58 protein-coding genes and 2 pseudogenes (1 of these 60 running past the window's edge) are annotated in these 57671 nt (G+C 45.3%); 45 read left to right on the top strand and 15 right to left on the bottom strand.

The genetic code is table 11. The features are described 5' to 3' along the window. From C232_RS20235 to C232_RS0107655, 12 genes and pseudogenes are all read left to right on the top strand, one after another. Positions 1-596, top strand: a pseudogene (locus C232_RS20235) (MMPL family transporter) (its annotated part extends 319 nt beyond the left edge of the window); the annotation flags it as partial. 227 nt (positions 597-823) lie between these two features. Further along, the gene (locus C232_RS0107715) at positions 824-2539 is read left to right on the top strand and encodes an EAL domain-containing protein (protein ID WP_018663003.1); all 1716 of its coding nucleotides are present in this window, start codon (positions 824-826) and stop codon (positions 2537-2539) included. Positions 2540-2785: 246 nt separating this feature from the next. Further along, positions 2786-3001, top strand: a complete 216-nt coding sequence (locus C232_RS0107710; protein WP_018663001.1) for a hypothetical protein — start codon at positions 2786-2788, stop codon at positions 2999-3001. A gap of 187 nt (positions 3002-3188) precedes the next feature. Next, complete coding sequence (gene fadH / locus C232_RS0107705; protein WP_018662999.1) at positions 3189-3953, top strand: 2,4-dienoyl-CoA reductase; 765 nt, start codon at positions 3189-3191, stop codon at positions 3951-3953. A 31-nt stretch (positions 3954-3984) separates the two neighbouring features. After that, the gene (locus C232_RS0107700) at positions 3985-4878 is read left to right on the top strand and encodes an acetamidase/formamidase family protein (RefSeq protein ID WP_018662996.1); all 894 of its coding nucleotides are present in this window, start codon (positions 3985-3987) and stop codon (positions 4876-4878) included. 402 nt (positions 4879-5280) lie between these two features. Continuing rightward, entirely contained in the window at positions 5281-5532 is a 252-nt protein-coding gene (locus tag C232_RS0107690; RefSeq protein WP_018662992.1) for a YkuJ family protein, read from the top strand. 200 nt (positions 5533-5732) lie between these two features. Next, positions 5733-6179, top strand: a complete 447-nt coding sequence (cbpB, locus tag C232_RS0107685) for a cyclic-di-AMP-binding protein CbpB (protein WP_026314525.1) — start codon at positions 5733-5735, stop codon at positions 6177-6179. An 83-nt stretch (positions 6180-6262) separates the two neighbouring features. Beyond that, positions 6263-7153: a LysR family transcriptional regulator gene (locus C232_RS0107680; protein WP_018662988.1), complete on the top strand. Its 891-nt coding sequence runs from the start codon at positions 6263-6265 to the stop codon at positions 7151-7153. Positions 7154-7285: 132 nt separating this feature from the next. Beyond that, a complete protein-coding gene (gene dapD / locus C232_RS0107675) occupies positions 7286-7996 on the top strand; it encodes a 2,3,4,5-tetrahydropyridine-2,6-dicarboxylate N-acetyltransferase (RefSeq protein ID WP_018662985.1) in 711 nt (236 codons plus the stop codon). A 61-nt stretch (positions 7997-8057) separates the two neighbouring features. After that, positions 8058-9173, top strand: a complete 1116-nt coding sequence (locus tag C232_RS0107670; protein WP_018662983.1) for an N-acetyldiaminopimelate deacetylase — start codon at positions 8058-8060, stop codon at positions 9171-9173. Positions 9174-9503: 330 nt separating this feature from the next. After that, positions 9504-11258, top strand: coding sequence for an ABC transporter ATP-binding protein (locus C232_RS0107660; protein ID WP_018662979.1), 1755 nt, complete (start codon positions 9504-9506; stop codon positions 11256-11258). A gap of 8 nt (positions 11259-11266) precedes the next feature. Beyond that, entirely contained in the window at positions 11267-13096 is a 1830-nt protein-coding gene (locus C232_RS0107655) for an ABC transporter ATP-binding protein (protein ID WP_018662977.1), read from the top strand. A 73-nt stretch (positions 13097-13169) separates the two neighbouring features. On the opposite strand, the gene yhfH is transcribed toward C232_RS0107655, so the two are convergent. The 3 genes from yhfH to C232_RS0107640 form a co-directional block, all read right to left on the bottom strand. Further along, complete coding sequence (gene yhfH, locus C232_RS19340; RefSeq protein WP_081622741.1) at positions 13170-13304, bottom strand: protein YhfH; 135 nt, start codon at positions 13302-13304, stop codon at positions 13170-13172. Between the two features lie 257 nt (positions 13305-13561). Then, complete coding sequence (gene rnjA / locus C232_RS0107645) at positions 13562-15229, bottom strand: ribonuclease J1 (protein ID WP_018662973.1); 1668 nt, start codon at positions 15227-15229, stop codon at positions 13562-13564. A gap of 4 nt (positions 15230-15233) precedes the next feature. Beyond that, positions 15234-15440, bottom strand: coding sequence for a DNA-dependent RNA polymerase subunit epsilon (locus tag C232_RS0107640; RefSeq protein ID WP_018662971.1), 207 nt, complete (start codon positions 15438-15440; stop codon positions 15234-15236). A 442-nt stretch (positions 15441-15882) separates the two neighbouring features. Between C232_RS0107640 and C232_RS0107635 the strand changes: the two genes are divergently transcribed. The 5 genes from C232_RS0107635 to lpdA all read left to right on the top strand — a co-directional run bounded on the left by C232_RS0107635 (position 15883) and on the right by lpdA (position 21990). Further along, a complete protein-coding gene (locus C232_RS0107635) occupies positions 15883-16653 on the top strand; it encodes a Cof-type HAD-IIB family hydrolase (RefSeq protein ID WP_018662969.1) in 771 nt (256 codons plus the stop codon). 457 nt (positions 16654-17110) lie between these two features. Next, the gene (gene pdhA, locus C232_RS0107625) at positions 17111-18226 is read left to right on the top strand and encodes a pyruvate dehydrogenase (acetyl-transferring) E1 component subunit alpha (protein WP_018662966.1); all 1116 of its coding nucleotides are present in this window, start codon (positions 17111-17113) and stop codon (positions 18224-18226) included. A 3-nt stretch (positions 18227-18229) separates the two neighbouring features. Then, entirely contained in the window at positions 18230-19207 is a 978-nt protein-coding gene (locus C232_RS0107620; RefSeq protein WP_018662965.1) for an alpha-ketoacid dehydrogenase subunit beta, read from the top strand. Positions 19208-19274: 67 nt separating this feature from the next. Next, complete coding sequence (locus tag C232_RS0107615; protein WP_018662963.1) at positions 19275-20573, top strand: dihydrolipoamide acetyltransferase family protein; 1299 nt, start codon at positions 19275-19277, stop codon at positions 20571-20573. A gap of 4 nt (positions 20574-20577) precedes the next feature. Beyond that, a complete protein-coding gene (gene lpdA / locus C232_RS0107610) occupies positions 20578-21990 on the top strand; it encodes a dihydrolipoyl dehydrogenase (RefSeq protein ID WP_018662961.1) in 1413 nt (470 codons plus the stop codon). An 81-nt stretch (positions 21991-22071) separates the two neighbouring features. Here the strand turns inward: lpdA and C232_RS0107605 are convergent, their stop codons facing one another. Beyond that, entirely contained in the window at positions 22072-22311 is a 240-nt protein-coding gene (locus C232_RS0107605) for a hypothetical protein (protein ID WP_018662959.1), read from the bottom strand. A gap of 291 nt (positions 22312-22602) precedes the next feature. Between C232_RS0107605 and C232_RS19335 the strand changes: the two genes are divergently transcribed. Beyond that, positions 22603-22734, top strand: a complete 132-nt coding sequence (locus C232_RS19335; protein WP_018662957.1) for a GapA-binding peptide SR1P — start codon at positions 22603-22605, stop codon at positions 22732-22734. A 119-nt stretch (positions 22735-22853) separates the two neighbouring features. Here C232_RS19335 and C232_RS0107595 read toward each other — a convergent pair whose 3' ends face one another. Beyond that, positions 22854-24323, bottom strand: coding sequence for an aminotransferase class I/II-fold pyridoxal phosphate-dependent enzyme (locus C232_RS0107595; RefSeq protein WP_018662956.1), 1470 nt, complete (start codon positions 24321-24323; stop codon positions 22854-22856). A gap of 325 nt (positions 24324-24648) precedes the next feature. On the opposite strand from C232_RS0107595, the gene C232_RS0107590 reads away from it, so the two are divergent. Next, entirely contained in the window at positions 24649-24915 is a 267-nt protein-coding gene (locus tag C232_RS0107590) for a UPF0223 family protein (RefSeq protein ID WP_018662954.1), read from the top strand. Positions 24916-24993: 78 nt separating this feature from the next. Here C232_RS0107590 and C232_RS0107585 read toward each other — a convergent pair whose 3' ends face one another. Then, positions 24994-25614 carry a DUF1054 domain-containing protein gene (locus tag C232_RS0107585; protein ID WP_018662952.1) on the bottom strand — a complete coding sequence of 207 codons (621 nt, stop codon included), beginning with the start codon at positions 25612-25614 and terminating at the stop codon, positions 24994-24996. Between the two features lie 215 nt (positions 25615-25829). Between C232_RS0107585 and C232_RS0107580 the strand changes: the two genes are divergently transcribed. Both C232_RS0107580 and C232_RS0107575 read left to right on the top strand, forming a co-directional pair. Beyond that, a complete protein-coding gene (locus C232_RS0107580; protein WP_018662950.1) occupies positions 25830-26024 on the top strand; it encodes a hypothetical protein in 195 nt (64 codons plus the stop codon). Positions 26025-26186: 162 nt separating this feature from the next. After that, positions 26187-26981 (top strand): inositol monophosphatase family protein, encoded by a 795-nt coding sequence (locus tag C232_RS0107575; RefSeq protein ID WP_018662948.1) that lies wholly within the window; start codon positions 26187-26189, stop codon positions 26979-26981. Between the two features lie 48 nt (positions 26982-27029). Here the strand turns inward: C232_RS0107575 and C232_RS0107570 are convergent, their stop codons facing one another. Beyond that, positions 27030-27215 carry a YlaF family protein gene (locus tag C232_RS0107570; RefSeq protein ID WP_018662946.1) on the bottom strand — a complete coding sequence of 62 codons (186 nt, stop codon included), beginning with the start codon at positions 27213-27215 and terminating at the stop codon, positions 27030-27032. A 123-nt stretch (positions 27216-27338) separates the two neighbouring features. Between C232_RS0107570 and typA the strand changes: the two genes are divergently transcribed. From typA to C232_RS0107555, 3 genes are all read left to right on the top strand, one after another. Next, positions 27339-29177 carry a translational GTPase TypA gene (gene typA, locus C232_RS0107565; protein WP_018662944.1) on the top strand — a complete coding sequence of 613 codons (1839 nt, stop codon included), beginning with the start codon at positions 27339-27341 and terminating at the stop codon, positions 29175-29177. 73 nt (positions 29178-29250) lie between these two features. Next, on the top strand, positions 29251-29583 hold the full coding sequence (locus C232_RS0107560) for a YlaH-like family protein (RefSeq protein ID WP_018662942.1): 333 nt from the start codon (positions 29251-29253) through the stop codon (positions 29581-29583). A 204-nt stretch (positions 29584-29787) separates the two neighbouring features. Next, a complete protein-coding gene (locus C232_RS0107555) occupies positions 29788-31116 on the top strand; it encodes a PhoH family protein (RefSeq protein ID WP_018662939.1) in 1329 nt (442 codons plus the stop codon). 111 nt (positions 31117-31227) lie between these two features. On the opposite strand, the gene C232_RS0107550 is transcribed toward C232_RS0107555, so the two are convergent. Next, positions 31228-31719: a hypothetical protein gene (locus C232_RS0107550; RefSeq protein ID WP_018662937.1), complete on the bottom strand. Its 492-nt coding sequence runs from the start codon at positions 31717-31719 to the stop codon at positions 31228-31230. A 161-nt stretch (positions 31720-31880) separates the two neighbouring features. On the opposite strand from C232_RS0107550, the gene C232_RS0107545 reads away from it, so the two are divergent. The 3 genes from C232_RS0107545 (at position 31881) to pyc (ending at position 37116) form a co-directional block, all read left to right on the top strand. After that, positions 31881-32162, top strand: a complete 282-nt coding sequence (locus C232_RS0107545) for an Fpa/YlaN family protein (protein WP_018662935.1) — start codon at positions 31881-31883, stop codon at positions 32160-32162. Between the two features lie 194 nt (positions 32163-32356). Next, entirely contained in the window at positions 32357-33583 is a 1227-nt protein-coding gene (locus C232_RS0107540) for an FtsW/RodA/SpoVE family cell cycle protein (RefSeq protein WP_018662934.1), read from the top strand. Positions 33584-33657: 74 nt separating this feature from the next. Beyond that, positions 33658-37116: a pyruvate carboxylase gene (gene pyc, locus C232_RS0107535; protein WP_018662933.1), complete on the top strand. Its 3459-nt coding sequence runs from the start codon at positions 33658-33660 to the stop codon at positions 37114-37116. Positions 37117-37146: 30 nt separating this feature from the next. On the opposite strand, the gene C232_RS0107530 is transcribed toward pyc, so the two are convergent. Further along, entirely contained in the window at positions 37147-38082 is a 936-nt protein-coding gene (locus tag C232_RS0107530; protein WP_018662931.1) for a COX15/CtaA family protein, read from the bottom strand. Positions 38083-38667: 585 nt separating this feature from the next. Between C232_RS0107530 and cyoE the strand changes: the two genes are divergently transcribed. The 6 genes from cyoE to ctaG all read left to right on the top strand — a co-directional run bounded on the left by cyoE (position 38668) and on the right by ctaG (position 44619). After that, on the top strand, positions 38668-39582 hold the full coding sequence (cyoE, locus tag C232_RS0107525; RefSeq protein WP_018662929.1) for a heme o synthase: 915 nt from the start codon (positions 38668-38670) through the stop codon (positions 39580-39582). A gap of 90 nt (positions 39583-39672) precedes the next feature. Beyond that, a complete protein-coding gene (coxB, locus tag C232_RS0107520) occupies positions 39673-40749 on the top strand; it encodes a cytochrome c oxidase subunit II (protein WP_018662926.1) in 1077 nt (358 codons plus the stop codon). An 83-nt stretch (positions 40750-40832) separates the two neighbouring features. Continuing rightward, positions 40833-42653, top strand: a complete 1821-nt coding sequence (gene ctaD, locus C232_RS0107515) for a cytochrome c oxidase subunit I (RefSeq protein WP_051086221.1) — start codon at positions 40833-40835, stop codon at positions 42651-42653. Further along, positions 42653-43282 carry a cytochrome (ubi)quinol oxidase subunit III gene (locus tag C232_RS0107510; RefSeq protein WP_018662923.1) on the top strand — a complete coding sequence of 210 codons (630 nt, stop codon included), beginning with the start codon at positions 42653-42655 and terminating at the stop codon, positions 43280-43282. The genes ctaD and C232_RS0107510 overlap by 1 nt, the downstream gene beginning before the upstream one ends. A 2-nt stretch (positions 43283-43284) precedes the next feature. Continuing rightward, positions 43285-43617 carry a cytochrome c oxidase subunit IVB gene (ctaF, locus tag C232_RS0107505; RefSeq protein ID WP_018662921.1) on the top strand — a complete coding sequence of 111 codons (333 nt, stop codon included), beginning with the start codon at positions 43285-43287 and terminating at the stop codon, positions 43615-43617. Positions 43618-43695: 78 nt separating this feature from the next. Then, the gene (gene ctaG, locus C232_RS0107500) at positions 43696-44619 is read left to right on the top strand and encodes a cytochrome c oxidase assembly factor CtaG (RefSeq protein ID WP_018662919.1); all 924 of its coding nucleotides are present in this window, start codon (positions 43696-43698) and stop codon (positions 44617-44619) included. Positions 44620-44682: 63 nt separating this feature from the next. Here the strand turns inward: ctaG and C232_RS0107495 are convergent, their stop codons facing one another. Further along, entirely contained in the window at positions 44683-45042 is a 360-nt protein-coding gene (locus tag C232_RS0107495) for a YugN family protein (protein ID WP_018662917.1), read from the bottom strand. A 337-nt stretch (positions 45043-45379) separates the two neighbouring features. Here C232_RS0107495 and C232_RS0107490 point away from each other — a divergent pair, with 337 nt between their 5' ends. Beyond that, positions 45380-46348 (top strand): CAP domain-containing protein, encoded by a 969-nt coding sequence (locus tag C232_RS0107490; RefSeq protein WP_235801526.1) that lies wholly within the window; start codon positions 45380-45382, stop codon positions 46346-46348. Between the two features lie 90 nt (positions 46349-46438). On the opposite strand, the gene C232_RS0107485 is transcribed toward C232_RS0107490, so the two are convergent. Next, positions 46439-46918, bottom strand: coding sequence for a PaaI family thioesterase (locus C232_RS0107485; RefSeq protein ID WP_018662914.1), 480 nt, complete (start codon positions 46916-46918; stop codon positions 46439-46441). A 222-nt stretch (positions 46919-47140) separates the two neighbouring features. On the opposite strand from C232_RS0107485, the gene C232_RS0107480 reads away from it, so the two are divergent. From C232_RS0107480 to C232_RS0107450, 5 genes are all read left to right on the top strand, one after another. Then, positions 47141-47554 carry a YlbD family protein gene (locus tag C232_RS0107480; protein ID WP_018662913.1) on the top strand — a complete coding sequence of 138 codons (414 nt, stop codon included), beginning with the start codon at positions 47141-47143 and terminating at the stop codon, positions 47552-47554. Positions 47555-47569: 15 nt separating this feature from the next. After that, positions 47570-47806, top strand: coding sequence for a YlbE-like family protein (locus C232_RS0107475; RefSeq protein ID WP_018662912.1), 237 nt, complete (start codon positions 47570-47572; stop codon positions 47804-47806). Between the two features lie 455 nt (positions 47807-48261). Continuing rightward, entirely contained in the window at positions 48262-48648 is a 387-nt protein-coding gene (locus tag C232_RS0107465; protein WP_018662909.1) for a hypothetical protein, read from the top strand. An 83-nt stretch (positions 48649-48731) separates the two neighbouring features. After that, positions 48732-49172: a YlbF/YmcA family competence regulator gene (locus tag C232_RS0107460; protein WP_018662907.1), complete on the top strand. Its 441-nt coding sequence runs from the start codon at positions 48732-48734 to the stop codon at positions 49170-49172. Positions 49173-49347: 175 nt separating this feature from the next. Further along, the gene (locus C232_RS0107450; RefSeq protein WP_018662904.1) at positions 49348-49623 is read left to right on the top strand and encodes a YlbG family protein; all 276 of its coding nucleotides are present in this window, start codon (positions 49348-49350) and stop codon (positions 49621-49623) included. A 47-nt stretch (positions 49624-49670) separates the two neighbouring features. Here C232_RS0107450 and C232_RS0107445 read toward each other — a convergent pair whose 3' ends face one another. Continuing rightward, complete coding sequence (locus tag C232_RS0107445; protein ID WP_026314521.1) at positions 49671-50060, bottom strand: DUF7147 family protein; 390 nt, start codon at positions 50058-50060, stop codon at positions 49671-49673. A gap of 420 nt (positions 50061-50480) precedes the next feature. On the opposite strand from C232_RS0107445, the gene rsmD reads away from it, so the two are divergent. Both rsmD and coaD read left to right on the top strand, forming a co-directional pair. Next, positions 50481-51077 carry a 16S rRNA (guanine(966)-N(2))-methyltransferase RsmD gene (rsmD, locus tag C232_RS0107435; protein ID WP_018662901.1) on the top strand — a complete coding sequence of 199 codons (597 nt, stop codon included), beginning with the start codon at positions 50481-50483 and terminating at the stop codon, positions 51075-51077. Continuing rightward, positions 51043-51531, top strand: a complete 489-nt coding sequence (gene coaD, locus C232_RS0107430) for a pantetheine-phosphate adenylyltransferase (protein WP_018662899.1) — start codon at positions 51043-51045, stop codon at positions 51529-51531. The genes rsmD and coaD overlap by 35 nt, the downstream gene beginning before the upstream one ends. Before the next feature lie 88 nt (positions 51532-51619). Here the strand turns inward: coaD and ylbJ are convergent, their stop codons facing one another. Beyond that, on the bottom strand, positions 51620-52837 hold the full coding sequence (gene ylbJ / locus C232_RS0107425) for a sporulation integral membrane protein YlbJ (protein WP_018662878.1): 1218 nt from the start codon (positions 52835-52837) through the stop codon (positions 51620-51622). A gap of 273 nt (positions 52838-53110) precedes the next feature. Between ylbJ and C232_RS0107420 the strand changes: the two genes are divergently transcribed. Then, positions 53111-54163 carry a SepM family pheromone-processing serine protease gene (locus C232_RS0107420; protein ID WP_018662876.1) on the top strand — a complete coding sequence of 351 codons (1053 nt, stop codon included), beginning with the start codon at positions 53111-53113 and terminating at the stop codon, positions 54161-54163. 50 nt (positions 54164-54213) lie between these two features. Here the strand turns inward: C232_RS0107420 and C232_RS0107415 are convergent, their stop codons facing one another. Beyond that, entirely contained in the window at positions 54214-55425 is a 1212-nt protein-coding gene (locus C232_RS0107415) for a nucleotidyltransferase (RefSeq protein WP_018662873.1), read from the bottom strand. A 202-nt stretch (positions 55426-55627) separates the two neighbouring features. On the opposite strand from C232_RS0107415, the gene C232_RS0107410 reads away from it, so the two are divergent. The 3 genes from C232_RS0107410 to C232_RS0107400 all read left to right on the top strand — a co-directional run bounded on the left by C232_RS0107410 (position 55628) and on the right by C232_RS0107400 (position 57078). After that, positions 55628-56170, top strand: coding sequence for a YceD family protein (locus tag C232_RS0107410; protein ID WP_018662871.1), 543 nt, complete (start codon positions 55628-55630; stop codon positions 56168-56170). A 54-nt stretch (positions 56171-56224) separates the two neighbouring features. Next, positions 56225-56398 (top strand): 50S ribosomal protein L32, encoded by a 174-nt coding sequence (rpmF, locus tag C232_RS0107405; RefSeq protein WP_018662869.1) that lies wholly within the window; start codon positions 56225-56227, stop codon positions 56396-56398. Positions 56399-56538: 140 nt separating this feature from the next. Continuing rightward, the gene (locus C232_RS0107400; RefSeq protein WP_018662867.1) at positions 56539-57078 is read left to right on the top strand and encodes an RsfA family transcriptional regulator; all 540 of its coding nucleotides are present in this window, start codon (positions 56539-56541) and stop codon (positions 57076-57078) included. Between the two features lie 155 nt (positions 57079-57233). On the opposite strand, the pseudogene C232_RS19755 reads toward C232_RS0107400, so the two are convergent. Continuing rightward, positions 57234-57404, bottom strand: a pseudogene (locus tag C232_RS19755) (N-acetyltransferase); the annotation flags it as partial. Positions 57405-57671: the final 267 nt, after the last annotated feature.

Raw genomic sequence — 57671 nt, 5'->3', positions numbered from 1 at the left:
TTACAAGTATGAACCATGACTTACAGGAAATGTCGAAAGCGGATTATGCCCGGACAGTGACGTTTATGATGGCCGGTATTGCCGTTGTACTGATGATTTTCCTGCGGTCGCTGATCATGCCGCTGTACTTGCTTGCCTCCTTGTTGTTGGCCTATTATACATCAGTCGCTTTGACCGGGTTCGTTTTTGTAGATATCGCCGGCTACTCCGGCATCAGCTGGGCGGTGCCGTTTTTCGGTTTTGTCATTCTAATTGCACTCGGCATTGATTACTCGATTTTCCTGATGGAACGATTCAATGAAAATCGCAGCCTGCCCGTCACCGAGGCGATTCTTTTGGCCATGAAAAATATGGGGACTGTCATCATTTCAGCTGCCATTATTTTATCTGGCACGTTTGCGGCGATGATGCCGTCCGGTGTGCTGTCCCTGCTGCAAATTGCAGTATTGACGCTTTCAGGGCTGCTGCTCTACGCTTTTGTCATTCTTCCGCTTCTCATTCCGGTGATTGTCAAAACACTGGGCAATGCAAATTGGTGGCCGTTTATCCTAAACAAAACCGGGCAGCAGGCAGGAACAAGGAGGGAACAAATTTAAAAAGGTTGGTCAGCGCCAGGCTTGATGAAGCCTGGCGCTTTCCTTTTTAGTGCGCCCGTATATCCGGTTTTTCTTTTTTAATCAAAATGTTATTGTTCGATTTCTTTTCATCGTTTTCTTGTAAAACAAAGCAGAATTTGACCGATAAAAGAAATACAGGGAGTTTGGTATTTACCTCTTTCACAGTTAAACTGTTCCCTGCTTATTCGGGAGAAAAGGATGATTTTATGAACAGGGAGAAACCAACGGATCAGGAAAAGTACCCCATTGATCAATTGGATAGGCTATTTTACCGGGAATCGCTGCATCAGCTTGCCGATATTGTAAGCGTGATACAGATCGAACAGGGACCGGCATTCAGATTTATATTTGTCAATGAAACGGGCGCGGGGAAAATTGAAACGGGCCGGTTCATTCATGAAGCACTGCCTCAAGAAACAGCCCGCCAATTTGAAAACTCCTGCAAAGCCGTTTTGGAAAGCGGCGCCCCGGTAAACTTTATACATAAACAAATGAGCAGCGGCCGCCTGTTCATTTACCACACACAGCTGTCCGGCATACGCGGCGGTGATCACAAAATACAATGGATGATTGCCATTACGAGAGATGTAACCGGCGTCTGCCTGCTGTCCGGAAACCTGTCGGCTGATTTTGAGTCACAGCCGCATTTATCGATGCATGAACCTTTAACCGGACTGTGGAACCGGCATGCGCTGATGGAACATTTGAAACAGAAAATTGAGGAAGCAAAAGCGTTGCAATCGCAGTTCGCTGTTCTATATATCGATCTGGACCGTTTTAAATACTTTAATGATATTCTCGGGCAGCATGTCGGGGATGAAATATTAAAACGCACGGCGCGAAGGCTTGAACAGCTTCCGTTAACAGATTATAAAGTTTACCGCCAGGGCGGCGACGAATTTATTGTGCTGTCTGCCAACTGTTCCAGGCCGCAAGCCGAACAAGATGCGGCCCGTATTCTATCAGCATTTTACGAACCGTTCAGGATTGGCCGTGAAGATTATTTTCTGACGCCATCCATTGGCATCAGCGTTTATCCGGATGACGGAAGCGATGAAGAAACTTTAATTAAGCATGCGGATACAGCGCTGTTTAATGTGAAAGAAAGCGGGAAAGGACATTTCCGCTTTTACAGTCAACGAATGGAACGGGATTTTCAAAACTATATTTTAATGGAAGCCCATTTAAGAAGGGCAATAGAGAAAAATGAATTGTCAATCCATTACCAGGCACAAGTGCACTTAAATACGGGCCGAATCAAAAGTTTTGAGGCGTTGTTAAGATGGCAGAACCCGAAATTCGGAAATGTTCCCCCGTTAAAATTTATCCCGCTTGCAGAAGAAACAGGCCTGATTATTCCAATAGGGGAATGGATTATCAATCAGGTATGTGCGCAGATTGCCGAATGGCGGAAAAAGGGCCGGTCTGATATCAAGGTGGCGGTCAATATTTCACCCAGACAGTTTCAAGATCCGAACCTGCCAGCTATCATCGGGCAAACCCTGAAAAAATACCAGTTGCCGCCGGCCGTTCTTGAAATTGAAATCACGGAAAGTGCTATGGAAGATAGGGGAAAGATACTGGCTGTTCTCCGTAAATTAAAAGAAATGGGCCTTACAATCGCGGTTGATGACTTTGGAACAGGCTATTCATCCCTGAACTATATTAAAAAATTCCCGATTGATATACTTAAAATTGACCAATCATTCGTGCGCGAATTGCAAATCAGTCCGAAAGATGTTGCGATTACGAAAACAATTATTCATTTGGCCCATCATTTAGGCCTCGAAGTGATTGCGGAAGGGGTTGAAGAAAAAGAGCAAGTGCAGTTTTTACAATCTGTCCGCTGCCAAAAAGCACAGGGATACTTTTTCAGCCGCCCGATCACAGCAGAAGAGGTTGAAAAACATTTTTTGTTCTAAAGCCGGCAGGGATGTATCCGGCCCCCAGCTTTAGCGGGCTTCTTGAAAAAAGTCCCCCGAAACTGCAAAAAAAACATTTTCTTTTCTTTATACTAATGGTACAGTGTATTGTATAATATATACCAATACAAAAACGATTTCTTAAGGGCATTTGCAAAAAGCGCATAATGGTGTTCCGGCGGGGCAGGGTGTTTTCCCGCACCTGGAGGTCTTTGCAATTGCTGATCAGGAGAGGAGCGAGCCGAGATGAGCGACCGGATGGATATGATTTTCATACCTACAGAGAAAGGTTATATTAAAATTTTTGTTTACGGTTTTTTTCATGACCGCTCCTGGGGCCAGGTATTCACGGAGTATAACGGGATTACGGTCGTTGTCAAAGGTTATAACCGAAAAAAAACGATGATTCGTTCACTATCGAAGATGCATGAATCATTGCTGAAATTAAAGAAAGATTCTTAGTTTAAAAGATTTGTTTGATCTATAACCGTTTTTCGTGCACGTACCGCAAGCTGTATACAGAACAGCCGGTATTGCGCAGTTTTAACAACGGATGCTATTTTCTCCTGAATCCGGTCAGCGCCGGTTTTAGAAGAATTTTTTTATATTAAAATTGAATGGCTGTTCATTCACTGCGGGAGGGAAAATGATGGAAGATAAAGTGGTGATCATTACCGGAGGATCAAGCGGGATGGGAATGCATATGGCGCTGAAATTCGCAGCTTCAGGCGCAAAAGTTGCCATCACGGGGAGAGATGAAGAGAAATTGGCACGCGCCGAAAAGAAACTGCTGGAATTTACTGAAGACGTCTTCACGGTGCAAATGGATGTTAGAAAACCGGAAGATGTGCAGAGAATGGTCAGCGATGTTGACAGCCGGTTTGGCACGATCGATTTTCTGGTGAATAATGCAGCCGGAAACTTTATTTGCCCGGCCGAAAAGCTGTCGGTTAATGGTTGGAATGCAGTCATTAATATTGTCTTAAACGGCACATTTTACTGCTCCAGCGCGGTTGGGCATTATTGGATAGACAAAAAGATAAAAGGGAGTATGATGAATATGGTGGCAACTTACGCATGGGGAGCGGGGGCAGGCGTTGTACATTCTGCGGCGGCCAAAGCGGGGGTGCTTTCCCTGACCAGGACATTGGCAGTCGAGTGGGGCAAAAAATACGGGATCCGTGTCAACGCCATTGCCCCCGGGCCGATTGAGCGGACGGGGGGCGCAGGCAAACTTTGGGAATCAGAAGAGGCGGCGAAAAGAACATTGGAAAGCGTACCGCTCGGCAGGCTTGGGACACCTGAAGAAATCGCCGAACTTGCGTATTTTCTTTTCTCGCCCCATGCGGCCTATATTAACGGTGAAGTGATTGCCATGGATGGCGGCCAGTGGCTGAACCAACATCCTTTTTAATGGCTGAACGTGCCGGCTTAGGAGGAGAAAAATGCAAAGATTGCAAAAAGAAAAATTCATTACCCGCTTTTCAGCTGAACATAACCCGGCTTACAGCGTCGGTTTGGATGAACCCTTTAGAGTGGAGACGTATGACTGTTACGGCGGCAAAATTACTGATCCGCGCCAGCTTCGCACAGAAGTGGACATCCCTTTTATAAATCCGGCAACAGGGCCCATTTACATCGAAGGCCTTCAAAAAGGGGATACGCTCTGCGTTGAAATTCAGGATATCCAATTCAATGAAACCGGGGTTATGGTCCTTTATCCTGGCATGGGCGCGCTGGGGGAAGAGGTGAAAAAGACCGATACACGGATTGTTCAGGTCCGGGACGGTAAGATATGGTTTAACAGCCGCCTCCAGCTGCCAACGCGGCCGATGATTGGTGTCATCGGGGTTGCCCCGGCTGAGGGTGCCGTGCTTTGCGAAACCCCCGGAGACCACGGCGGCAACATGGACACAAAATGGATCACGATTGGTTCCAAACTGTATTTGCCTGTTTTTCATGACGGCGGACTGCTTGCACTCGGCGATCTTCACGCTTCCATGGGCGATGGCGAATTGGACGGTTCCGGCGTCGAAATCGGCGGGCTTGTCACTTTGTGCGCCACAAAGCAAGCGGGGAACAGTCCCATTCGCACCCCGGTGGTTGAAACAAGCAGCACCTGGTATATCATCGCAAGTGGAAAAAGCATCGAAGCAGCTGCAAAAAAAGGGATGAAAACAGCAGTTGAACGGCTCGCAATGTTTCACCATTTATCTTTTAATGATGCATACAGGCTGTTAAGCGCAACATGCGGATTGGAAATCTGCCAAATTGTTAACCCGCTTGTCACCGTCCGGATTGCGGTGCCGAAAGAGGTGCTGCCAAACCCATTTTCATAAGCGATCTTCCCTGCAGCTTTGCAGGGTTTTTTTGATGAAAACCGGCAGCGGGGTGGATTGGAAAAATGCAGGGCTGGGGCAGAAGAAACCGGTAAATGGGATCGATTCATGCCGGAAAGTGTTGAAAAATGCAATGAATGGGATAAATGGCCGGCTTTACATCTTTTAAAAACAGAGCAATGGCAAGCCGGATTTTGGGCAATATAGAAAGAAACCGGTGCCAACAGAAAAAAACAAAGAATTTGTCGAGAGTCCCTTTCCTAAGTCCTGAAATTACTGTACAATTCGAATGGGATAGTCATTCAATCGGGATCATGATTTGAAAGAATGATGAGGGATGATTTAAAGAGAAGGCTGTTTGAGAAGAGGACGGCTATTTTGCTTAGTTGAAAGGAGATCAATATGTCTCAACTATTAGGAATTATTCAAAGACTGCAGGCGATGCAAGAAGCAACAGATACAGGTGAAGTACAGCAACGGCATTTTGAAGTAAATGGCAAAACGCTTTGCCAGGTGAAATTCTTCCCGGCAACCAATACATTCGAACTCGAAGTGTATGATGACAAGAAACATTCCAATAAATATCAATTTGATGATCTTGATATTGCAGCAATTGAAATTTTTGATATCGTCCAGGAAGGTGCGAACGCTTAAAAGGCCATGAATATGGCCTTTTTATTATGGCTTTAACCGGTGTTCCGGTTTTGAAACCACATTCTTTTCTTTCGGCATTCTTTCTTATTTATGTTAAAATAATCATGCATCATAACGGCAAACATGGAATCGATTTGAAATTCTCCTCTTTAAGGTATTTACGCCTTTTAAATTTATTTGAAAAGGGGATTTTTTACACGATGATTTCTTTACAGAGCCATGAATTTTTGGAACCTAAAATTGTTGATTTTATGATCCAATCCGAAAAAGTTGCACATGTGCAGATTGGCAATAATTTGGAACATGCGCTTCTGGTACTGACAAAAAGCGGCTACTCCGCAGTGCCGGTACTTGATCCGCAATACAGGCTGCACGGGTTAATCAGTTCGGCTATGATTACAGACTCAATACTCGGGTTGGAACGGATTGAATTTGAAAAACTGAGTGAAATTAAAGTGGAAGCGGTCATGAATCAGGATATACCAAAGCTTTTCATCCATGACCATTTTGAGAAAGCACTGCAGCTGCTTGTCGATCATAATTTTTTATGTGTGGAAGATGATGAAGGATTTTTTGCCGGAATTTTTACACGGCGGTCTTTACTGATAGAATTAAACCGCCACGTCCATAAGCTGAATCAATTTTAGAGGCCGTTATCTTTGCGCCGGCTGGCAGGCGCAAATGCCCTTGTTTTTTAGAATAGAAGAAAAATCTAACCCCGAGGTCGCGTATGTCTTTTTCAGAATTTCAATTATTATCGGTTTTGGCACAGGAATTAAATATGAGAAAGGCTGCGGAACGCCTTTTTGTTTCGCAGCCTGCCTTATCACAAAGGCTGCAGACGATTGAAAAACAATGGAGCGCCAGGCTTTTTCTGCGCACGCAGAAAGGGCTTGTCTTAACCCCTTCAGGAGAATTGGTTATTCAGCTCGCCAATGAAATATTAGAGAAGGAAGAGAAGGTCCGGGAAGCGATCCGCACACTTGATTCAAAAGTCCATGGCACATTGAAAATCGCTTGTGCAACGATTGTCGGGCAAAATTGGCTGCCAAAAGTGTTGAAAAAATTTGTCGATCGCTATCCGTACGCAAGGATTTCGCTGGTAACAGGGTGGAGCAGCGAAATTTTGAAATCCATTTACGAAGACGATGTCCATATCGGAATTGTGCGCGGCTCAAATGATTGGAAAAGCACGAAGATCCACTTGTTTGAAGACCCGTTATATTTGGTGGATAAGGAAATCGACGCGCTTGAGAAAGTTCTCACTGCGGATCGCCCGTTTATTCAATTCAAAAGTGATTCAAACTATTACCAGGAAATACTTGACTGGTGGCACCGCGCGTTCCAAACATCCCCGAAACAGACCATTGTGGTTGATCAAATCGAAACATGCAAACAGATGGCATTTAATGGAATCGGTTATGCAATTCTGCCTGCTATCACGTTGAATGATGCGGAAATCAGACATTTGCATAAAATTCCATTGCGGGGGGAGCAAAATGAGATGTTAAAACGGGATACATGGCTGCTCGGCTATGACGCCGCTTTTGAATTGAAACAGGTGCAGGCTTTTGTGGAAGTGGTAAAGGAATATATTGCAGCGCAGCCCCATATCCTTTAAAATCTAAAATATGGCCGGAGGATTTACAGTTTTAAAGCTTGCGCCCGGAAATAGTACTTCGGTATGTTGTACTTTTCGCTGCCGCTTTCGGCACCGCACATAACCTATTTCACTAATATTGGAGGCATACATATGGAAATGATGGACGCAAATGAGATTATTTCATTTATATCAAACAGCAAGAAGTCTACCCCTGTTAAAGTGTATGTAAAGGGGAATTTAGAAGGGCTCGATTTTGGCGCAGCTTCGCATGTGTTTGCAAACGGAAATACCGCTGTTGTTTTCGGTGAATGGCAGGAAGTTTCAGCTGCCCTTGAAGCAAACCGTGATCAAATTGAAGATTATGTGGTGGAAAACGACCGCCGCCACTCGGCCATTCCGCTTTTGGATTTAAAAGGGGTGAACGCCCGCATTGAGCCGGGGGCGATTATCCGCGACCGCGTGGAAATCGGCAACAATGTTGTGGTGATGATGGGTGCAGCCATCAATATCGGTTCTGTTATCGGCGATGGCACGATGATTGATATGAACGCGGTTTTAGGCGGCCGGGCAACCGTCGGGAAAAACTGCCATATCGGCGCAGGAGCCGTACTTGCCGGTGTTGTTGAGCCGCCGTCGGCCAAACCGGTTGTGGTTGAAGACGATGTACTCATCGGAGCCAATGCGGTTATTTTAGAAGGCGTAACGGTCGGAAAAGGAGCGGTTGTTGCAGCAGGTGCAATTGTCGTCAGTGATGTGCCGCCGAATACAGTGGTTGCCGGCGTTCCTGCCAAAGTCATTAAAGAAATTGATGAAAAAACAAAATCCAAAATTGAGATTAAACAGGAACTCAGGAATTTGTAAAAAAAGGCCTGGCGCCGGATCAGGGTGCCCGGGCCTTTTTACCATAAAAGGAAGGGTTAATATGGAGACAAACCTTATTCAAATCAGGCGCGACCTGCACCAAATCCCGGAACTTGGATACCAGGAATTTAAGACACAGCAATACATACTGGATTATGTGGCAACCCTGCCACAAACGCATCTTGAAATCAGGACGTGGAAGACCGGTGTACTTGTTAAAGTGAAAGGCACCAATCCGAAAAAACGGATCGGCTACCGGACCGATATGGATGGTTTGCCGGTCGAGGAAGAGACGGGGTACGCATTTCATTCCCGCCATCAAGGCAGGATGCACGCCTGCGGCCACGATTTTCATATGACGATCGCGCTTGGCATTTTATCGCATTTTGCCGGCAGCCCGGTTGAAGATGATCTGTTGTTTATTTTTCAGCCCGCGGAGGAAGGCCCTGGCGGAGCGGAAGCAATGCTGAAAGAAGTCCTTATTGGAGAATGGCGGCCGGACTTGATCATGGGCCTGCATGTCGCACCTGAATACCCGGCCGGGACGATTGCGGTTAGAGAAGGGCTGCTATTTGCCAATACCTCGGAATTATACATTGACCTGACAGGAAAAGGCGGGCACGCGGCCTACCCGCAAAATACAAAAGACATGGTCGTGGCAGCAGCGTATCTTGTTACGCAGCTGCAGTCGATTATATCAAGAAATATGGATCCGCTTGACAGTGCTGTAATCACGATTGGCAAGATTACCGGCGGCACTGTCCAAAATGTGATTGCCGGACATGCCAGGCTGGAAGGGACAATCCGGACCTTATCAAGCGAGGCAATGATCCGTACCAAGCAAAGGATTGAAACCATTACAAGCGGGCTTGCCGCCTCATTTGAATGCGGCGCGGAAATTGATTACGGCTGCAACTATTACCAGGTATTCAACCATGCCGGACCAACCAGGCATTTTATGGATTTTGTCAGAAATTATGAAGGCGCCGACTTGTTTGAATGCCGGGAAGCTTTAACAGGTGAAGACTTCGGCTACATGTTAAAAGAAATCCCCGGCTTCATGTTCTGGCTCGGGGTCGGCTCTCAATACGGGCTTCATCATGCAAAATTTTCACCAGATGAAAAAGCCCTGCAGATTGCTGTTGATTTGCTGTCAGATTATATCGTAACACTTTAGAACAATGAAGGGGCCAGTCCCGTTTTCGCTGCATAAAACGGGGCCGGCCTTTTTGCTTTTGTTTTTTACATGGCGGCCGCCGCTTTTTTAAAACAGCTTTCTGTTCCTTTTGCTTGTGTTTTGGTGTTTGCGGGAATGCCGGATAAGCCATTTTGCCCTAATTTCGTTTCCAAAAAGGCCTTTAACCGCAAGGAAAAAGGCCGTAAACGTGTCAAAACAAAATGAACAGTTAAAATTCATATAATTTTAGGCAAAAGAGTAGATAAATATTTCGAATACCGGTATATTTAATATTACGTTTTATTCATTTTTGTTCTGGGGGGGAGCGGTTTGGAAACTTTTCGGAAATTAAAAAGCTATTATTGGCCTTATAAGCATTTATTTTTCACTTCGCTAATTTTTTTGCTATTGGTAAATGCAATTACGATTGTCTACCCGGTGATTTTACAGTTGACGATCGACGAAGCCGTGTTAAAAGGCAAGTTTCAATGGATCCCGTATTTGGCTATCGGGTTTATTGCGGTAATGGCCGTAAAAGGGATCGCTACTTTTATTCAGCAGTATACGGCTGATATGTTCGGAATCACTTCGGTTTACAGGCTGCGCAACGAATTGTATAAGAAACTGCAGTTTTTGCCGTTCCGCTTTTATGACAATGCGAAAACAGGGGATTTAATGTCGAGGCTGACGGCGGATGTGGAGGGCTTCCGTTCATTTTTATCTTTTGGTTTTACAGAACTGTTCCGCTTTATTTTTACGCTGGCGATTTGTTTTGCGGTCATGTTCTATTATTCGGTGCCGCTCACATTATTGACAATGGTGACGCTCCCCTTTTTGGCAGCAGTTGTATTCCGCTTTAATCAGCTGGTTCATCCGGCATTTCGCAGGATCCGCAAGTCTTTCAGCCGCCTCAATACGAATGTCCAGGAGAATATCAGCGGGATCACAACCGTAAAAGCATTGTCAAGGGAAGGTTTTCAAACTTCTAAATTCAATGTTTCCAATGAGGACTACCGGGAGCGTGAAATCTACACCTCAAAATTATGGGGGAAGTTTTTCCCGCTTATGGAACTGATCGGAAATGCCTGCGTTATCATCATTCTTTCTTACGGCGGCTACCTGGTTATTCATGGGCAGCTGCAACCGGGCGAGCTGGTTGCCTTTTACAGCCTGGTCGGCTATATACTGGATCCGATCATCATGCTGGGTTTTACCATCAATATGTTTTCGCAATCGAAAGCTTCAGGGGAAAGATTGCTGGAGATTTTGGAGGCGGACGAAGAGATTACAGACAGGAAAGATGCTGTAAATGCCGAAAAGTTTTACGGCGATGTCGAGTTTAAACATGTGACGCTTCAATATCACAGCGAGGAAAAAGCAGCGATCCGGGATATTTCGTTTAAAGCTGAAAGAGGGTCTGTTATTGGATTAATTGGTGCAACCGGTTCGGGGAAAACAACAATTACCCAATTGATGACGAGATTTTACGAGCCTTCAAGCGGAGAAGTGCTGATTGACGGCCGGCCTGTCCGGCAGTATACGCTTCATTCCCTCAGGCACTCAATCGGATGTGTCATGCAGGAATCATTTTTATTTTCATCCACCATCAAGGCCAATATTGCTTATGGCCGGCCGGATGCTGCAATGGATGAGATCATTTATGCGGCAAAAAAAGCACAGGCCCATGATTTTATTATGGAACTCCCTGACCGGTATGATACGATGCTCGGGGAAAGAGGAATCGGATTATCGGGCGGCCAGAAACAGCGGATTGCGATTGCCCGTGCGATTTGTATGGACCCCGGCATTTTAATTCTGGACGATGCCACAAGTGCTGTCGATATGGATACCGAATTAAAAATTCAGGAAGGGCTGCGGGAAGTGATGCACGGCCGGACGACTTTTATCATTGCACACCGGATCTCATCACTAAAACATGCAGATGAAATTCTTGTGCTGGAAGACGGCCGGATTGTTGAAAGAGGAGATCATGCGTTTTTGATGTCAAACGGAGGGCCGTATGAACGGATATACAATATCCAGTACAAAGACCAACAAGCGATTGCAGAGTCGCAGAGAGGGTGAGGCGGGTTATGATGAGGGCAAACCAAAAAAATTTAAACTCGAAAGTGATGGAAAGGTTTCATTATTCCGCAGACCGAATCATTGATAAGCCATTTAACTGGAAACAGATGGCAAGGCTGTTGCAGTACCTGAAACCATACCGGAAAACCCTGCTGCCCAAAGCTTTTACCGCAGTTTTGATAAAAACGCTGATTACCTTGATCATTCCTATGTTAATCGGGGTGTATGCCATCGGGAAGGGCGTTACAGAGAAAAACGGAAAATTTTTATTTGAAATGGTTTTCCTCATTGCCGTGCTTTATATTGCTGCGTATATCTCCAATATTTTCCGGATCAGGTGGATTAACCAGCTAGGCCAGAATATTATCTATGATATCCGTAAAAAATTATTTACGCATGTCCAGCAGCTTTCCCATCACTTTTTTGAACAGCGGTCAGCGGGTTCCATTCTTGTCCGCATCATGAATGATACCAATTCGTTACAGGACCTGTTTACAAACGGGGTCATCAATTCGTTGATGGATATGCTGATGCTCGCTGGTATTATTGTCATTTTGTTTACATTGAGCCCGCCGCTAACGCTTGCGATATTGGTGATCATGCCGATCATGTTCTTTATTTCCACGAAACTGCGGCGGAAAATCCGGCGGGCATGGCAAATGATGCGTCTGCGCCAGTCCACATTAAATTCTCATTTAAACGAAAGCATCCAGGGAATCAGGGTGACGCAAAGTTTCACCCAGGAAAAAGAGAACATGGCCTTTTTTGACGGTGTCAATACAGCAAACTTTGAGGCATGGCGGACAGCTTCACGGAGAAGTGCTGTTTTCCGGCCGGTTATTGATCTGACAAATGCGGTGGGATCAGCTGTTCTAATTTGGTATGGCGCCCATTTAATTGGTGCCGGGAAGCTTTCGATTGGCGCATTTGTTTCGTTTGCCTTTTATGTCGGCATGTTTTGGCAGCCGATATCCAGGCTGGGCCAGGTATATAACCAGCTGCTGCAAGCGATGGCTTCATCGGAGCGGATATTCGAATACTTGGATGAAAAACCATCGGTCAGTGACGGTAAGCATGCAGTCCGGCTCTCCAATATAAAGGGCCATATTGAATTTGACCATGTGGAATTTTCTTACGACAAAAAGCGTAAAGCTTTAAACGGGGTCAGTCTTGATATACTGCCGGGAGAAACGGTGGCACTTGTCGGCCATACCGGTTCCGGAAAAACAACGATCGCCAATTTGATCAGCCGTTTTTACGATGCGACAGGGGGCGTTGTGCGTATTGACGGGTATGATGTAAAAGATATTGCGCTAAAGAATCTGCGCAGCCAGATTAGTGTTGTTCTCCAGGATACATTTATTTTTTCCGGAACGATCATGGAAAATATTAAATTCGGCTCTCCGGAAGCGAGTGATGAAGAAGCGGTGGAGGCCGCAAAAATCACAGGCGCTGATCATTTTATCCGCAAATTAAAAGCAGGCTATGATACAGAAGTGGAAGAACGGGGCAATATCCTCTCAGTAGGGGAAAGACAGCTGCTATCCTTTGCGCGGACAATCTTGGCTGATCCAAAAATCATTATTCTTGATGAGGCGACTGCGAGCATTGATACAGAGACAGAGCTGAGGATTCAAAAAGCGCTTAAGACATTGCTGAAAGGGAGAACATCGATTATCATTGCACACAGGCTTTCAACAATCCGTGATGCGGATAAAATATTTGTTCTCGACCACGGCAGTTTGCTTGAAGCAGGCACCCATGCGCAGCTGATGGCCAGGCGCGGCGAGTATTACCGGTTAATTAAAGCCCAGTTTAAAATGCTGGAGTCGGTGTAAAAAACGGGAGCGGATCAATGATCCGCTCCCGTTTTTTACATGTTCCGGCGCGTGGCAGGCACAGCTGCGTGCCCTATTCTTCTTTTTTGGACAGGCAGTGGTCGCATTCCATCATGTAAGACTCGGCCTGTTCATCCATGATCTGGCCGCATTCAGGGCATTGTTTGGCAGGCAGTGTTTTGAAAAAATCAACCGGGGTCATCATCATCATCCATCCATCTCCTTTAAATATTGTAATAAAGTATCGTGTTGTTATACAACATCTTTTGCCCGGGAAAACCGGTCTTAAAGCATAATGTTTTATAACAACTAAAAACTAACCTTACTGTTATAATACAGTATATACAGAAAAACACCATTTGTACAGTACTTTTTGTGAAAAAAATAAAAAAATTTTGTGATTGGAAAACATTGAATTGGACATGGATTAAAAAAACAGACGCCGGAAAGGCGTCTGTTTTTTCCTTACACTTCCATGATGATGGGCATAATCATCGGCCGGCGTTTGGTTTTTTCATACAAAAACGGTGACAGTGTATCGGTAATTTCATTTTTGATTTCGATCCACTGTGTGGTTTTCCGCTCGAGCACTTTATTCAGATGTTTTGTAATGATGTACTGGGCTTCGTTGATCAGATCGCCGGATTCACGCATATACACGAAACCTCTTGAGATGATATCAGGCCCGGAAGCCACCTTAAATTCTTTCATATTAATGGCTACAACAACGATCACAAGCCCTTCTTCGGAAAGGATACGGCGGTCACGCAGGACGATGTTTCCTATATCGCCGATTCCGCTGCCGTCAATATAAACGGAGCCGGAAGGGATTTTGCCGGCCACCTGGGCTGTATCGCTGCTTAATGCCAGCACTTCACCGTTATCCATAATAAAACAGTTATCTTCCGGAACCCCGCAGTCGATTGCCAGTTGCACATGTGTACGGAGCATCCGGTATTCGCCGTGGATCGGCATAAAAAATTTCGGTTTAATCAAACGCAGCATTAATTTCTGTTCTTCCTGGCCGCCGTGGCCGGAAGTATGGACATTGTTTAATGAGCCGCTGATGACATCGGCGCCGGCACGGTACAACAGATTAATCGTGCGGTTAATGCTCGTTGTGTTGCCCGGAATCGGTGATGACGAGAAGACTACGGTATCACCCGGCTGGATTTGGATCTGCCGGTGGGTGCCGTTTGCAATTCTTGACAAAGCCGCCATTGGTTCACCCTGGGTACCGGTACAAAGGATCGTGACCTTGTCGGCCGGCATCCGGTTTAACGTCTGCGTATCGATAAACGTATCCTTCGGTGCGCGGATATATCCAAGATCATGGCCGATTTCAATCGCTGCTTCCATACTGCGTCCGAAAACGGCAATTTTTCTGCCTGCCAGTACAGCGGCTTCCGTTACTTGCTGCAAGCGGTGGATGTTGGACGCAAACGTGGCAAAAATGATTCTGCCATTCACTTTCCGGAAAATATCCTGGATGCTTTCCCCAACACGGCGCTCTGACATCGTAAAGTGGGGCACTTCACTGTTGGTGCTGTCGGACAGCAGGCAGAGTACGCCTTCTTTACCGATTTCAGCCATTTTTGTTAAGTTGGCCGGTTCCCCGACCGGTGTAAAGTCAAATTTAAAGTCACCGGTATGGACAATGCTGCCCGGCGGTGTTTTGACGACAATTCCGTATGAATCCGGAATGCTGTGGGTCGTACGGAAAAAAGTGACGGACGTCTTTCTGAATTTAATGACGTCATCTTCCTTAATTTCAATCATCTTTGTCTGCCGCAGCAGCCCGTGCTCTTCCAATTTGTTCCGGATCAGTCCCAGTGCTAATTTCCCGCCGTAAATGGGAACATTAATTTGGCGAAGCAAATACGGGATTCCGCCAATATGATCTTCATGCCCGTGTGTGATAAACAGGCCTTTGATCTTGTCTGCATTTTTTACCAGATAGGAATAATCCGGTATCACATAGTCGATGCCCAATAATTCATCTTCAGGGAATTTGATCCCCGCATCGATTAAGATAATTTCGTCCTGAAATTGTACGCCGTACGTATTTTTGCCGATTTCTCCCAGTCCGCCGAGAGCGAAAACAGCTGTTTGGTCATTCTTCACAAATTTCATAGGGTTACTCCACTAACTTAAAATTTTCTTGCTGTTTTTCATATTCGAGATATTTTCCTTCAAGCAACTGAATATACTCGATATTGATTTGGCGGTCTTTTAGTTTTTGGCGTACGTCCCGTTCAGATGCTGCTTCCATATAGAAAGTCTTTGTATTTTCCCGAACGGGCACTTCTTCTATATTTTCCTGATAATACACTTTGTAAATCATGTTTTTTATCTCTCCTTGCTCCGTTATCAATTGTAACTTTTTCTATTATATAAAAACATAGGCACAGATAACAACTTTTTCATGTATTTATTTTTTGCAGGCATTATTTAAGGTAAAGAATAATCCCTCCGCAATAAGAGGGATTTTTAAGTTAGGCAATTAACTTTTTACGCAGCATATCTTTCCACTGTTTTAAAAGCTTCTTTCTTAGCTTTTTTAACATTGTGGATCACTCCCTACTTCTATTGTAGTATTTATTTGAATAATGTAAAGGCGGCCAGCACATCTTGTCCTATATTATATGCAAAGAAAGAAAGTCTTTTCGCGGGAAAAATTTCCTGTCGCGAAAATGATGGGGCCAGCCGCTTCCGCTCCGGAATATTGTGGACTTTACAGGGAAAGTGTAAAATGGAGCAAGTAAAGATAGAATGGAGACTTGAATATGAGTAAAATTGTTTTTTTTGATATTGACGGAACATTGCTTGACCACCGCAAAAACATACCCGACTCCACAAAAAAAGCGGTGCAGGAATTAAAAAATAACGGGATTTATGTGGCAATCGCAACCGGGCGTGCACCGTTTATGATCGGCGGCATCCGGAAAGAACTCGGGATTGACTCATTTGTAAGTTTCAACGGGTCGTATGTCGTATTTGAAAATCACACCATTTATAAAAATCCACTGTTATTACAAAAAGAAAAGGAATTGGCCAGCCTTGCCGCTTCAAATGCAGCACCAATGGTATTTATGAATGATAAAACGATGAAGGCGAATGTGGAACACCATGAGTACATAAAGGAAAGCCTGGCCACAATGAACTTTGCCCATCCGGATTATGACCCGCGGTTTTTCTTGCACAACGAGACTTATCAGGGGCTGCTGTTTTGTGAAGAAAAGGATCAGGACATGTATGTGGAAAGGTTTCCCGAGTTCCGGTTTGTCCGCTGGCACCCGTATTCCATGGATGTTGTCCCAAAAGGCGGCTCAAAAGCAGAAGGGATTAAGCAGCTGTTGGACAAACTCGGGTTTAAAATGGAAGATGCCTATGCGTTCGGTGACGGTTTAAATGATATTGAAATGATTCAGGCGGTCGGCACCGGCATTGCAATGGGAAACGCAGTGGAGGCCTTAAAAGGGCATGCCGATCTGGTTACGAAAGACGTTGCGGAAGACGGGATATACTGCGGGTTGAAGCAGGTCGAACTGATCTAGAAAAAATTGCGCCGGTCCCGGTGCAATTTTTTTCGGGTTTTTAGTTCAAATTGGTGAAATTTGCAAATATTTGTTGAAAACCATGGACGGGGAAAAGCCCGGTGCTTGCGGATATGCATAAGATCAATGTTTACGCTTTTATAGTACAGTTTTATAACCGATATAGTACAGTTTAAAAATTTCTTGTTAAATTAGTATAGTGAAAAAACATTTGAATGAAAAAGCATTAATGTTTGACGCTTTTCTTTTTTTAATGTACTCTATAGATGTTGAATATAGTGTTGTATTACTTATTGTGATCACTAAATTAATACAGATGTTGTTTGAATTCCGGTGAAATGATGGCGGTTACTTGCGGAAATTGTCGTACTTATTTTTCTTTTCCGGGGAATTTTTTGAAACAAAAAATATGAAACTTTATACAACGGCAAAATGGGGAAAGGATTGGTGAACAAAGATGGCTTCACATACAGCAAATCAGCCATTTAATGGTAAGCAGACACTGGATGAAATTGAAGCACGTTTTGAAACGGTTCAAATTTTAAATGAAGAAGGTAAAATTGTAAACGATTCCGCTATGCCGGATCTTTCTGATGAACAGCTTCAGGAATTGATGCGGAGAATGGTATATACGCGGATACTCGATCAACGTGCAATCTCTTTAAATCGCCAGGGGCGCCTCGGCTTTTATGCGCCGACAGCCGGCCAGGAAGCGTCACAAATTGCATCGCATTTTGCGCTTGAAAAAGATGACTTTATTCTGCCCGGCTACCGGGATGTACCGCAATTGATTTGGCACGGCCTGGCGCTCGAACAGGCATTTTTATGGTCGCGCGGGCATGTGGACGGCATGAAGGGGATCGGGCCATTAAATATCCTGCCGCCGCAGATTATTATCGGCGCGCAATACGTACAAACAGCCGGCGTGGCACTTGGATTGAAAAAGCGCGGTAAAGATTCGGTTGCCATTACGTATACCGGTGACGGCGGATCGTCACAGGGCGATTTTTATGAAGGCATTAATTTTGCCGGCGCATTTAAAGCACCTGCGATCTTTGTCGTCCAAAACAACCAGTTCGCCATTTCAACACCGCGTTCAAAACAGACGGCCGCCAAAACCCTTGCCCAGAAAGCAGTGGCTGCGGGGATTCCGGGCGTTGCAGTGGACGGTATGGATCCGCTTGCTGTCTATGCGGCAGTCAAGCATGCGCGCACACGGGCTGTAAACGGCGAAGGGCCATCGCTTGTTGAAACCATCTGTTACCGTTTCGGGCCGCATACGATGAGCGGGGATGACCCGACACGCTACCGCACAGCCGACTTGGACAATGAATGGGCGAAAAAAGATCCTTTGGTCAGGTTCAGGAAATTTTTGGAGGAAAAGAACCTTTGGAGCGATGAAAAGGAAAATGAAGTGATCGAGCAGGCGAAAGCAGACATTAAAGCGGCCATCAAAAAAGCGGATAAAGCGCCGAAACAAAAAGTGACCGACTTGATTTCTGTCATGTATGAAGAACAGCCTTATACATTGCGGGAACAATACGAATTCTACAAAGCAAAGGAGTCGAGATAAGCGATGGCTCAATTGACCATGATACAAGCAATCACGGATGCGTTGCGTACAGAATTGAAAAACGATGAAAATGTATTGGTATATGGCGAGGACGTCGGCGTAAACGGCGGCGTGTTCCGCGCGACAGAAGGACTCCAGAAAGAATTCGGGGCAGACCGCGTTATGGATACCCCTTTGGCTGAGTCCGGAATCAGCGGGCTCTCAATTGGTTTGGCACTTCAGGGTTACCGCCCCGTGCCGGAGATCCAGTTTTTCGGCTTTGTGTTTGAAACCATGGATTCCATCCACGGGCAAATGGCAAGGTACCGCTTCAGAACAGGCGGCAGCCTGAAAATGCCGATTACGATACGCGCACCATTTGGCGGCGGCGTACATACACCGGAAATGCACGCAGACAGCCTGGAAGGTTTAATGGCGCAAACCCCCGGGATAAAAGTGGTCATTCCATCCACCCCATATGAAGCAAAAGGGCTGTTAATTTCTGCAATCCGCGATAATGATCCTGTTGTCTTTTTGGAACATATGAAACTATACCGCTCTTTCCGCCAAGAAGTACCGGAAACGGAATACACGATTCCGCTCGGAAAAGCGGATGTCAAACGCGAGGGCAGTGACTTGTCCATTATCTCTTACGGCGCGATGGTGCATGAATCATTAAAAGCAGCAGAGGAACTGGAAAAAGACGGCTATTCGGTTGAAGTGGTCGATCTCCGTACCGTAAGTCCGCTCGATGTGGAAACAATTGTGGCTTCCGTTGAAAAAACAAACCGCGCGATTGTGGTTCAGGAAGCGCAAAGGCAGGCGGGCGTTGCTGCAAATGTTGTTGCTGAAATTAATGAACGCGCGATTTTAAGTCTCGAAGCACCGGTGCTCCGTGTTACTGCACCGGATACCGTCTATCCTTTTTCACAGGCGGAAGGGGTTTGGATCCCTACATATAAAGATATTCTGGAAAAAGCAAAAGAAGTTCTGACATTTTAAGTTTTTTGCATGCTGCCGTCAAACATGGCTTTATGCAAGCTATTTTTCATAAAGGAGCGTGAACACCTTGTCATTTGAATTCAGGCTGCCGGATATCGGCGAAGGTATCCATGAAGGCGAAATCGTAAAATGGTTTATCAAACCCGGTGATAAAGTCACAGAAGACGATGTCCTTTGTGAAGTACAAAATGATAAGTCAGTAGTTGAAATCCCATCCCCGGTGGAAGGGACTGTAGAAGAAATTCTGGCCGCTGAGGGCACGGTTGCCGTTGTTGGCGATGTGCTGGTGAGACTGGATGCCCCGGGCTATGAAAATCTCCAATTTAAAGGCGATCACGGTGACCAGCCGTCCGCACAGGAAGAGGCGCCAAAAGAAGAAAGACCGGAAGCGCCGCAACAATCTGCACAGGCTGGCGAAAAGCCGGCAGCAGAAACAAAACCGGATTCGGACCGCCGCGTTATTGCAATGCCTTCGGTACGGAAATATGCACGCGAACAAGGTGTCGACATCCGCCTTGTAACGGGAACCGGAAAAAACGGCAGAGTACTGCGGGAGGATATCGATGCTTTTGTCAATGGTACCGCACAGCCGGATCAGGCAGCCCGGCCGGAAACAGCTGTACCGCAAAGCGCTGCTGAACAAATTACGGTTCCGGAAGGTGAATTCCCGGAAACGCGTGAAGCAATGAGCGGCATCCGCAAAGCGATCGCCAAAGCGATGGTGAATTCGAAACAGACTGCGCCGCATGTTACCCTGATGGATGAGGTTGATGTGACTGCCCTTGTCGCCCACCGCAAGAAATTTAAGGAAATTGCGGCCGAAAAGAATATCAAGCTTACTTTTTTACCTTATGTTGTCAAAGCGCTGGTTAGTGCACTGCGTGAATTCCCGGCATTGAATACATCGATCGATGATGAAACAAATGAAATTATCCATAAACATTATTACAATATCGGGATTGCTGCAGACACGGACCGCGGCCTGCTCGTTCCGGTTGTCAAACATGCTGACCGCAAATCGGTATTTGCGATTTCAAAAGAAATTAATGAATTGGCCGAAAAAGCCCGTGACGGAAAACTCGCCCCGAACGAAATGAAGGGTGCATCTACCACGATTTCCAATATTGGTTCCGCCGGAGGCCAATGGTTTACACCAGTGATTAACCATCCGGAAGTTGCAATTTTAGGAATTGGCCGCATTGCCGAAAAGCCGATTGTAAAAGACGGTGAAATAGTAGCGGCACCTGTCCTGGCGCTGTCTCTAAGTTTTGATCACCGCATTATTGATGGTGCAACCGCACAAAATGCGTTAAATCATATCAAACGATTGTTACATGATCCAGAACTATTATTAATGGAGGCGTAGTCTGATGGTAGTAGGAGATTTTCCAATTGAAACGGATACAATAGTCATAGGAGCAGGACCGGGGGGGTATGTCGCAGCTATCAGAGCGGCGCAGCTCGGACAGAAAGTGACCATTGTTGAAAAAGAGTTTATCGGCGGGGTTTGCCTAAATGTCGGCTGTATTCCGTCAAAAGCGCTGATTTCTGCTGCGCACCGCTTTGAAAATGCAAAAGACTCGGAGGTCATGGGCATTTCCACTGAAAATGTGACCGTCAATTTTGATAAAGTCCAGGAATGGAAATCCGGGGTCGTGAAAAAACTGACAGGCGGCGTGGAAAGCTTACTGAAAGGCAATAAAATTGAGATCGTCCGCGGCGAAGCCTATTTTGTCGATGCGAATACGCTGCGTGTGATGGATGAAAAATCTGCCCAGACCTATACGTTTAAACATGCGATTCTGGCAACCGGTTCGCGGCCAATCGAATTGCCAACCTTTAAATATTCCGACCGCGTCCTGAATTCAACCGGCGCCTTAAACTTAAAAGAAATCCCTGAAAAACTCGTCATTATCGGCGGCGGTGTAATCGGGATGGAACTGGGTACAGCCTATGCGAACTTTGGCACAAAAGTGACCATTCTTGAAGGCGCCCCTGACATCATTAATGGTGCGTTTGAAAAACAAATGACCTCATTAGTCGTCCGCAAGCTGAAGAAAAAAGGCGTGGAAATTGTAACAAAAGCGATGGCAAAAGGTGTGGAGGAAAAAGAAGACGGTGTTGTCGTATCTTATGAAGTGAATGGTGAAGCAAAACAGGCTGAAGCAGACTACGTTCTTGTCACCGTGGGGCGCCGCCCGAACACGGATGAGTTAGGGCTTGAACAGCTTAACATTAAAATGAGCGAAAGAGGCATTATTGAAATTGATAAGCAGTGCCGGACAAGCGTGCCAAATATTTATGCGATCGGTGACATTGTGCCAGGCCCGCAGCTTGCCCACAAAGCCTCTTATGAAGGAAAAATCGCCGCAGAAGCGATCTCCGGCAAACCAGCAGAAATTGATTATTTGGGCATCCCGGTTATTGTCTTCTCGGATCCTGAACTGGCGACTGTCGGGTACTCGGAAGCCCAGGCCAAAGAAGAAGGCATTGATTATGTGGCAGCCAAGTTCCCATATGCTGCGAACGGACGCGCACTTGCGCTTGAAGCCGGCGAAGGGTTCGTGAAGCTGATTACCCGCAAAGAAGACGGCTTGTTAATCGGCGGCCAAATTGTCGGAACAAGCGCGTCAGATATCATTTCAGAAATTGGTTTGGCCATTGAAGCCGGCATGACTGCAGAGGATATTGCGATGACAATTCATGCACACCCAACACTGGGGGAAATTACGATGGAAGCAGCTGAAGTTGCACTTGGCTCGCCAATCCATGTGTTGAAATAAAAATAGCTTTACAGTTTCAGAGGTTTGGCGGTGCACGGTCTTACAACCCCGTGCATCGCCAGCCTTTTTTTTTTATCCCGCTTAAAAAATTCCGCCCAGCAGCAGTTGCAGAAGCCCGTGGGCAGCCAGGCTCATTACGGTAACGAGAAGTGTGATGCGCACGGATTTAATCAGATGCTTTGCCAATAAAAAAGCAAGGTAAAAAAACACGATAAACATGGCCATTTTAAAGATGAACGGATCCCGCTGCGAAAGCCATTCCGCGAGTGTAAAAAAGCTCCATATCATAATCTGAAATAAGAATGCCGCATAAATTTTCATTGTCCCACCCGGATTTTTTACCTGATTTTAAATGCGCAGATATGAATGGATCGATGCGCCTATATCCAGTATATGCTCGCCATCTTCTGCTTTTAAACCAATCCATGAAAAAATTGTCCAAGCGGGATAAAAAATTGTCCCCATGAAATGCGGAGGGCGCTTTTGGTTCCCTTTTCAACTGTATAACATATTTTTATAATATGTTATACGAAAATCCTTGAAATTTCATTTAGGATGTATTAATATAATTATAGAAACGGTTACAAACATGGAAAAGGGAGGAATTGATGGATGGGTACCATTGTTTGCCAATCATGTGATGCAACCATTGATCATGTAGAAGAAGAAAAAGTGACAGTGCTTTATGCAACATGTGATCACTGCCAGCACGAAAAAGATCAAACAGTATCTGAAATCCGCTAGTTCTATTCTCTGAGCGTCCATTTTCTCTCGGCTACCCGTTAGCCGTCTTTTTTTTTTGCCGAAAATACAAACAGGCAGGGGAAGCGGACAACTTCTCCCTGCCTGTTTCAACAATATTTTTACTCGATGGCACGGTGTTCTTTGATGACCTTTATAGTTCGAAGGGATGCATCTTCCGGACCCTGGACAGGCAGCCCGGCTTCCATATTGGTTTCAATATAAGTCAGATTTTCCTTTGTTATGATCTCACCCGGGATAAAGATTGGAATACCCGGCGGATAGACCATGACAAACTCGGCCACAATTCTGCCGGCGGATTCCGAAAACGGGATGGATTCAGTTTCCGCGTAAAACGCATCCCGTGGCGTTAAGGCCAGCAGCGGAATGTCAGGGAGCAGCACCTTTACATCCACTTCATTGGAAAGATGTGAAAAAGTATCCGATAGTTCCTGTAAAGCGGAAACCAAAAGATTCAGTTCGGTCTCGGTATCACCCGGCGTGACAATACAGAGAATATTATACAGATCCGAAAGCTCTACTTCGATATGATGGGCTTCGCGCAGCCATTTTTCAGCATCATGCCCGGTAATGCCAAGATCTTTGACAGAGATGATCAGCTTCGTCGGATCATAGTCATAGGTAGCTTTTGTGCCCAGTATCTCACTGCCGACACAGTAAAGATGGTCAATGGCATTGATGCGCTTGCGGGTAAGCTGTGCAAGCCTTGTTGTTTCCTTAATCAACCGCGCTCCTTCTGTTGCAAGCCTTTTGCGCGCAACATCCAGGGAAGCCAGTAAAATATAGGAAGTGGATGTTGTCATCAGCATACTGAAGATGCTTTGCACGCGGTTTTTTGAAACAAGCCCTTCTTTTATATTTAAAACTGAACTTTGTGTTAACGATCCGCCCAGTTTATGGACGCTTGTCGCTGCCATATCAGCGCCGGCCTGCATTGCGGATAATGGCAGTTCATCATCAAAATGGATGTGGACGCCGTGGGCTTCATCAACCAGAACGGGAATACGGTATGCATGGGCAATTTCAACAATGCCTTTCAAGTCCGCCGAAATCCCGTAGTATGTCGGGTTAATGACAAGTACTGCTTTTGCATCAGGATTTTGCTTGAGCGCTTTAGAGACGGATTCCGGCGTGATGCCGTGCGATATCCCCAAGCGCGGGTCAACTTCCGGATGGATGAAAACCGGAATCGCGCCTGAAAATACGATTGCCGACATGACGGACTTGTGGACATTGCGGGGGACGATTATTTTGTCCCCGGGTCCGCAAACACTCATCACCATTGTCATAATCGCACCGCTTGTTCCCTGTACAGAGAAAAAGGTGTAATCAGCTCCGAACGCCTCAGCAGCAAGCTTCTGCGCTTCTTTGATCATGCCGTGGGGCTGGTGCAGATCATCTAGTGGTTCAATATTGATTAAATCCATTTTTAATACATGATCCCCCACGAACCGGCGGAAATCGGGGTCAATTCCGTTTCCGGTTTTATGTCCGGGGATATGGAATTGGACGGGATGTTGTTCGATATGTTTCAGTAAGCCTGTATATAACGGTGTGTCGTATTGTGACAATTGTGTTCTCCACCTCTTTTTCGTATTCGCATGCTGTAATGAAAACAAAAAAAATTATAGCATTACAGCCTGGTAATGAAAATAGTTTTTCAAGGAGAAGGCAAAATAAACCTGCCATAAGAAAAAAATGATACCGGATAAAATCGGATGGAAGAAATAGACCTCCGAAAGATGTGAAACAAAACTTTTGCAAAACCGCTATCCGGTTATAGATGGCGCTTATTTTTTCAAGAAATCCGTTTTAAGCAGGTGGTTGAACAGGCGGAGGATTATTGTGTAAAATAGTACCGTTACATGCATAACTGGAAGGAAAAGCGGTGATACAATGGAGTACCAGTACCCGATTTCAATGGATTGGTCCACTGAGGAAATTGTTGACGTGATTCGATTTTATGAAGCAGTTGAGAAAGCTTATGAAAAAGGGGTGCAGCGGGAACTGTTGATGGACAGATACCGCAGATTTAAAGAAATTGTGCCCGGAAAAGCGGACGAGCGGAATTACTGCAGCCAATTTGAAGAAGTAAGCGGTTATTCCCCCTATCGCACGGTGAAAAAAATGAAAGAAGAAAAAAATGCAGTCATAAAAATGTGAGTCCGCAGCTGTAAGTTAAAAAGGCGCGCCCGAAAAATCAGGGCGCGCCTTTTTGCAGATGGAAAACAGGCAGTCTGTTTAAGCCATTTTATATAAGGGTAATACATGTACAAAGACATTCCCGATGGTTTTTACCAAAGCATCGGGGCTCATCTTGACTGCTTCATCTTTTGGGATTTGCAAGCCGCAGAGCATTTCGGATTTCTTTACCGTCTGCATTCGGATGAACAAGTTTTTGAAATCTTGTTTGTCCATGTGATCCATGCGGGTTGCGCCTGGTTTTGTATGATCATCAGACCAGACATAGTGGCCCGGAATATTTTCCAAAAGCGGGCCGGCTTCTTTTTCAAGGCGCTTTCCGATTTCAGCTTTTTGCGGACATTCATTGATAACGGCAACCCAAATGAAGAGATGGGTTGGCCACAGCCCGATTTGAAAGTGGGGGAGCATCTTATAGCCGCGCTTGCTGCGTGCAAAAGCTACCCAGGTGTCATTCGGCGGGTTTTTTGTACGGCGGGCGTGTTTGGCAACATGGTAAAACATTTCATCGCCGGTCATCACCGACAAAACGGATGAAAAATATTGCCCCAGCACTTCCAGTTTGGGACGGAGGGTGCTTTTTAATTGCTCCATCCTCGGGTCAAGGCCTTCTATATGGAAAACATTAAAATCCTGATCAGTGAAAGCAGGGATGTCCATTTTATCACCTCAATTTATAATCTTACTTATTAGGCATGCAGGCACGAACAAGTGTATTTCTATTTTACCATACCGGCCGGATGTTTAATAAATAAAAGCACAGGGGTAAAAATAGGTATACACACAATTTAGTTACATCATTCTGAAATCAACATAATATATATATAAATAATATCAGAAAATTCATATCATTACTTCGAGAGGATGTGGAGTGAATGAAACAAATGATCCGGACGACAAAAAGAAAGCCTTATGAAAAAAAGAGAATTGCCGTATTAAGAATGGAACTCGACTATGAACTGGCGACGCTGTATGAAGCAATGGAATTAAAAGATGAGGAACTGAAAGGAAAGTCCATTAAAAAGTTGCAAAAAATCCGCGAAGAATTATTGAAAATGAAGGCCATGTAATTCAAAATGGAGAAAATAACTTTGCTGTTTAGCGGACTCCCTGTATGACATGCAGATGGGGTTCGTTTTTATGAAAGATAAAAGGCGGAAAACTTGAAAAATACGCCGTTTTCCTTTACGCTAAAGGGAAAATGAATCGTTTACACGATGGAGGGCCCGAGTATGGATTTGTGGAAAGAAATGGATACATATGTACGACAGTGGATCAGGGAAGCAGGGGACCGGATCATTGAATCATTTGAATCTCCGCTTGTTATTGAGACCAAATCAGACCGGAATGATCTTGTAACAAACATTGACAAAGAGACAGAACAATTTCTTATCCGTAAAATTCGTACAACCTTTCCGGAGCACCGGATTTTGGGTGAAGAAGGGTTTGGGGAAGAGATAAAAGATGCCGGGGGCGTGATTTGGATTTTGGATCCGATTGACGGCACGGTGAATTTTGTCCATCAGAAGCGGAATTTTATGATTTCAATCGGCGTTTATGAGGACGGGATTGGGAAGCTTGGTTATATATATGATGTCGTGCATCAGGAACTGTACTCCGCTCGGGCGGGAAAGGGTGCTTACTTCAACGGGATCCCGCTGCCGAAGCTGAAAGAAAACCGATTGGAAGATACGATCCTTGCTTTAAACCCGACATATGTAGTGTCAAACCGGAAAATGGCCCCTTCGAAACTGGCGGAACTGGTAAGGGATGTGCGCGCAACAAGAAGTTACGGGTCTGCGGCGCTTGAAATGGCTTATGTGGCTGCCGGCCGGCTTGATGCGTATATGACCATGCAGCTGTCGCCCTGGGACTTTGCCGCTGGAAAAATCCTGATCGAAGAAGTGGGCGGCATTGTCACAGATATTTACGGAAAGCCGCTCAATATCCTTGAAAACAGCTCGGTGTTTGCCAGCAAGCCGCAGCTGCACGAAACCATTTTAAGACGGTATGCACCGGAATCGTAAGCAGGTTTAAAGTGCGGCGGGCTGCATCATAAAAAAGAGGGAGAAAGCTTACAGTCTCCCTTCCTCCCGCATTTTCTTTTTCTTTTTAAAACCAAAGCCCATAATTAAAATCAGCAGCACGGTGCATGTTAAAATACCGATCACATTTTGGGCGCCGATTGCTACGCCGATGCCGCACATGGATAGAAAAGCGGCGAGTGAAAAGAACACAAATACCCACTTGATTTCCCGCATTTTTACGCCTCCCTCACTACCATTTTACCGAAAAACTTTTAACAATGCCAGCCATTGTGTTATAATAATTCAGTTAAGGATATATACTAACTAAGATTCGTGTTTAGGCAGGAGGAAATTTTTTTGAAAAGAAGAGAAGATTTACGTAATATCGCCATTATTGCTCACGTTGACCATGGAAAAACAACCTTAGTCGACCAGCTGCTCAAGCAATCCGGTACTTTCCGCACGAATGAACATGTTGAAGAGCGTGCCATGGATTCCAATGATTTGGAACGTGAAAGAGGGATCACTATCCTTGCCAAGAATACGGCAGTTCATTATAAAGATAAAAAAATCAACATTTTGGACACTCCGGGACACGCTGACTTCGGCGGCGAAGTGGAACGGATTATGAAGATGGTGGATGGGGTTCTGCTTGTCGTAGACGCCTATGAAGGCTGTATGCCACAGACACGTTTTGTTTTGAAAAAAGCTTTGGAGCAGAATCTTACCCCGATCGTTGTTGTGAATAAAATTGACCGCGACTTTGCCCGCCCGCAGGAAGTCGTCGATGAAGTCCTTGAGTTATTTATTGAATTGGATGCCAATGATGACCAACTGGAATTCCCGGTTGTTTATGCATCGGCCATTAACGGGACGGCAAGCCTTGAACCGGACCCTTCAAAACAGGAAGCCAATATGAAAGTGTTATTCGATACGATTATCGAGCATATCCCGGCACCGGTAGACAACCGCGAAGAACCGCTGCAATTCCAGGTCGCATTGCTCGATTACAACGACTATGTCGGCCGGATCGGCATCGGGCGTGTATTCCGCGGAAAAATGCATGTCGGCCAGCAGGTTGCATTAATGAAATTGGACGGCAGTGTCAAGCAATTCCGTGTCACGAAAATTTTTGGTTTCTTCGGTTTGAAGCGTGTAGAAATCCAGGAAGCCTATGCCGGGGATTTGATTGCGGTATCCGGCATGGAAGACATCAATGTCGGCGAAACGGTCTGCCCGATTGAACATCAGGAAGCATTGAAGCCGCTGCGTATTGACGAGCCGACCTTACAAATGACTTTCCTTGTGAACAACAGCCCGTTTGCAGGCCGCGAAGGAAAATTTGTTACAGCACGGAAAATTGAAGAAAGATTGCTCTCCCAGCTGCATACAGATGTCAGCTTGCGCGTTGAAAATACGGACACGCCGGATGCATGGATTGTTTCCGGGCGCGGGGAATTGCACTTATCCATCTTAATTGAAAATATGCGCCGTGAAGGATTTGAATTGCAAGTCTCCAAGCCGCAGGTAATTATTAAAGAAATCGACGGTGTGAAATGCGAGCCGGTGGAACGCGTCCAAATCGATTCCCCGGAAGAACACACCGGCGCCATTATTGAATCGCTTGGCTCCCGTAAAGGTGAAATGCTGGATATGATCAATAATGGCAATGGGCAGGTCCGCCTGATCTTTAACGTGCCTGCACGCGGCTTGATCGGGTATTCAACAGAATTCATGACTTTAACGAGAGGCTACGGCATTATTAACCATACGTTTGATTCTTATCAGCCGTTGCAAAGCGGCCGTGTCGGCGGGCGCCGAAATGGTGTACTTGTATCGATGGAAACCGGTAAAGCCTCCACATATGGTATGATGCAAGTTGAAGACCGCGGCACCTTATTCGTTGAACCGGGCACCGAAATATATGAAGGCATGATCGTTGGTGAAAATTCCCGTGAAAATGATATAGCAGTAAACATTACAAAAACCAAACACGCGACGAATGTCCGTTCAGCAACAAAAGACCAGACATCCGTCATCAAGAAACCAAGAATATTGTCGCTTGAGGAATCACTTGAATACCTGAACGATGATGAATACTGTGAAGTAACACCTCAGTCCGTCCGTTTGCGCAAAAAGATTCTCAACAAGAGTGAACGTGAAAAAATGGCCAAACGGCAAAAAGTTTCCGGCTGACCGATTGGTGAGTAAAGAACGGGGAATGAAGCCCCTGTTCTTTACATAAAATACGGGGCAAAGGGGATAGAAGATGACAGATCAAGCGGTTCATGACCATCTTTCTTTGTTTGCAAAATGGTTTAATGTCGATCAAAACCACGATTTGGGCATGTGGCTTTTGTATGGTACGATTGTCATTTTATGCTTTATCGTTTATCAGCTTGGTTTTGCAAGAAAACTGCCGGTTTTAAAAGCTGCCGTCATCTATGCCTTACTTTTGCTCGGCTGTACGCTTCTTACTTTTTTTGCCATCTTTCTGCCGGTTGCAGAGGCGCTCTTTGCCGCAGCCGTTGTGCTTGCGATATACAAATTCCGGCTCCTGCAAAGCAAAAAGGCGAAAAAAGACGGGCGTTTTACACTTTAAACAATAAAAAGCACTTCCATTGCGGAAGTGCTTTTTATTATTTAAAGGTTCCTCTGCATAATCAGGCGGATGATCTTCTAAATTGAGCGATTTGTACATATATTTTAGCAGTGCCGGTCTTTGTCCGAAACGAATGACGAACAGGTAACAACACCCCCACATAACTTAATATAAAATAATCCAATGGAAGCAGGAGGCGTCGGGTTGAAGAAAATTTACGTCTTAGATACGAATGTATTGCTCCAGGATCCTTATGCAATTTTTTCTTTTGAGGATAATGAGATTGTCATTCCGGCAGTAGTGCTCGAAGAAGTGGATTCAAAGAAAAGAAATATGGATGAGGTGGGGAGGAATGCACGCCAGGTATCAAAATTAATGGACAGCTTCAGGCAGTCCGGCAAGCTGCATGAAAAAATCCCGCTCGAAAACGGGGGGGTGCTGCGCATTGAGCTGAACCACCGCTCATTCCAGCAGCTGCAGGATATTTTTGTGGAAAAAACGAATGACAACCGGATATTAGCGGTTGCCAAAAATTTATCAATAGAAGAAGAAACGAAAGAAAACGGGCGCCAGGTTATCTTAGTGAGCAAGGATGCGCTTGTCCGGGTAAAAGCAGATGCACTCGGGCTTGCGGCGGAAGACTTTTTGAATGACCGTGTGGTAAGTGATGATCATATCTATACAGGGCTGTTCGATATATATATTAGCCGTGAGCTGCTCAAAAATTTTTACGAGCGGAATGAACTGGCATTAAGCGAAATTGCCGGGCACCCTTTTTACCCGAACCAGTTTCTGCTGATGAAAGATGCACTTGGAAGTTCCGCATCTGCAATCGGCATGGTTGATCAAACCGGTAAAACCGTTCGGAAACTGGTGCACAGCCAGGATCCGGTATGGGGGATCAGACCGCGCAATGTACAGCAGACGATGGCGATGGAACTGCTTTTGAGAAAAGACATTCCGCTTGTTACCCTGATTGGAAAAGCGGGAACAGGAAAAACGCTGCTCGCACTGGCCGCCGGGCTGATGCAGACGGAAGATATGCATCATTACAAAAAACTGCTGGTGGCGCGCCCGATTGTTCCATTCGGGAAAGACATCGGCTATCTTCCCGGAGAAAAGCAGGAAAAGCTGAGGCCGTGGATGCAGCCCATTTACGATAACCTTGAGTACTTATTCAATACGAAAAAAACCGGGGAAATTGATGGAATCCTGGCCGGCATCAGCTCAATTGAAGTGGAAGCTCTGACCTATATTCGCGGCCGCAGTATTCCGGAACAGTATATTATTATTGATGAAGCGCAAAATTTGTCAAAACATGAAGTAAAGACGATTTTAACGCGCGTGGGGGAAAACAGCAAAATTGTTTTAATGGGGGATCCGGAACAGATTGACCATCCTTATCTGGATGCTTATAACAACGGGCTGACCTATGTTCTTGAAAAATTTAAGGAAGTGCCGGTTGCCGGCCACATCAAATTAGTCAAAGGCGAACGCTCAAAACTGGCGCAGATTGCCGCTGACCTGTTGTGAGCGCCCGGCCAAAAAAATGTGAAACTTTCATCATCCGGATTTTCGGCTGAAGAAATGGATAAACCGGGAGCAGGTTGCAGTTAGGATTTTCGCCCGGCTCCCGGTACCGGCTCACTCGATTGTGACACCGGATACATATTGTATCGGATGATCCCGGTTGGAACCGTCATCAAATAAAAGATGGAGCGGCCCGGTTTCTTTTAAAGCATTGCCTTGATGTGAAAACGCGAGAATAAAGTGTTCCGCCTCCGCAAGCGGAAAAGCGACAGGGCCGTTTTTCGTCTCGAAAACAATTTTCTTTGCGTCTGCAAGCGGCTCGGCGTTCTTTAAAAATATATGGATAAAGATGCCGAAACTGCCGGTTTTTAAATGCTGGCGCTTCCATTTTGGCTTTGTGCGGACAGCGTCCTGGGGATTCGCCCCTTCTTTTAATTCCCTGTCAAAAAATTTTCCTGTTTTCTTTAAGTATTCTTCTTCTTCATTGAGCCCTTGTTTTTCTTCATCAAAATATGTATCCAAATCCACTTTTCTGTCGTCAAAGATCCATGTTCCAATATCAAGCGTAATTGGAAATTTCACTTTTCCTTTGATCTGCATAATCAAATTTCTTCTACCCCTTTCCGTTCGTCTATATCGATTATATCGTGTATAGGTGCCTGTGTCACTTGAAAGCGATGCGAGCCCGCCGGTTTGCTTGCAAATTGCATCATTTCAAGGTACAATTTTTAAATAGAATACGGATACGTTCGAACGGGGGGATCAATGTGGCATCTGAAACAAAGGTGAACCACCGGGAAAAAGCATACAGTCTGCTAAAGGCGGACGCAGATAAAATCCTAAGGCTGATCAAGGTTCAAATGGATAACTTAACGATGCCCCAATGTCCTTTATACGAGGAAGTGTTGGACACACAAATGTTTGGTTTATCCCGTGAAATAGATTTTGCCGTCCGGCTGGGACTGGTGGACGCACATCACGGCAAGGAACTTCTTGATTCGCTGGAGAAGGAACTTACCATCATGCACGACGCATATGTAAAAAAGTAAGCAGAAAAACTCAAACGATGATATAAGATTGTTTGAGTTTTTTTTATGACGAATTTTTGTTGAGAATGGCAACAGCAATAAAAAAAATGCTATAATTTAAAAATAGCAGCAGGAGTATTTCAGAAAACGGGAGAATAATCATTTAGGATGGTTCTAGTTTTCAAAGTTTTCATTTAAGAGATTGGAAGGTTTCTATGTTAAAAAAAATCTTGAAATCATTCGATTACTCGATTATTGTTGTATACATCCTTCTTTGTTTATTCGGATTGGTCATGATTTACAGTTCCAGCATGGTGGTCGCAGTACAGCGGTACGGAGTCGACAGCGCTTATTTTTATGATAAGCAAAAGCTGAATTTGCTGCTTGCCTTTACAGGTTTCCTGGTTACCGCATTTCTTCCGTATAAAATCTATCAAAGCAAAAAATTACTGGCTTTCATTATGTTCGGTTCGGTGCTCGGGCTGCTGGCGTTATTTGTATTCGGCCATACGTCGAACAATGCGCAAAGCTGGTTTAAAATCGGTTCGAGCCAGCTGCAGCCTGCCGAGTTTGTAAAAATAGGCATCATTATCTATTTGGCGGCTGTTTATGCCAAAAAGCAAGCCTATATTGATACCTTTAATAGAGGTGCTATTCCGCCACTTATTTTCCTGATGGTGGTCTGCGGCCTGATTACGGTCCAGCCTGATGTCGGATCTGCAGCGATTATCTTTTTAGTCGGCTGCACGATTATTGTGTCTTCGGGGATGAAGCTGAAAACAATGCTGAAACTGGCCGGATTGGGATTGGGGTTTGTTGTCATTTTCTCGCCGCTGATTCTCATCCAAAAAGATAAGATTTTCACCCCGGTGCGAGTGAGCCGCTTTACAGGGTATTTAGATCCCTTTAAAAATCAGGGGGAAGAAGGCCTGCAGCTTGTAAATTCCTATATTGCGATCGGTTCCGGCGGGATCAAAGGGCAGGGGCTCGGGCAAAGCATTCAGAAACTGGGCTATCTGCCGGAATCCCATACAGATTTTATTATGGCCGTTATTGCGGAGGAACTGGGAGTTGCCGGGGTTCTGTTTGTCATCGGCGGGCTTTCTTACCTGGTGCTGCGGGGAATTTATATCGGTATCCATTCCAAAGACCAGTTTGGAAGTTTGCTTGCAATCGGCATCTCCGGTTTGATCGCGATCCAAACGTTTATTAATTTAGGCGGCGTCAGCGGATTAATTCCGATTACGGGCGTTACGCTGCCGTTTATCAGTTACGGGGGTTCATCACTTCTGGTTTTATCACTGGCAGTTGGTGTTCTCGTGAATGTAGCCATGTTTACGAAATATGAAGAAAAATATAAGCGTAAGCAGGGGTCGCATGCGGAAGCGCCTGATCAGACGGGAAAGCTGTATAAAGTTTATTCAAAGCCGCATAATGGTTAAAAAAGGAAGTTCAGCTTCCTTTTTTTATAAAATAAAATATTTTTAAAAGAAAGAAGATTGAAGGGGAAGCAGAAATGAAGCAAATTAAAAAAGTATTGGTTGCCAACCGCGGAGAAATTGCCATCAGAGTGTTTCGTGCCTGCACGGAGCTTGGCATCCGCACAGTTGCCATTTATTCAAAAGAGGATAATGGTTCATATCACCGTTATAAAGCTGATGAGGCATATTTGGTGGGAGAAGGGAAAAAGCCCATTGATGCTTATTTGGCGATTGAAGATATCATTGATATTGCGAAAATGGCGGAGGTCGATGCCATCCATCCCGGCTACGGATTTTTATCGGAAAACCTTCAATTTGCAAAACGCTGCGAAGAGGAAGGGATTATTTTTATCGGCCCGAAACCGGAACATCTTGATATGTTCGGTGACAAAATCAAGGCAAAACAGCAGGCGGCCGCAGCCGGTATCCCAGTTATCCCCGGCAGCGGCGGACCTGTCGGCAGTTTGAGTGATGTTTTAGAGTTTGGCGAAAAATACGGCTATCCGCTCATGATTAAAGCGGCGCTCGGGGGCGGCGGCCGCGGCATGCGTATGATCCATCATAAAGGTGAAGCGGAGGATTTTTACTACCGTGCCAAATCGGAAGCAAAAGCGGCATTCGGAAGCGATGAAGTCTATGTGGAAAAACTGATCCTTCACCCAAAACATATTGAAGTGCAAATTCTTGGCGACCAAAAGGGCAATATCGTTCATTTGTTTGAGCGTGACTGTTCCGTCCAGCGCCGCCACCAGAAAGTTGTCGAAGTTGCACCGTGCGTTTCCATTTCGCAGGCATTGCGTACAAGGATTTGCGATGCCGCTGTCAGGCTGATGAAAAAAGTGGGCTATATCAACGCCGGTACTGTCGAATTTCTTGTCTCGGGGGATGAATTTTATTTCATTGAAATCAATCCGCGTGTCCAGGTTGAACATACCATTACGGAAATGATTACCGGCGTCGATATTGTCCGTTCGCAAATCCTGATTGCGGAAGGTTACGGGCTTCATGATGAAAAGGTTGGCATTCCAAACCAGGAGGAGCTTTCCATCAGCGGTTTTGCGATTCAGTCGCGGATTACGACAGAAGATCCGCTCAACCATTTTATGCCCGATACAGGCAGAATTATGGCTTACCGCTCAAGCGGCGGCTTCGGTGTACGCCTTGATGCCGGCAATGCTTTTCAGGGTGCTGTGATCACCCCTTACTATGATTCGCTGCTCGTTAAATTATCGGTATGGGCGCTTAAATTTGACCAGGCAGCAGCCAAAATGGTCAGAAACTTGCAGGAATTCAGAGTCAGGGGCATCAAAACAAATATTGCTTTTTTGGAAAATGTCATGAGGCATCCCGATTTTGTCAGCGGGAAGTATGATACATCATTTATCGATTCAACACCGGAACTGTTTGAATTTAAAGTGACGAAAGACCGCGGCACGAAAATGTTGTCTTATCTCGGAAATGTCGTTGTGAATGGATTTCCCGGGATGGACAAACAGGAAAAGCCGCATTTCCCGGAACCAAGGATCCCGAAGCTTGAACCACATGCCCCATATCAGGAAGGGACAAAACAAATTTTGGATCAGCAGGGGCCGGAGGGGCTGGCAGCATGGGTCAAAAGCCGGAACCGTGTGCTTTTAACCGATACAACATTCCGCGATGCCCATCAATCGCTGCTTGCGACACGAATGCGTACCCATGATCTGCTCAAAATTGCGGCACCAACGGCTAAAATGCATCCAAACTTATTTTCTTTGGAAATGTGGGGCGGGGCAACCTTTGATGTTGCGTACCGTTTTTTGAAAGAAGATCCATGGGAACGGCTCGAAAAACTGCGTGCGGACATCCCGAATCTTCTGTTCCAAATGCTGTTGCGTGCTTCCAATGCTGTTGGGTACAAGAACTATCCCGATCAGGTTATTCGCGAATTTGTCGCACAATCAGCCGCATCCGGTATTGATGTGTTCCGGATTTTCGACAGCCTGAACTGGGTGAAAGGCATGGAAGTGGCAATCGGGGCGGTACGGGATGCCAATAAAGTTGCCGAAGCGGCGATCTGTTATACAGGCGATATCAGTGATCCATCCCGCCAAAAATATAATTTGGCTTACTATAAGGAACTGGCAACAGAACTTGAAAAGCAGGGCGCCCATATTTTAGCGATAAAAGATATGGCGGGCCTCTTAAAACCGCAGGCTGCCTACCGGTTAATTTCCGAACTGAAAGAAAGCGTCGATATCCCGATCCACCTCCACACCCATGACACAAGTGGCAACGGGGTAATGACGTATGTTAAAGCGGTAGAAGCAGGTGTCGATATTGTGGATGTCGCCGTGAGCTCGATGGCGGGGCTGACATCGCAGCCGGGCATGACGACGCTCCATTATGCACTGGAAGGGACAGAACGGGAGCCGGAGATGGATGTCCGGTCCGCTGAACGGCTCAGTGATTATTGGGAAGATGTAAGGAAGTATTATCAGCACTTTGAAAGCGGCATGCATGCTCCCCATACAGAAGTTTATGTCCATGAAATGCCGGGCGGGCAGTACAGCAATCTTAAGCAGCAGGCAAAAGCTGTCGGGCTCGAGTACCGCTGGGATGAAGTAAAAGACATGTACCGGAAAGTCAATCAGATGTTCGGGGATATTGTCAAAGTGACCCCTTCTTCAAAGGTTGTCGGCGATATGGCACTGTTTATGGTTCAGAACGGTTTGAATGAAAAAGATGTGCTTGAGCACGGGATGAAGATTGATTTTCCGGATTCGGTTGTGAAATTTTTCGAAGGCTATCTCGGCCAGCCGTACGGCGGTTTTCCGGAAGAATTGCAAAAAGTCATCTTAAAGGGCCGTAAACCGATTACAGTCCGCCCCGGAGAACTGCTGGAAGAAGTGGATTTCGCAGCCTTGAAAGAGGAAATGGAAAAGGATCTGGAAATTGTCCCGGATCAAAAAGAGATCCTTTCCTATGCACTGTATCCAAAAGTGTTTTCAGCGTATATGAAGACAAAACAGCAATTTGGGGATGTTTCTGCCATCGATACGCCCACAATCTTTTACGGGATGCGGATCGGCGAAACGATTGAAGTGGAAATCGAAAAAGGGAAGACACTGATTGTGCATCTTGTTTCGATCGGGCATGCCCGCCCTGATGGGACAAGGGTCGTTTATTTTGAACTGAACGGCCAGCCGCGCGAGGTTGTCATTAAAGATGCAAGCGTCCAGTCTTCCGTACAGGAAAGAAGAAAAGCGGATCCCGAAAATGAACAGCACATCGGGGCAACAATGCCGGGCACGGTCATTAAAGTCCTCGCCGAAAGCGGCCAGAAAGTAAAACAGGGCGATGCTATCATGATCACTGAGGCGATGAAAATGGAAACAACAGTACAGGCGCCTTTTGCCGGCCGTATCGGTGCGGTTTATGTGCAAAACGGCGATGCCATCCAGCCCGGGGATTTATTAATCGAAATTGAGAAGTTAAATGAAAAGGCACCGGTTTAAACCGGCGCCTTTTCTCTCTTCATTATACCTTCATCCTGCAAATGGAAGATCCTTCTTTTTGCGGACAAATTGCTTGGTTCTGCCGACAACCAAATTTAAATAGCACAGCAGACCGAATAAACAGGAAATAATAAGATTATGCAGCAGCGAGATTTGCAAATTTAACCTTGTAAAGATAATCATTGCCCCGGAAGCAGCTTGCAAACAGATCAGGATAAAGGCAATGATCCAGCCCCAATAAATGACACGCTGGTTTTTATAATATTTCATGGCCTGAAAAGCAATGTAAGCAATCCATACAAAAATCAGGGCAGCAGCACCTCTGTGCAGCATTTGTACCCATTCATATATATTTGCCGGCAAACCCGGAGAGTCATTCAGGCAAAGCGGAAAATCGCGGCAGGCAAGGCTTGCGTTCATGTGCCTGACCAGTGCACCCGTATAGACAACAAGATAACTGTAAACCGTTACCCCGATTGTATGCCACTTCATGCTTTTATCCAGCACGAGGCTGCTTGCATCAAATTTTTGGTCTACCTCAAAAATCAACAGGGTCAGCATCAGGACAGATGCAAAGGAAATCAGCGAAATGCCGAAATGCAACGCCATGATGGCATCCGATTGTCCCCAAACAACAGCAGCCGCACCGAGAAATGCCTGCAGCAGCAAAAACAGGACAGAAACAATGGCGAGAAATTTCGTTTCTTTTTTATGCCCGATGGCAAACCACGACCAAATCGCCAAAACAAAGACCAGGATGGAAGCAATTCCCGTGCAAAAACGGTGTGCCCATTCAATGAAAGACTCGACCGTCAGAGGATCCGGGAAAAATTTGCCGTCGCAAAGCGGCCACTGGTGCCCGCAGCCGAGCCCGGAACCGGTTTTTGTAACGAGCGCGCCCCCGATTAGAACAACCATCATCGATAATGTAGTCAATACGCCAATCCATTTTAATGTTGTACGCAATAGGATCACCTTTTCTTTATGTATTCAAGTTTCTGTTTGGTATGCAAAAGCGGGAAAACCTCATTATTCACATTGATTTTTGATTTAAATAAAAGTGTATGCTTAAAGAACATGTACATTTTATGATAATTACCGTTAAAATAGGAATAAAGACGCGTACCTTGCCATGATACACCTGTGCTAATACCATCTTAACGTAAAAAGAAAAGATATAAAAACATTAATTCTTCTTGACACAAATTTGCCATAAAAATGTGACAGAAATATCACATCATCTTTTGAAATTATGATTAAATATTAATATAGGTTGTTATACCCTTGGATTCTGCATATTTGCACGATGGTAATCTTATAAATATGGAAACCGGCATGGATGGGGACGGATTTACATAGAATGATGATAACCGGATCCATTTATTAGCAAATTGTTGAAAGATGTTTTATAGTTATTACTGAACAGTTTTCCGTATTAAAAACGTAAAAACAATTTTAATACCCAATTTGCATTTTTCCCTGACCTTACATGACAAAACCTGGTGAATATCCTTGCTGCTTAAACTTACTACTTTGGAGGGAGGGGCTATCATGGCAGATAGTCGAGCAATAAATACAGCCGGCGGTGCAAAATCAGCAAACGCCACTGCATTGAAAGATTTCTTATCTCTAATCAAAATTGGAATTGTGAACTCAAATTTAATTACAGCTTTTACCGGAATGTGGCTGGCATTGGTCATGACCCGCCAGCATTTCCTCGAATCACTGGATACCATGTTTCTGGCAATGGCAGGGACGGCACTAATTGTTGCCGGTTCCTGCAGCTTAAATAATTATTATGACCGTGATATTGACCAGCTCATGAAGAGCAAAAACTTCCGGCCGACCGTAACCGGAAGAATGTCGGGTGCAAAAGTCCTGACAATCGGACTTGGGTTTGTCATCGCCGGAACGCTTCTCCTGTTTATGACAACACCTGCTGCCGGATTTATTGGCGCGTTTGGCGTGTTTAGTTATGTTGTGTTATATACGATGTGGTCAAAACGGAATTTAGTCAGCAACACGGTCATTGGCAGTTTTGCCGGGGCGGTTCCGCCGCTCATTGGCTGGGCAGCTGTCGATCCGAAATTGGGGATTGTTCCGTGGATGCTGTTTTTACTGATGTTCATTTGGCAGCCGCCCCATTTCTATGCGATTGCCATGAAAAAATGTGAAGAATACCGCACAGCAGGCATTCCAATGCTGCCGGTTGTAAAAGGGTTTAAAACAACAAAATGGCATATGCTTGCCTGGGTTGTCCTGCTGCTTCCGATTCCATTTTTCCTGATGCCGCTTGGATATGCATTTGTCATCCTGGCTACTTTGTTTAATTTAGGCTGGCTTGCTTTAAGCATTGCAGGTTTTAAAATGAAAAATGACTTAAAATGGGCGAAGTTGATGTTTGTATACTCATTGAACTATTTGACCATTTTGTTCGTTGCCATGGTCATTGTTACACTATTTTAGGGGTGGGCATTCTTTCTTTGTAAAGAAAACCAAATATATCTTACATCTTTATTCAAACAGAAAAATACGAAAGAGGGGATTGGTGAAGGTATGAAAGGGCGGCAGCATAAGGGGTATATGTTTTTGACCGTCGCACTGTCTATGGCCGTGCTTTCGGGCTGCGGCAAACCGTATTTGTCGGCATTAAAGCCGGCCGGTGAAGTGGCCCGGAAGCAATATGATTTGATGATGTGGAGCATTTGGATCATGCTTTTTGTCATGATTGTTGTATTAGTAATTTTTGTTACCGTTCTCATTCGGTTCAGGCGCAAAAAAGGGGATGAAACCTTACCCAAACAGGTGGCAGGCAATCATAAGCTTGAGATTTTATGGACCATCATTCCGGTTATCCTGCTGGTATTGATTGCGATTCCAACGATTACGGATGTATTTAAGCTTGGCGATACAAAGGCAATGGAAAAGAAAAATAAAGACGGAAAACACGATGCTCTTGTGGTGAACGTGCGTGCCAGCCTTTACTGGTGGGAGTTTGAGTATCCCGATTACGGTGTCGTGACAAGCCAGGAATTAGTCGTTCCAACCAACCAAAAAGTCTACTTCCAAGTAAAAGCCTCAGATGTTAAACACTCATTTTGGATACCCTCGGTTGGCGGTAAGCTGGACGCCAATACAGACAATATCAACAAGTTCTGGCTCGAAATTGATCAAAAAAAAGCTGAAGAAGCAGGAAACGTGTTTTACGGAAAATGTGCCGAATTATGCGGGCCATCCCATGCGTTAATGGATTTTAACGTGAAAGCGATATCATCCGGTGATTTTCAAAATTGGATCAGTCAAATGAAAAGTGCAAAGAAAACACAACCAGCGACTGCTTCAGCCCGGGAAGGCCAGAAAGTCTTCAATAAAAGCTGCATCAGCTGCCATGCTGTGACACCATCGGATACCCGGCCGGAACAGGCCCGCACCTCCCCCAACTTAGCGACATTCGGGGAAAGGGGAAAAGTAGCGGGGATCCTTAGCTACAATGAACAGAATATTGAAAACTGGATAAAGAATCCATCCAAATATAAACCGGGGACAAAAATGCCCGCATTCGGGGATCAACTTTCCGATAAAGAAGTTGATGCACTGGCAACTTATCTGATGGAATTGAAGGTTGAGCATTAAAGGGGATATTGGCAAAAGGGGAGGTTTTTAGTGTGGGCGGAACGACGGCAAAAACCGGTTTTTTCGCAACTGTTTTAGATTACATGACAACGGTTGACCATAAAAAAATCGGCATCTTGTATTTAATCGCAGGGGGATTTTTTTTCTTAATCGGCGGTATAGAAGCTCTGCTAATCCGCATTCAGCTTGCAATACCAAACAATCATTTTATGAGTGCGGATTTGTACAATCAGGTGATGACCATGCACGGGACAACAATGATTTTTCTGGCAGCCATGCCGCTGCTGTTTGCATTTATGAATGCCATTGTCCCGCTGCAAATCGGCGCCCGTGATGTTGCGTTCCCATTTCTGAATGCACTTGGTTTCTGGCTCTTTTTCTTCGGTGGGATTTTTTTGAATTTATCGTGGTTTCTGGGGGGCGCTCCCGATGCAGGCTGGACATCTTATGCTTCTTTGTCCCTTGCATCTCCGGGGCACGGGATTGATTTTTATGCGCTTGGCCTGCAAATCTCCGGTTTCGGCACATTGATTGCCGGCTTAAATTTCCTGGTTACGATTATGAACATGCGGGCGCCGGGAATGACCTATATGCGGATGCCGCTTTTTACATGGACGACATTTGTGGCTTCAGCTTTAATCCTGTTCGCGTTCCCGCCGCTTACAGTCGGATTGTTTATGCTGACTTTTGACCGCATGTTCGGTGCCCAGTTTTTTAATGTCACGAGCGGTGGAAACACGATAATTTGGGAGCATCTTTTCTGGATTTTCGGTCATCCGGAAGTATATATTCTCATTTTACCGGCATTTGGCATTTTCTCTGAAGTTTTTGCACATTTCTCCAAAAAAAGACTATTTGGATACTCATCCATGGTATTTGCAGTCGTTCTGATTGGATTTTTAGGCTTTATGGTCTGGGCACACCATATGTTTACAGTCGGTCTCGGAAATATTGCAAATGCGATCTTCGCTGTTGCAACGATGACGATTGCAGTGCCGACAGGAATCAAAATTTTCAACTGGCTGTTGACAATGTGGGGGGGCAGCATTCAATTTACGACACCCATGCTTTATGCTGTGTCATTTATCATGACGTTCACATTGGGCGGGGTAACAGGTGTTATGCTGGCGGTTGCGCCTGCCAACTACCAGTATCATGATAGTTATTTTGTTGTGGCCCATTTCCATTATGTGATCGTAGGCGGAGTCGTATTCGGCATCTTAGCAGCGCTCCATTACTACTGGCCGAAGATGTTCGGTACCATGCTGAATGAAACGATGGGTAAAATCACGTTCTGGCTTTTTTTCATCGGTTTCCATCTGACGTTTATGATCCAGCATTGGCTCGGCCTGCTTGGGATGCCGCGCCGGCAATGGACGTACCAGCCAAATTTGGGGTGGGATACCGATAATCTTGTGAGTTCAATCGGAGCAGGCTTTATGGCGGTGGCCGTATTCATTCTCTTAGTCAACATCATCATTACTGCAGTCCAAAATCGGAGGGCGGCCAATGATCCGTGGGGGTTTGGCAGGACATTGGACTGGTCGATTTCTTCCCCGCCGCCGGAATATAATTTTGCGCAAACCCCGCTTGTGCGCGGGTTGGATACATGGTGGCTGGAGAAAATGGAGGGCAGGATAAAAACTACGGCTGCCGAACCGCTGTCAGACATCCATATGCCGAATTCATCCATTGTTCCGTTATTGATTTCCTTTGGTTTATTCGTTGCCGCGTTTGGCGCACTGTATGCCCGGGATCACCATACAGCGGGGATTATTTTGCTTGCTGCCGGCTTAGGCATCACGCTCCTCTCGATGCTGGTTCGTTCTGTTAAAGATGACCATGGCTACCATATTAAAAAAGAAACCTTGCTGGAGAAGGAAGATAAGGGGGTAGGAGCATAATGCATACAGAAGAAAGCTTTACAGCGAAAACCTGGCCTGAATCGCCTGAAAGAGTGACGCTTGAAGGCAAAAATAAGTTTCTTGGTTTTTGGCTGTTTTTAGGCGGGGAAACCGTATTATTTGCTTCCCTTTTTGCTACCTATCTGGCGTTAAAAGATAGAGTCCCGGACAGTTCCCATGCGCTGGCAAAAGATTTATTCGAACTGCCATTATCCTTCGTGGCGACAATCATCCTATTAACCAGTTCAATTACAAGTGTGATGGCGATATACCATATGAAAAATTTTGCGTTTAAAAAAATGCAGGCCTGGCTTTTGGTTACCGTACTGTTGGGTGCCTGCTTTCTCGGCCTTGAAATCTATGAATTTCATCACTATGTTACCGAGTTCCATCATACGTTTACAAGCAGTGCATTCGGATCAGCTTTTTACACATTGGTTGGTTTCCACGGCGGTCACGTGGCATTTGGCTTGCTGTGGATTACCGCTCTAATGATAAGAAACGCGAAACGCGGATTAAATTTATACAACGCCCCGAAATTTTATATTGCCAGTTTGTACTGGCATTTCATTGATGTCGTATGGGTCTTTATTTTTACGGTCGTATACTTAATGGGGATGGTGGGGTAAACATGGATCACAGCGGTTTAAAATCTACAAGCCCGAAACCGGACGAAGAGTTTAAGCGTCGTAAAGGTGCGGAAGAGATGAAAATGCAATTCATCACCTTTCTGCTTACACTTTTTTTGACGCTGGTCGCCTTTGGGGCAGTGTATGCGGATTTTTCAAAGTGGTTTACCATTCCGGTTATTTTGTTATTGGCCATTATTCAGGTTGCCTTTCAATTGCTTTACTTTATGCACATGAAGCATAAACATCATGAAGGCCCGAAGCTTTTTATTTGCTGTGGCGTACTGGTGGCGTTTCTTACGGTGCTGGCCTTTATGACCATTATCTGGTGGTAAATCTTTGCCGGGCGGGCATTTTGGTTCATCCGGCTTTTTTCAAAAATAAGGCATCAAAGCAGGGAAGAGGGGGTTAACTTGCCGATCAGCATATTTGGATTCAGGGCGTTGTGGAGCCCGTTTTTTCTGGCAGCTATTGTGCTATTGATCCTGATCTATTTCGGGATCGCTGCTTATTTCAGGAAATCAGCGCGCTATCCGGCACCGGACAAAAAACAGGCGGCCTGTTTTATTGCAGCAATGGCCATCCTTTATATCGTAAAAGGTTCACCGCTCGATTTGCTTGGGCATATTATGTTTTCAATCCATATGGTGCAGATGTCGGTTCTATATTTGGTTGCGGCACCCCTTATGATGCTGGGGCTGCCTGTTTGGATGTGGGAAAAGGCTGCCCGGCTGCCGGTAATAAAGACGATCTTCCGTTTTTTTAAACATCCGGTGATTACGGTCAGCGGATTTAATATTGCGTTTTCGTTTTATCATATTCCTTCTATTTTCGATTATATTAAGGTTGTCCCTGTGCTGCACAGTATGTATACAATCATATTGTTTGGGCTTGCCGTATTGATGTGGCGGCCGCTCATCATCTCATCACCCGGGCAATATCAATTAAACGGGTTAAAAAAAATAGCTTACCTGTTTTCGAGTGCAATCTTGTTAACCCCTGCATGCGGGCTGATTATTTTTGCACAATCCCCCGTTTACCAAACATACCAGGACGGGGCAATGTGGCTGAAGTCCATGCATTTATGCGTTCCGGCCGAGATGCTTTCACAATTGGGAAGGAATGGTTCGCCCATGCTGTTTTCGCCGCTGCCGGTGCTGGAAGACCAGCAGCTGGGCGGCGTCATGATGAAACTGGTCCAGGAGGTCGTCTATGGATTTGTGCTTTTCCGTATTTTCTTTGCCTGGGCGAAAAAAGAGCAGGAAGAAGCCGATGCGGAAACAGACATGATGCTGAAGGAACGTTCGCAGCTGTTTGAAGCGCATAACGGGAACTAAAAAAGCACTGCCCTTTTTTGAAAAATGGAATGCTGCAGCAAAAAGGGCGGTGCCAACAAAAATTTATTCTGCGAATACGGCAAGGTCTTCTTTCAGCGAAACTAAAATGCCCCGGCAATGTTTTACGAGATCGTGCGGGAAATACTCGTCATCCCCGTACTCCACGCCATGGGGGTAATAATGTTTCCCGAGAATTGGCGCGATCAGCCGGATAACAGCGTCATAAGTGTCCACGTCGCCTTCTGCAGCGTATCCCTGGACCCGTAAATAATAAGTGCCTTCTTTAATCACAAACTTTTTATCATAAGTGACACGCTCATAATCCCACTGGCCGGCTCTGACCATTCCGCGGCGTTCCATGATGTCATCCAATCTTGTAAGATTCACTTTTAAATTTTCCAAACCGGTATTTTCAAACTTCACCCCAGCCCCTCCAATCCATTTGCCGTTTGATGCGGCTTCCTCGTTCTCTCTTCATAATATCGAAAATATAAAATGGCCGCAATGCGAACATTTCATATATTTTATATGTTAGGATAAAGCAGAATATTACCGTTCAAACATTTAGGCCTTCCAGGTAAACCGTTGGCGTTTTTTTCTTCATAAATATAAAATGGTATAATAAAATGAAAACAAGCCATATGATATTTGTATTGGTTAAGAGAGGTGAAATCACCTGCGATTTTTTCTGAAAACGATCATCATCTTTATCATAATCTCCGTAGCAGGGTTATATTTTCAACTCCGCCCGGAAAATGGGGTGTTGAAAAACCATTCATCCAGCCCGAAAATGGATAACCAGACGCAAGAGAACGGTAAAGACAGCAAAACGGAATACAGCCGGCCGGAAACCGGTATGTCTGTATACATTGGGAAATCGTCCAAAAATCTGATCAGCCGTTTCGGGAAACCGGAAAGAATTGATGCGTCCGCCTATGGCTATGAATGGTGGATTTACAATCGAAATGCTGACACGTATTTTCAAGCCGGTGTGGAAAATGGCCGGGTGAAAACGATATATATTGTTGGGGATAAATTAAATATACAGCCTTTCCGGATAGGCCAGAACGTGGAGGATATATACAGTTCCATTATGATGGATACCGATATGACGGTTCAATCCGGACAGGGAACATACCGCTTTGAATTGTCGGAAGAGGATTTAAATATCAGGCCATTGGTACAGCTGGGAGATGTGTATGCACAACTGGCACTTGATAAGTTCAGCGGAAAGCTGATTTGCATTCGATATATGGATAAACATACTCTAATGCTCCAGCATCCTTACGAAATGGTGTACCGCGGCGAATTGATCAAGCCTGGTCCGATCAGCGCGGATAAGTGGGCGGAAATTGAAAGCGGCAGTGCAAAACAAATATTTGATATCACCAATATTATCAGGGAAAGGTTTCATTTGAAAAAGCTGGGCTGGAGCGAGGATGTAGCAGAAGTTGCTTATCTGCACAGCAAGGATATGGCTGTCGGGCATTACTTCTCGCATGAATCTCCGAAATACGGTAACTTGGAAGAACGGCTGAAGGCGGGTAAGATTATGTACAAGGCAGCTGGTGAAAATATTGCCGCCCACTATATGGATGGCCCCGCTGCAGTCGAAGGGTGGCTGAATTCGGAAGGCCACCGGAAAGCCATGCTGCAAAAAGATTTTACAAGCCTTGGGGTCGGCGTTTATAAAAAATACTATACCCAGGACTTTATTGAAAAACCATAGGATCTTACTGCCTTTTCATCAAGCAATCCCGCTCCTGATCCAGCAGGGGGCGGGATTTTTTTCGTGTATTTCATTAGAATGGCCATTCCATTATAAAATAAAAAATGAGCCTGTGCAGTGTGCAATTTTTGTCCCGTCATCACGGCAGACGGTGCCTTCCAAGACCATTGTTTTTGAGCCGCGGTGGATGACCTCCGCCCTTGCTTTGATCCATTTCCCGGACCCGGGTGCAATATAGTGGATCGTTAAATTGGATGTCACCGCCTGTTTTCCTTCAGGCAGCATGCTGTTTGCCATAAATCCCATCGCTGTATCGACGAGTGTAGCGGTCACGCCGCCGTGTACAATCGAAAATGTGTTGTAAAGCAAAGGTGTGACCGGGATCGTGATTTCACAGGCATCCTTTAGAAGACGGCCTTCCATATTAAAAAAGTCTTTAAAATATGCAGGCTCGCCTGTGGCCTGTTTTTTTGCAAGGCCATCTATTAACTGCGATAAAACGGTTAAATCTTCTTCCGTTGCCTTTGCTAATACCTGGTCAAACATACTGCGAATATGTTCTTTGTTCATATGAAATACCTCTTTTACTTATTAATTTCATTCAAAATACGGGATGGGCTAAACCATATAGTAACAAAATTTCTAAGAAATGAAAACCTTTCACACTCTTTTATGAAAGGCATATGCTAATCATAAGAAGATACGGAAAGAAGCTTGTGCTTTAGCGGAAAGCGGTTTTGCGGACGGTTATGGCTGCCACAGCGGCAATGTTTCTTTTACGGGGTGAAAAATATGAATTCAAAAAAATTGCATCCTTCCGTCGAAAAATTTAAAACATTTGCGAAAAGCCATCCCCTGATGATGAAGGAGGTTCGAAGCGGAAACAAAACACTCCAGGATTTTTTTGAGGAATGGTACATTCTCGGTGAAGATGATCCCGCCTGGAAAAAATATGAAGCAGCAGGGGGAGTGGAAGAAAAGCAAAAAGCTAAAGCAGACAGCGGCTGGCTGAATCAGCTTGGGACAGTGATGCAAAAGCTGGATGCCGGCCAGGTGCAGGCTTATTTGCAAAATCTCAGTGCTGCCATCGGGGCTATTCAAGGCGCGCTCTCACAATTCCAGTCCCCGTCTGCCGGCCCAAACCCGAACCCGAACTCCGAGCAGCAGGCAGCGCCAAAAAATCCTTTCTCCTTCAGAAAAGATTAGGAAGGGGCGTTATCAATGCGTGCAGATCTAATTGAATATATTAGCCAATCCACTGAGTTGCGGGATTTTTTGCGGGCACAGCCGATCTGGTACCGGAAATTGTCCCGCCATCCGGAAGAAATAGAACAATTTCAAATCGCTTCACTGCATTATTATCAAAAAACCATCCCCCATCGGGTTGAAAAATTCACCACCGGACTGCAAATGGCCCAAATGATGATGCACATGATCCAATCCATGTATGAGAATTAGAAAAGCGGAGGCGACTGTCCATCGGCGTACGGATTTCGCAGTCTTTGACTGAGATAAAGGAAACACGATGAGCCTGATAGGGCGAATCGATGTTGACTTATCGGAGGGAGAAGACGTAGAAATCCGTACGCCGATAGGAGCCGCAGCTGGACAGAGAAAAGCGGAGGGCGCTTGCCCATCGGCGACAGGCAACTGGTCCGGCCCCAATGAAGTCCGCCCTATGACTTCAATGGGGCAGGAACAGTTGACCCCGAGCCGATAGCGCCCGCAGCTGGACAAAGAAAAGCGGAGGGCGCTCGCCCATCGGCGACAGGCAACTGGTCCGGCCCCAATGAAGTCCGCCCTATGACTTCATGCTTGGGAGCACGTTTGACCTCGAGGCGCATGAAAAAATGCGCTTTTTTTGAGTAAAGAAATCCTCCTTCGCAAACAATAAGCAGAAGGAGTGGTCAATCATGAAAAAAATAGCCTTAACCATACTGGCAATGTTTCTTTTGCTATCCGGATGCAACGGGCATCTCCCCGATAAAAAACTGACCAGGGCAGACGCAGCCGAAAAAACAAATATAAAACAGATCAATATCCGCCATTTTGTAAAAGACAATGATTTATTTGTAGAATGCATCATCCCAAGTGTTACATTCTCCGACAAAAAACAGCACAGCCCGCAGGCAGCTATAAACGTATATGTAGACGGGGCAATGGCAGGCGAGTACAGGACAGCCGCCTTTGTCGTGAAGGATATCAAAAAAGGCGTACATACGGTCAGATTAGAAGTGGTAAAAAGAGGAAGCGGCAAGGATTTAGGCCTCCACAAGCAATTTTTTATCACGGTGACTTAGCAGATGAACTGAAAAAATCCAATGTCGGGCAGCTCGCACACACCCCGAAAACATGATAAAATAAAAAGGTGGAGGTGAGCGTTTTGCTTGCAACGTTGGAAAGAGTGGAAATTCTGGCTGAAGCGGAATCATTGGCAAAAATGGTGGCAGCGTCAGATATGGGAGTACAGTATCGCCAATGCTACCGCCAATTATATTCAGACCCTGAAACACAGCAGAAAATCCATAATTTTGCACGTATGAAAGACCAATTTCAGGAAGTCCAGCGTTTTGGCAGGTACCATCCTGATTACAAACGCATTAATAAAGAAACAAGAGAAGCCAAAAGAGCGATGGATTTAGATGAAAATGTCGCACAGTTCAGGCGGGCGGAAAATGCATTGCAGGAACTGCTCGATGAAATCAGCCAGCTCATCGGAAAATCTGTTTCAGAACATATAAAAGTACCAACAGGGAATCCATTTTTCGATTCCTCATGCTCGGGAGGATGCGGAACCGGCGGCAGCTGTGGCTGTTCCGCCTAAAATTGGTTTCTACTTCGAATGCTTATCAGGAAAGGGCCGGCATCCATGCTGTTTAGTTTAACGAAAGCATTGGTGCAAGGCCTTTTCTTTCTGAAAAACGGGCAGGCTTTCTTTGCCTAAATGGCGCAAAATATGGTAAACTCAAAAAACCAGTACGAAGGGGAAGGAAAGAAATATGCTATCAGACAGGCAGGGCCTTATTATTTGGCTGTATCAGCTGAAACACAACAAGTTTTTAAGAAGATTTGGTAATATTCACTATGTCTCGAAAAAAATGAAATATGTTGTACTGTACTGTGACCGTTCTGATGTCCAGATGATACAGGGAAAAATTGAAAATCTACCTTTTGTCCGTAAAGTGGACCGATCGATGAAGCCGTTTTTAAAAACAGAATACGAAAATGCAAGACCTGATAAGGCAAAAGAATATGACTATAAAATAGGGCTTTGAGGCTCCCGCGGAAGCCTCAAAGCCCTTTACTGCTGTTTGTTATTGGATCACAACAGCGGTGCAATGTATTTATTCATTCTTAAAATCCCGATTAAATACTGGTAATAAAGATGTTTATCAGGAAAATCAACAGAAGGCTTCACTTCCAGCTCAATAATATCCGTCTTAAGATCCCGGGCGGTGTTTGCAAACAGCGTATAACGCTTATTAGGCTGCACGTGCGGATTCGGAATGCCTTCCAAACAAATGTAAAGTGCCTGGAATTCACCCGGGTCCGTCGGTTTTAAAATAAGAACCGGCGAGGTGACGGCTTTTCCGTCAATTGAAGTATGGAGTGTGAGCATTCTTTGAAAACGGTGGCGGTTGGCTTTTGCGAGTTCAATGAATTCGAATAGATCTGTGTAACCATTTCCCAACTCTATGAATCTTTGCTGCATGTTTTTTTCCTCACTTCTCATTCATTTAGCTGTCTCTATTCTACTTCACTTCCCGCCTGGTTGAAAAGTGTTTTTAAGACTGCAGGAAAAATCCCGGATTATCGCAAAAAATTGCGGACACACAGCCAAAAAACATTTGAAACAGAAAAAACCCTGCAGTTTTTTCTGCAGGGCCCTTCTATATCCTTTTATTTTGGACAGAAGGCAAAGGGAGAGGAGAAACCGGAGGAAGAACTTATGGGGAAACGTAAGTCTTCTCCGCGGTTGGCAACAACATCTCAAAATGATGTTGCTAAAAATAAGTATGGCCAATTTTTCCTGAATTATACTTTCAGTGTATGAGATGATGTAAAACTTTTCTAAGGGGCAAAAAATATGGTAGGATAAAATGGAAAACTTTTCGAATATGTGGTGACCATCATGAGAGTGATTTCAGGAAATCAAAAAGGAACGGTTTTAAAAGCCGTTCCGGGTATGGGAACACGCCCTACAACAGATAAAGTGAAAGAAGCGATCTTTAATATGATCGGCCCGTATTTTACAAACGGCCGGGCATTGGATCTGTATGCGGGCAGCGGCGGCCTTGGCATTGAAGCTCTAAGCAGGGGCATGGAAAAGTCCGTTTTTGTGGACCGCGATGCCAAGGCACTTCAAACGGTTAAACAAAATCTGAAAAAATGCGGCCTGCAGCACAAGAGCGAGGTTTTCCGCAATGATGCCGACCGTGCGTTAAACGCACTGGCAAAGAGGGGGCTCGCCTTTGATGCCATTTTCCTTGACCCGCCCTATAAAAAACAGAAACTGGCAGAGATGCTGGCGTATATTGCGGCGCATGATTTGCTGTTTGAAAACGGTTTCGTTGTCTGCGAACACGATGCCGGCCTTAAACTTCCGGAATCAGCGGGGAACCTCTCCGTTTATAAGCGGGCAAATTACGGAATAACAGGCATAACGATTTATACCAATAAGGGGGTAGAAAACCATGGGAAAGATAGCGATCTGCCCGGGGAGCTTTGATCCGATAACGAATGGCCATCTAGACATTATCAAAAGGGGTGCAAAAGTATTTGATAAAGTATATGTAGCCGTGCTGGACAATATGTCGAAACAGCCGCTGTTTAATGTTGAGGAAAGAAAGGAATTGATCCGGGCAGTTACGCAGGATATCCCGAATGTCGAAGTAGATTCATTCCACGGGCTGCTCATGGAGTATGCGGAATCGAAAAACGCGGATGCCATTATCCGGGGCTTAAGGGCGATATCGGATTTTGAATATGAACTGCAGCTGACATCGATGAACCGTGTATTAAATGACCGGATCGAAACTTTTTTTATCATGACCAATAATCAATATTCTTTTCTCAGTTCGAGCATCGTTAAAGAAATTGCCAAGTATCATGGCGATATTTCGGAACTGGTACCAAGTGCCGTAAATGAAGCGTTGAAAAGCAGATTTCCTGTCAACTGTTGACTCACAACCGGCAGCTGTGCCCCGAACAGCACAAAGGAAAGGGACACGCACCTTATGGATGCCGGGACCCTGCTTTTGATATCCGGGGCTAGCTGCGGCTGCGGTTCGCAAAATAATACAGGATCATATATAAGATAAGGCCGAATATGGTGATTGGCGGCCCATAGATTTCCAGCCAGCGCACCGCGTCTCCGTATATGCCCGCGTTTTTGCCGATGTACGCGAAAGCCGTTTGCTCAGCTTCTCCGCCTTTCAGCAGGTGCATGTAAACAGGCTTCCAAATCGCCCATGTAATGACAGCGGAAATAAAGCCATGGAGAATCCGGGCAATAAAAAACGGTTTAAAACGAATATCTGTCTGTGCGAGAATGCTGGCCACCTGCGCCTGGACGCTGAAACCGCCAAATCCGATAATGAAACTAGCCGTAATTACCTGCTGCAGCAAAGAGGATTCCTGAACTTCGCTAATCAACCGGCTCCCAAGCGTCATTTCAAACAATCCGGAAATGATCGGGATGCTTAACTGCTCGGAAAAATCGATGATAGAGAGCAGCTGTCCGGCCAGGATCCCGAGAAACGGGGTAATATGCAGCAAAAATAGCAGTTTATTGAGAACTGAAAACAGGATAATAAACCCGCCGATCATCAAGAGCGTTTGGATGGCGGACATGACAGCATCACCAAGCAGCTTGCCGATCGGTTTATGATTTTTAAGCCTTGTAAGGTGCAAAAACCGTAAAGCTTCTTTTAAAAGAAATGCATGCTTTTTTTTCGCCTGCCTGCTTTCATTTTTTCCTCCATGGAACCGCATAATCAGCCCGACAAGTATATTCCCTGCATAATGCGCTGCTGCCAAAACGATGCCCAAAGCGGCGTTGTGAAAAAATCCAACTGCTACCGCCCCGAAAATAAACAGCGGGCTTGATGAACTGGTAAAAGCAACCAGACGTTCAGCTTCTATTTGTGTAATTTGCTTTTCCTGCCTGAGCCGTGCTGTTAATTTAGCGCCGGCCGGGTTCCCGGAGGCAAGCCCCATTGCCCATGTAAAGCCGCCGACACCCGGCACACGAAACAGCGGGCGCATAAATGGTTCCAAAATGACGCCAAGAAAACGGACGACACCGAAACCGATTAATAATTCGGATATGACAAAAAAAGGAAATAAAGACGGAAACACGATTTCCCACCACATATTTAATCCTTGAATGGAGGCTTTAAACGATTCATCGGGCAAGACAATCATGGAAATCGCCATGGTTGATACACTGAGTGCCAATATGACACTCTTTATTTTTGACTGGTACAAACTGTGTTCCTCCCCCGGGTTTGATCAATTAGCAGGTTATATGTATCCACTTGCATCGATATGACAGCGTTGAGTTTGCTTGTCCTTATATATCAATATACTCATAGAGCCGCAATTTAGACCATAAACTATACTGGAGCCAGCCGGATGTTCCGATCTTTCGTTCAAGCGCTTTTACAAATAGCAAGTAAATCATTAAGATAGGAGAAGAAGCTGCGAAAACAGTTTTATGAAAATGAAGCAAACGATGAATGACTGGAAGGAGAAAGATGCATGAAATCGCGTAAAATCAGGCAAAGGGTGCTGGCTGCAGCCGTATTGATCCTTTTGCTCACAGCCTTTGTGCGGCTGCCTTATTATATTGAGATGCCGGGAAGCGCCCTGCAATTGGAGCCGCTCATTAAGGTAAAGGGAGGATATCCGGAAAAAGGGCAGCTGATGCTGACAACCGTGCGCATGGGGCGCGCCAACCCGTATACATATGTTTGGGCGAAACTGAAAAAGCATGAGGAAGTTGTTCCGATTGATGAGGTCAGGGACAAGAACCAGACTGATGAAGAATATCATGTCTATCAGTTGTATTTAATGGAAAATTCAAAACATAATGCTATTCAGGTTGCCTTTTCGAAAGCAAATAAGCCGTATAAATCCCATTATAAGGGCATTTATGTACTGAATGTCTATGACGGGATGCCGGCAGCCAAAGTGTTAAAAGCCGGTGACCGCATTACAAAAGTGGACGGCCATGCTTTCACGTCATCCCGGCAATTTATGGGATATGTCGCCAAAAAGCAAGCGGGCGATCAAATCAGGATTACGTATGTCCGCAACAAGCACACAAAAACCGCCGCCATTGCTTTGGCAACATTTAAAGAAAAAAAGAACAAGGCAGGGATCGGCATTGGTTTAGTTGACGACCGCACCATTACAACCAAGCCGGCTGTAAAAATGGATACGGAAAATATCGGCGGCCCCTCTGCAGGATTCATGTTCGCGCTGGAAATCTATAACCAGCTGACAAAAACAGATATTACAAAGGGACATAAAATCGCCGGAACCGGTGAAATTGCGACGGACGGGAAGGTTGGCCGGATTGGCGGGATTGACAAAAAAGTAATTGCCGCGGACCATGCCGGCGCCGAGATCTTTTTTGCGCCGGATGATACGATTCCCCCTGAACTGAGAAGCGCGAACCCGTCCATTAAAACCAATTATCAAGAAGCAAAGGCGGCGGCGAAGGACATCGGAACCGATATGAAAATCGTTCCGGTTCAAACGTTTGATGATGCGCTCCGCTATTTGAACAACCTGAAACCAAAATCATGAAAAAATGCCCGCCGGAAACGTTTTGAAAGTTCTTTTCGGCGGGCATTTTTTTAGTCAAAGCGGATAATCGGCGGGCTGCTGTATTCCTGGCTGAGAAGCTGTATTCTGGCGCCTGGTCCGAGTGCTAAGGCATATATTTGTGCGGCACGGCTGTCCAGTTCAAGCGTTCGGGCAAAACGGGCAGGGAACTTGGAAATAACCGGGATGGGAACCCGCTTTTTGATCGAATTTAAATACGCCCTGCCTTTGCCATTCATCGCGAGCAAACGAATGTATTCGGGCTGTTTTGCGTGCTGTTCCATTTCAGTTTTTGTTGTGTTGGTCAAAATATGGGTACAGATTCTTTGAATTCTTGTCCAGGTATAACGTTTTGTTTTTACCCCGTTGATAAAGTCCGTAAAGCCGGTTGCATGGAGCGCCGTTTTTTGAAGCCGGTATTCGATGCCTTCTTCCACTTCGTAAATGCTGCGTAAAGACTTGGGAGTGCTTGAAAGCAGTTTGTACTGAAGAAAAGGCCAATACAGCCCCCAGTGGTGAAATGTGCCGAAATCTTTTTGGTAGTGCTCCAGCAAGCTGTATGTTGTTTCGGGCATGACGGGCTTTACAGCAGCGGGGTCATTTTTTTTAAGGAGTGAATCCCTGATTGCAGTGGCACTTGCGAAGGTTTCACTCGCAAAGGTGGTGTCATGGTAATGGGTTTTTTTTCTGGCGATCGTATAGGCTTTCATGTCAGCGTGCTGCTTCATGGCAGCGAGCATATAATGGAGGCCGAGAATATTGTTGGGCGCGGTGAGGTCAAGAAGCACATCCGCCCCTAAAGCTTTCAAACTGTTCGTAAGCGCCGCCGGGTAACTAATCCCTTTTTTTATCTCAAGGCGGACTTGTTTGTTGAAAGCCATTTCGTGCTGTAAAAGCAGGGAGGCAAATTGTTCAAACTTGCCAATCTCCCCCGCTTCGCTTCCAAAGCAGAAATTGCGGCACTGCAAGGCGTTTAAGATTGCAACCGCACCACCGGCAAATATTTCCGCCTGCTGGACGGCGAAAGCATAAGGAAGCTCGACAATCAAGTCAACCCCTGCTTCCAGTGCCATTTGTGCTCTTGCCCACTTTGGCACAAGTGCGGGTTCGCCCCTTTGTAAAAAGTTGCCGCTCATGACCGCAATAATGACGTCCGCCCCTGTAATCCGCCGTGCTTCCCGGATATGATGGAGATGCCCGTTATGAAAAGGATTGTATTCGACAACGACTCCGGTACTGATCATTTTATCCGCTCCCTGTTCACAATCATGTTTTGCCGCCGTGCATATAAAATATTATTACCATATCATACTGCCAAAAAAAAGCAATTTTTGCTTACTTTGCAGAAAAGGAAACGGTTTTGGATATAATGGGGATGTAAAGAAAAATATTGACAAAAGGTGTTATGAAAGCTATAATTACCTTTGTTGTCTTGGGGTGATTTAAATGAAATGGTCTACCATTCAGTTGCAGAAATTTCGGGACAAGAGTTTTGATATAGATGAATCAATTGATATTGCGCATGAGTTAATGGAAATGGATCCTGAAATCCGCGGTGCTTCTTTATTCCGTATTACGGGGAAGGGAAGTGTGAGCGCGGACAAAGTAACTTTCCAGTTTCATATCGCAGGCAAACTGGTGCTGCCTTGTTCAAGGACTCTTGTTGATGTTGATTACCCATTGGATATGAAATCTACAGAAACTTTTCTTCTTAAGCCTGCTGGATACGCGGGTTTGGAAGATGAAGAAGTGCATGTTGCCGAAAACGAGGTCATTGATTTGATCCCGATTATCAAAGAATTGATTTTGCTTGAGATTCCAATGCAAGTATTGAGTGAAGAAGCGAAAAAAGGCGAGCTTCCGCATACAAAAGACTGGCAAGTGGTGACAGAAGACCAGTATCAGGATTTGGCGCAGCAGCAAAAACCGGCCGTTGATCCAAGGCTGGCTGGTCTGGCAAAATTATTGGATCAGGATTCCAAAGAATAACCGGATTGTATCGGCTTGAATAACAGGCTTATCTCGTATAAGGAGGTGGGAAGAATGGCTGTACCTTTTAGAAGAACTTCTAAAACTGCAAAAAGAAAACGCCGTACACACTTCAAATTGCAAGTTCCAGGCATGGTTCAATGCCCGAACTGCGGTGAAATGAAAATGGCTCACCGTGTTTGCCCATCATGCGGGACATATAAAGGCAAAGATGTAGTAAACAAATAATTTTCCCGAAAAAAGGTGTGAGATACCATGGATCTCACACCTTTTTTTATTTTATATAATTTTTCATGGGCTGCCTTTAGTCTATCTTTTCTATCATCGGCATATGAATAAGTATTAAATACATGATTGGAGGGATAGAAATGCCAACAGTCAGGCAGGATGCGTGGACACAGGAAGAAGATTTGCTGCTTGCGGAAGTCGTGCTGCGCCATATCAGGGAAGGCGGCACACAGCTGCAGGCATTTGAGGAAGCGGGAAAACAGATGAACCGTACCGCCGCGGCATGCGGGTTCCGCTGGAATTCATTGGTGCGGAAACAATACAAGGCCGAGATTGAAACAGCAAAACAACAAAGAAAAGAAAGAAAGCAGCAAATGCATGAAAAGGAAGATAAGGAACATGTATGGACGGAACCGCAGCCGGCGGATCGCCTGGATTATAGTGCATTCTCTTTGTTTGATGCGATCCGGATTCTGCAGGAGATTGCCTTAAAAAGCGAGCAGGATACGCAGCAATTGTCGAATGTGAGGCGCGGCGCTGATGAATGGAAACAGAAATACGAGCAACTGCAGCAGCAGTATCAGGACGAAAAAGAAAAATATGAACAACTGCAAAAGGAGTACAGTGCGCTTCTTTCCATTATGGATAAAGCAAGAAAGCTTGTCGAACAGGAAGTTTGAAAGATGGCGGATTTCCCCTGCTTATGCCATTGAAAAGCAGGGGCTTTTATTTAGAAGAAACGCAAGAGGACATATGCAGTTGAGCGAAAAAGGAACCGGGCAGAATGAAATCCGGCTCCTTTATTGCAAGTCTTTCAGCCAGGAAGATGATGTTACTATTTCGGTGCCGGCGTTTGTTGTTTCACGCCTTCCGGAACCCATACAAGCGGATTCTCGCTCAAATCACGTTCAACATTATAAGAGACAGGTTCAAACCCCATTTTTTCCCAAAAGCCTTTTGATTTCAGACGCGCATTTGTTTTAATCGGGTGCCCGAATGTTTCTGACATCCAAAAATAACCGAAAGTTGACGGTATTGCCTGTCCGGAATTTGACGAGTATAATGTCCTCGTATTTATTCTTGAGAAAGGAAAAGGACATCCCCCATGATGTATAACTGTACCATCAGCTATACGGGGAATGTCCCACCAAAAATAACGATTATGGTTATTGTATCAGATTATAAGCTAATTGAAAATACTCAACTTGGTGTTTTTGGTTAGGGGTGCGGAAAAAGTACCTTCCCCTTGTTGTGGTAAACATATGAAGGTTAT

It is taken from the genome of Heyndrickxia acidiproducens DSM 23148 (assembly GCF_000374345.1).
GTDB classification, from domain to species: domain Bacteria; phylum Bacillota; class Bacilli; order Bacillales; family Bacillaceae_C; genus Weizmannia; species Weizmannia acidiproducens.
This window is presented reverse-complemented; position numbering and strand designations above follow the sequence as displayed.

What these genes read in the sequence shown, in the direction of transcription:
- C232_RS0107605 (WP_018662959.1), bottom strand. Translation starts at nt 22,311, where the DNA reads ATGAAAATTTATGCGGCATTCTTATTTCAGATTATGATATGGAGCTTT.
- C232_RS0107445 (WP_026314521.1), bottom strand. Translation starts at nt 50,060, where the DNA reads ATGCAGCAAAGATTCATAGAGTTGGGAAATGGTTACACAGATCTATTC.
- C232_RS0107635 (WP_018662969.1), top strand. Translation starts at nt 15,883, where the DNA reads ATGAGTAAAATTGTTTTTTTTGATATTGACGGAACATTGCTTGACCAC.
- C232_RS0107640 (WP_018662971.1), bottom strand. Translation starts at nt 15,440, where the DNA reads ATGATTTACAAAGTGTATTATCAGGAAAATATAGAAGAAGTGCCCGTT.
- C232_RS0107540 (WP_018662934.1), top strand. Translation starts at nt 32,357, where the DNA reads ATGTTAAAAAAAATCTTGAAATCATTCGATTACTCGATTATTGTTGTA.
- C232_RS0107415 (WP_018662873.1), bottom strand. Translation starts at nt 55,425, where the DNA reads ATGATCAGTACCGGAGTCGTTGTCGAATACAATCCTTTTCATAACGGG.
- C232_RS19335 (WP_018662957.1), top strand. Translation starts at nt 22,603, where the DNA reads ATGGGTACCATTGTTTGCCAATCATGTGATGCAACCATTGATCATGTA.
- C232_RS0107580 (WP_018662950.1), top strand. Translation starts at nt 25,830, where the DNA reads ATGAAACAAATGATCCGGACGACAAAAAGAAAGCCTTATGAAAAAAAG.
- dapD (WP_018662985.1), top strand. Translation starts at nt 7,286, where the DNA reads ATGGAAATGATGGACGCAAATGAGATTATTTCATTTATATCAAACAGC.
- C232_RS0107465 (WP_018662909.1), top strand. Translation starts at nt 48,262, where the DNA reads ATGAAAAAAATAGCCTTAACCATACTGGCAATGTTTCTTTTGCTATCC.
- pyc (WP_018662933.1), top strand. Translation starts at nt 33,658, where the DNA reads ATGAAGCAAATTAAAAAAGTATTGGTTGCCAACCGCGGAGAAATTGCC.
- C232_RS0107590 (WP_018662954.1), top strand. Translation starts at nt 24,649, where the DNA reads ATGGAGTACCAGTACCCGATTTCAATGGATTGGTCCACTGAGGAAATT.
- C232_RS0107400 (WP_018662867.1), top strand. Translation starts at nt 56,539, where the DNA reads ATGCCAACAGTCAGGCAGGATGCGTGGACACAGGAAGAAGATTTGCTG.
- ctaF (WP_018662921.1), top strand. Translation starts at nt 43,285, where the DNA reads ATGGATCACAGCGGTTTAAAATCTACAAGCCCGAAACCGGACGAAGAG.
- C232_RS0107420 (WP_018662876.1), top strand. Translation starts at nt 53,111, where the DNA reads ATGAAATCGCGTAAAATCAGGCAAAGGGTGCTGGCTGCAGCCGTATTG.
- C232_RS0107410 (WP_018662871.1), top strand. Translation starts at nt 55,628, where the DNA reads ATGAAATGGTCTACCATTCAGTTGCAGAAATTTCGGGACAAGAGTTTT.
- coaD (WP_018662899.1), top strand. Translation starts at nt 51,043, where the DNA reads ATGGGAAAGATAGCGATCTGCCCGGGGAGCTTTGATCCGATAACGAAT.
- rnjA (WP_018662973.1), bottom strand. Translation starts at nt 15,229, where the DNA reads ATGAAATTTGTGAAGAATGACCAAACAGCTGTTTTCGCTCTCGGCGGA.
- C232_RS0107585 (WP_018662952.1), bottom strand. Translation starts at nt 25,614, where the DNA reads ATGGACATCCCTGCTTTCACTGATCAGGATTTTAATGTTTTCCATATA.
- coxB (WP_018662926.1), top strand. Translation starts at nt 39,673, where the DNA reads ATGAAAGGGCGGCAGCATAAGGGGTATATGTTTTTGACCGTCGCACTG.
- lpdA (WP_018662961.1), top strand. Translation starts at nt 20,578, where the DNA reads ATGGTAGTAGGAGATTTTCCAATTGAAACGGATACAATAGTCATAGGA.
- C232_RS0107510 (WP_018662923.1), top strand. Translation starts at nt 42,653, where the DNA reads ATGCATACAGAAGAAAGCTTTACAGCGAAAACCTGGCCTGAATCGCCT.
- C232_RS0107655 (WP_018662977.1), top strand. Translation starts at nt 11,267, where the DNA reads ATGATGAGGGCAAACCAAAAAAATTTAAACTCGAAAGTGATGGAAAGG.
- C232_RS0107715 (WP_018663003.1), top strand. Translation starts at nt 824, where the DNA reads ATGAACAGGGAGAAACCAACGGATCAGGAAAAGTACCCCATTGATCAA.
- cyoE (WP_018662929.1), top strand. Translation starts at nt 38,668, where the DNA reads ATGGCAGATAGTCGAGCAATAAATACAGCCGGCGGTGCAAAATCAGCA.
- rsmD (WP_018662901.1), top strand. Translation starts at nt 50,481, where the DNA reads ATGAGAGTGATTTCAGGAAATCAAAAAGGAACGGTTTTAAAAGCCGTT.
- C232_RS0107480 (WP_018662913.1), top strand. Translation starts at nt 47,141, where the DNA reads ATGAATTCAAAAAAATTGCATCCTTCCGTCGAAAAATTTAAAACATTT.
- yhfH (WP_081622741.1), bottom strand. Translation starts at nt 13,304, where the DNA reads ATGATGATGACCCCGGTTGATTTTTTCAAAACACTGCCTGCCAAACAA.
- C232_RS0107690 (WP_018662992.1), top strand. Translation starts at nt 5,281, where the DNA reads ATGTCTCAACTATTAGGAATTATTCAAAGACTGCAGGCGATGCAAGAA.
- C232_RS0107700 (WP_018662996.1), top strand. Translation starts at nt 3,985, where the DNA reads ATGCAAAGATTGCAAAAAGAAAAATTCATTACCCGCTTTTCAGCTGAA.
- C232_RS0107560 (WP_018662942.1), top strand. Translation starts at nt 29,251, where the DNA reads ATGACAGATCAAGCGGTTCATGACCATCTTTCTTTGTTTGCAAAATGG.
- pdhA (WP_018662966.1), top strand. Translation starts at nt 17,111, where the DNA reads ATGGCTTCACATACAGCAAATCAGCCATTTAATGGTAAGCAGACACTG.
- fadH (WP_018662999.1), top strand. Translation starts at nt 3,189, where the DNA reads ATGGAAGATAAAGTGGTGATCATTACCGGAGGATCAAGCGGGATGGGA.
- ctaD (WP_051086221.1), top strand. Translation starts at nt 40,833, where the DNA reads ATGACAACGGTTGACCATAAAAAAATCGGCATCTTGTATTTAATCGCA.
- C232_RS0107450 (WP_018662904.1), top strand. Translation starts at nt 49,348, where the DNA reads ATGCTATCAGACAGGCAGGGCCTTATTATTTGGCTGTATCAGCTGAAA.
- C232_RS0107680 (WP_018662988.1), top strand. Translation starts at nt 6,263, where the DNA reads ATGTCTTTTTCAGAATTTCAATTATTATCGGTTTTGGCACAGGAATTA.
- C232_RS0107475 (WP_018662912.1), top strand. Translation starts at nt 47,570, where the DNA reads ATGCGTGCAGATCTAATTGAATATATTAGCCAATCCACTGAGTTGCGG.
- C232_RS0107620 (WP_018662965.1), top strand. Translation starts at nt 18,230, where the DNA reads ATGGCTCAATTGACCATGATACAAGCAATCACGGATGCGTTGCGTACA.
- C232_RS0107710 (WP_018663001.1), top strand. Translation starts at nt 2,786, where the DNA reads ATGAGCGACCGGATGGATATGATTTTCATACCTACAGAGAAAGGTTAT.
- C232_RS0107570 (WP_018662946.1), bottom strand. Translation starts at nt 27,215, where the DNA reads ATGCGGGAAATCAAGTGGGTATTTGTGTTCTTTTCACTCGCCGCTTTT.
- C232_RS0107575 (WP_018662948.1), top strand. Translation starts at nt 26,187, where the DNA reads ATGGATTTGTGGAAAGAAATGGATACATATGTACGACAGTGGATCAGG.
- rpmF (WP_018662869.1), top strand. Translation starts at nt 56,225, where the DNA reads ATGGCTGTACCTTTTAGAAGAACTTCTAAAACTGCAAAAAGAAAACGC.
- C232_RS0107485 (WP_018662914.1), bottom strand. Translation starts at nt 46,918, where the DNA reads ATGAACAAAGAACATATTCGCAGTATGTTTGACCAGGTATTAGCAAAG.
- C232_RS0107670 (WP_018662983.1), top strand. Translation starts at nt 8,058, where the DNA reads ATGGAGACAAACCTTATTCAAATCAGGCGCGACCTGCACCAAATCCCG.
- cbpB (WP_026314525.1), top strand. Translation starts at nt 5,733, where the DNA reads ATGATTTCTTTACAGAGCCATGAATTTTTGGAACCTAAAATTGTTGAT.